The sequence below is a fragment of the Arcicella sp. genome (genome assembly GCF_964672035.1).
This window is the reverse complement of record NZ_CBABQS010000038.1, coordinates 1-42,006: the sequence shown is the minus strand read 5'-3', so window position 1 is coordinate 42,006 and position 42,006 is coordinate 1. Positions and strand designations below refer to the sequence as shown.

General features: G+C 36.2%; 36 protein-coding genes and 1 pseudogene. 21 read left to right on the top strand and 16 right to left on the bottom strand.

Features of this window, described 5'->3' with window-relative positions; genetic code table 11:
- Positions 1-663 precede the first annotated feature (663 nt).
- From AC1W31_RS11870 to AC1W31_RS11860, 3 genes are read left to right on the top strand one after another with little or no spacing between them, the layout of a single operon-like run.
- Positions 664-1,368 carry a tRNA1(Val) (adenine(37)-N6)-methyltransferase gene (locus tag AC1W31_RS11870; RefSeq protein ID WP_481734661.1) on the top strand — a complete coding sequence of 235 codons (705 nt, stop codon included), beginning with the start codon at positions 664-666 and terminating at the stop codon, positions 1,366-1,368.
- Positions 1,369-1,376: 8 nt separating this feature from the next.
- A complete protein-coding gene (locus tag AC1W31_RS11865) occupies positions 1,377-2,327 on the top strand; it encodes a glycosyltransferase family 2 protein (protein WP_481734660.1) in 951 nt (316 codons plus the stop codon).
- A gap of 31 nt (positions 2,328-2,358) precedes the next feature.
- Positions 2,359-3,168, top strand: coding sequence for a tRNA threonylcarbamoyladenosine dehydratase (locus AC1W31_RS11860; RefSeq protein ID WP_481734659.1), 810 nt, complete (start codon positions 2,359-2,361; stop codon positions 3,166-3,168).
- Between the two features lie 74 nt (positions 3,169-3,242).
- On the opposite strand, the gene lysM is transcribed toward AC1W31_RS11860, so the two are convergent.
- From lysM to AC1W31_RS11820, 8 genes are all read right to left on the bottom strand, one after another.
- Positions 3,243-3,710 carry a peptidoglycan-binding protein LysM gene (lysM, locus tag AC1W31_RS11855; RefSeq protein WP_481734658.1) on the bottom strand — a complete coding sequence of 156 codons (468 nt, stop codon included), beginning with the start codon at positions 3,708-3,710 and terminating at the stop codon, positions 3,243-3,245.
- A 157-nt stretch (positions 3,711-3,867) separates the two neighbouring features.
- Positions 3,868-4,701 (bottom strand): aminotransferase class IV, encoded by an 834-nt coding sequence (locus AC1W31_RS11850; protein WP_481734657.1) that lies wholly within the window; start codon positions 4,699-4,701, stop codon positions 3,868-3,870.
- Positions 4,702-4,705: 4 nt separating this feature from the next.
- Positions 4,706-5,542 (bottom strand): transglutaminase family protein, encoded by an 837-nt coding sequence (locus AC1W31_RS11845; RefSeq protein ID WP_481734656.1) that lies wholly within the window; start codon positions 5,540-5,542, stop codon positions 4,706-4,708.
- A gap of 108 nt (positions 5,543-5,650) precedes the next feature.
- A complete protein-coding gene (locus AC1W31_RS11840; protein WP_481734655.1) occupies positions 5,651-6,370 on the bottom strand; it encodes a proteasome-type protease in 720 nt (239 codons plus the stop codon).
- Between the two features lie 49 nt (positions 6,371-6,419).
- Complete coding sequence (locus tag AC1W31_RS11835; protein WP_481734654.1) at positions 6,420-7,415, bottom strand: alpha-E domain-containing protein; 996 nt, start codon at positions 7,413-7,415, stop codon at positions 6,420-6,422.
- Between the two features lie 313 nt (positions 7,416-7,728).
- The gene (locus tag AC1W31_RS11830) at positions 7,729-9,792 is read right to left on the bottom strand and encodes a BatA domain-containing protein (RefSeq protein WP_481734653.1); all 2,064 of its coding nucleotides are present in this window, start codon (positions 9,790-9,792) and stop codon (positions 7,729-7,731) included.
- Positions 9,793-9,798: 6 nt separating this feature from the next.
- Positions 9,799-10,161, bottom strand: a complete 363-nt coding sequence (locus AC1W31_RS11825; protein ID WP_481734652.1) for a helix-turn-helix domain-containing protein — start codon at positions 10,159-10,161, stop codon at positions 9,799-9,801.
- A 3-nt stretch (positions 10,162-10,164) separates the two neighbouring features.
- Entirely contained in the window at positions 10,165-10,467 is a 303-nt protein-coding gene (locus AC1W31_RS11820) for a type II toxin-antitoxin system HigB family toxin (protein ID WP_481734651.1), read from the bottom strand.
- A 204-nt stretch (positions 10,468-10,671) separates the two neighbouring features.
- Here AC1W31_RS11820 and AC1W31_RS11815 point away from each other — a divergent pair, with 204 nt between their 5' ends.
- The 3 genes from AC1W31_RS11815 (at position 10,672) to AC1W31_RS11805 (ending at position 13,128) form a co-directional block, all read left to right on the top strand.
- The gene (locus AC1W31_RS11815; RefSeq protein WP_481734650.1) at positions 10,672-11,193 is read left to right on the top strand and encodes a hypothetical protein; all 522 of its coding nucleotides are present in this window, start codon (positions 10,672-10,674) and stop codon (positions 11,191-11,193) included.
- Entirely contained in the window at positions 11,193-11,465 is a 273-nt protein-coding gene (locus AC1W31_RS11810; protein ID WP_481734649.1) for a hypothetical protein, read from the top strand. The genes AC1W31_RS11815 and AC1W31_RS11810 overlap by 1 nt, the downstream gene beginning before the upstream one ends.
- Positions 11,466-11,580: 115 nt before the next feature.
- Positions 11,581-13,128 carry a bifunctional metallophosphatase/5'-nucleotidase gene (locus AC1W31_RS11805; protein WP_481734648.1) on the top strand — a complete coding sequence of 516 codons (1,548 nt, stop codon included), beginning with the start codon at positions 11,581-11,583 and terminating at the stop codon, positions 13,126-13,128.
- Between the two features lie 79 nt (positions 13,129-13,207).
- Here the strand turns inward: AC1W31_RS11805 and AC1W31_RS11800 are convergent, their stop codons facing one another.
- A complete protein-coding gene (locus AC1W31_RS11800) occupies positions 13,208-14,071 on the bottom strand; it encodes a DUF2911 domain-containing protein (RefSeq protein WP_481734647.1) in 864 nt (287 codons plus the stop codon).
- 135 nt (positions 14,072-14,206) lie between these two features.
- Here AC1W31_RS11800 and AC1W31_RS11795 point away from each other — a divergent pair, with 135 nt between their 5' ends.
- Positions 14,207-14,746: an NUDIX hydrolase gene (locus AC1W31_RS11795; RefSeq protein WP_481734646.1), complete on the top strand. Its 540-nt coding sequence runs from the start codon at positions 14,207-14,209 to the stop codon at positions 14,744-14,746.
- A 92-nt stretch (positions 14,747-14,838) separates the two neighbouring features.
- On the opposite strand, the gene AC1W31_RS11790 is transcribed toward AC1W31_RS11795, so the two are convergent.
- The 3 genes from AC1W31_RS11790 to AC1W31_RS11780 form a co-directional block, all read right to left on the bottom strand.
- A complete protein-coding gene (locus tag AC1W31_RS11790) occupies positions 14,839-15,417 on the bottom strand; it encodes a peptidylprolyl isomerase (RefSeq protein WP_481734645.1) in 579 nt (192 codons plus the stop codon).
- A 104-nt stretch (positions 15,418-15,521) separates the two neighbouring features.
- Positions 15,522-16,124, bottom strand: coding sequence for a hypothetical protein (locus AC1W31_RS11785; protein ID WP_481734644.1), 603 nt, complete (start codon positions 16,122-16,124; stop codon positions 15,522-15,524).
- Between the two features lie 180 nt (positions 16,125-16,304).
- A complete protein-coding gene (locus tag AC1W31_RS11780) occupies positions 16,305-16,736 on the bottom strand; it encodes a hypothetical protein (protein ID WP_481734643.1) in 432 nt (143 codons plus the stop codon).
- An 877-nt stretch (positions 16,737-17,613) separates the two neighbouring features.
- Here AC1W31_RS11780 and AC1W31_RS11775 point away from each other — a divergent pair.
- Positions 17,614-18,027 carry an organic hydroperoxide resistance protein gene (locus AC1W31_RS11775; RefSeq protein ID WP_481734642.1) on the top strand — a complete coding sequence of 138 codons (414 nt, stop codon included), beginning with the start codon at positions 17,614-17,616 and terminating at the stop codon, positions 18,025-18,027.
- Positions 18,028-19,673: 1,646 nt separating this feature from the next.
- Here the strand turns inward: AC1W31_RS11775 and AC1W31_RS11770 are convergent.
- The 4 genes from AC1W31_RS11770 to AC1W31_RS11755 all read right to left on the bottom strand — a co-directional run bounded on the left by AC1W31_RS11770 (position 19,674) and on the right by AC1W31_RS11755 (position 23,014).
- A complete protein-coding gene (locus AC1W31_RS11770; protein WP_481734641.1) occupies positions 19,674-21,416 on the bottom strand; it encodes an APC family permease in 1,743 nt (580 codons plus the stop codon).
- A gap of 47 nt (positions 21,417-21,463) precedes the next feature.
- Positions 21,464-22,027: a hypothetical protein gene (locus AC1W31_RS11765; RefSeq protein ID WP_481734640.1), complete on the bottom strand. Its 564-nt coding sequence runs from the start codon at positions 22,025-22,027 to the stop codon at positions 21,464-21,466.
- A 151-nt stretch (positions 22,028-22,178) separates the two neighbouring features.
- Positions 22,179-22,463 carry a hypothetical protein gene (locus AC1W31_RS11760; protein WP_481734639.1) on the bottom strand — a complete coding sequence of 95 codons (285 nt, stop codon included), beginning with the start codon at positions 22,461-22,463 and terminating at the stop codon, positions 22,179-22,181.
- Between the two features lie 251 nt (positions 22,464-22,714).
- Positions 22,715-23,014 carry a hypothetical protein gene (locus AC1W31_RS11755; protein ID WP_481734638.1) on the bottom strand — a complete coding sequence of 100 codons (300 nt, stop codon included), beginning with the start codon at positions 23,012-23,014 and terminating at the stop codon, positions 22,715-22,717.
- Between the two features lie 446 nt (positions 23,015-23,460).
- On the opposite strand from AC1W31_RS11755, the gene AC1W31_RS11750 reads away from it, so the two are divergent.
- The 13 genes and pseudogenes from AC1W31_RS11750 to AC1W31_RS11690 all read left to right on the top strand — a co-directional run.
- Complete coding sequence (locus tag AC1W31_RS11750; protein ID WP_481734637.1) at positions 23,461-24,321, top strand: cyanophycinase; 861 nt, start codon at positions 23,461-23,463, stop codon at positions 24,319-24,321.
- A gap of 30 nt (positions 24,322-24,351) precedes the next feature.
- Positions 24,352-24,825 (top strand): Tn3 family transposase, encoded by a 474-nt coding sequence (locus AC1W31_RS11745; protein ID WP_481734636.1) that lies wholly within the window; start codon positions 24,352-24,354, stop codon positions 24,823-24,825.
- 198 nt (positions 24,826-25,023) lie between these two features.
- Positions 25,024-25,920, top strand: a complete 897-nt coding sequence (locus AC1W31_RS11740) for a LysR substrate-binding domain-containing protein (protein WP_481734635.1) — start codon at positions 25,024-25,026, stop codon at positions 25,918-25,920.
- 73 nt (positions 25,921-25,993) lie between these two features.
- A complete protein-coding gene (locus AC1W31_RS11735) occupies positions 25,994-27,172 on the top strand; it encodes a threonine synthase (RefSeq protein WP_481734634.1) in 1,179 nt (392 codons plus the stop codon).
- Between the two features lie 181 nt (positions 27,173-27,353).
- Complete coding sequence (locus AC1W31_RS11730) at positions 27,354-27,671, top strand: Mu transposase domain-containing protein (RefSeq protein WP_481734662.1); 318 nt, start codon at positions 27,354-27,356, stop codon at positions 27,669-27,671.
- A gap of 688 nt (positions 27,672-28,359) precedes the next feature.
- Positions 28,360-29,481: an endo-1,4-beta-xylanase gene (locus AC1W31_RS11725; RefSeq protein WP_481734633.1), complete on the top strand. Its 1,122-nt coding sequence runs from the start codon at positions 28,360-28,362 to the stop codon at positions 29,479-29,481.
- A gap of 10 nt (positions 29,482-29,491) precedes the next feature.
- Positions 29,492-30,964, top strand: a pseudogene (locus tag AC1W31_RS11720) (MFS transporter).
- 12 nt (positions 30,965-30,976) lie between these two features.
- The gene (locus AC1W31_RS11715) at positions 30,977-31,993 is read left to right on the top strand and encodes a glycoside hydrolase family 43 protein (protein ID WP_481734632.1); all 1,017 of its coding nucleotides are present in this window, start codon (positions 30,977-30,979) and stop codon (positions 31,991-31,993) included.
- A 226-nt stretch (positions 31,994-32,219) separates the two neighbouring features.
- Positions 32,220-33,563, top strand: coding sequence for a family 43 glycosylhydrolase (locus AC1W31_RS11710; protein WP_481734631.1), 1,344 nt, complete (start codon positions 32,220-32,222; stop codon positions 33,561-33,563).
- 115 nt (positions 33,564-33,678) lie between these two features.
- Positions 33,679-33,894, top strand: a complete 216-nt coding sequence (locus tag AC1W31_RS11705) for a sialate O-acetylesterase (RefSeq protein WP_481734630.1) — start codon at positions 33,679-33,681, stop codon at positions 33,892-33,894.
- 402 nt (positions 33,895-34,296) lie between these two features.
- A complete protein-coding gene (locus AC1W31_RS11700) occupies positions 34,297-37,425 on the top strand; it encodes a SusC/RagA family TonB-linked outer membrane protein (RefSeq protein ID WP_481734629.1) in 3,129 nt (1,042 codons plus the stop codon).
- An 11-nt stretch (positions 37,426-37,436) separates the two neighbouring features.
- Positions 37,437-39,326, top strand: coding sequence for a RagB/SusD family nutrient uptake outer membrane protein (locus AC1W31_RS11695; RefSeq protein ID WP_481734628.1), 1,890 nt, complete (start codon positions 37,437-37,439; stop codon positions 39,324-39,326).
- 92 nt (positions 39,327-39,418) lie between these two features.
- Positions 39,419-42,006, top strand: a 2,588-nt coding sequence (locus AC1W31_RS11690; RefSeq protein ID WP_481734627.1) for a SusC/RagA family TonB-linked outer membrane protein, incomplete at its 3' end; no start/stop codon positions are given.

Genomic DNA, 42,006 nt, shown 5'->3' with positions numbered 1-42,006 from the left:
TTTGCCTTTTTTAATCCATGATTCAAGGATTAGGCGTTCTTCGGGAGTCAAATGTAATCTGTAAACAGTCATAACTTTTTATGATTATAACTTAATAAGACACATTAAAGTTTTTCAAACAGTAGTTTTGCTTTCATTTGTTTTTAAATAAGTCTTTAAAATACAACCATAAAATTTATCAATTTCTTTTAAATTAAAAACCGATAAACCCTAATATTCCTTAAATGCGATTATGATTGATTTATACTTCTCTTATTGCTTTAATTTAATATTCTTGAAATTGTTAAACCCATGTTGTCACCCCCTCTGGAAAATCGGTTATCCTCTTGCCAGACAATAGAGGTTTGGCTAAATGGGGCAGAAATACTAAATTGAACATTTGGGATTCTATGATTTTTTTGTACTAAATTTGAACATTGGCCTATGAATTTCACCAAGTTCCAAAGCGTTAGTGGTAAGCCAAATTACACGCAACAAGCAAGTATTTGACGAATATAAGTGAATCAAATTCCAAATGATAAAACCAACACAATAGCTTGCGATCGCTGTTGAAAGTTTTTCGATACTTGCAAATATTGCTAAAATAGACGAAAAATTAAATTTATCCTCATTTTCAGTTCACCATTAAAAATCATCAAAGGACATTGCTGTCCGTCATATAAATTGGCAAATACTCATTTCGCTTTTAAACAGTTTACAATTCATCAAGGCCAAACAGCGATGAAAGTAACGACTGATGCCTGTATTTTGGGAGCATATACGGACGCTCGGGAAGCAAAAAAAATTTTAGACATTGGCACAGGAACGGGACTTTTGGCTTTGATGTTAGCCCAAAAAAGTAACGCAAAAATTGATGCCGTAGAAATAGATAAAAATGCTTATAATCAAGCAGTTAGAAATATAGATGATAGTATTTTTAAAGATAAAATAACCGTTCATAATACTTCAATTCAAGATTGTATTACCCTAAATTTTTATGATTTAATTATTAGCAATCCTCCATTTTTCCAAAATCATTTAAAATCTGGAACGCTCGCTCGCAACAATTCGATTCATACAGATTCGCTCTCGTTTGAAGATTTACTCCATTCTATTTTACGATTATTATCTTTCAATGGCACATTTGTTGTTTTATTACCAGCGTATGAAAGTTCAGTTTTTGAGCAATTATCCATTTCAAAAGGGCTTTATCCGCAAAAAAAACTTACGATTAGACATCGAAAAGACACCAAAATATTAAGAATTATTACGACCTTTGGAAGAACAAAAAAAGAAATTATTATCGAAGAATTAATTATCAAAAATCCCGACGAAAGTTACTCGCCTGATTTTCAGGCATTTTTGAAAGACTATTACTTGATATTTTGAATATGCCGATGTTAGATATATCCGTTATCGTACCACTTTATAATGAAGAAGAATCATTACCCGAACTTTCCGCATGGATTGAACGAGTGATGAATGAGAATAATTTTACCTACGAAATCATTTTTGTGAATGATGGTAGTAGAGATAATTCTTGGAAAGTAGTCAAGAGCCTTTCTGAGAAAAATGCAAATATTAAAGGCATTTCATTCAGTAGAAATTATGGCAAATCTGCCGCCCTTCACGTAGGCTTTAAGGATGCCAATGGCAAGGTTGTTATCACGATGGATTCTGACTTGCAAGACAGCCCCGATGAAATTCCAGAATTGTATAAAATGATTATGGAAGATGATTATGATTTGGTGTCTGGTTGGAAACAAAAACGTTTTGACCCCATCACAAAGACGATTCCAACAAAACTATATAATGCCGCAACTCGTTCAATGTCAGGTGTTTACCTTCATGATTTTAATTGTGGATTAAAGGCTTATAAAAACGAAGTTGTCAAAACGATTACGCTATACGGAGAAATGCACCGATACATTCCCGTCATGGCAAAATGGAATGGTTTTGAGAAAATTGGGGAGAAAGTAGTGCAACATCAAGCCCGAAAATACGGCACAACCAAATTCGGAATTGAGCGTTTCTTGTACGGATTTTTAGATTTACTGTCTATTACTTTTATCCATAAATTTGGCAAACGCCCGATGCACCTTTTTGGTGGTTTTGGGATATTGTCTTTCTTTATCGGAACAATGATTACCTTCTATCTGATTGGTGAAAAAGTCTATGCCATCGCCAATCATTTAAAGTTTAGAAATGTAACTGACAACCCGCTTTTCTTCTTGGCATTAGTTGCTATTATTATTGGGGTTCAACTCTTTGTGGCAGGATTTATTGGAGAATTAATGACTCGTAATTCTGATAAAGTGACAGATTATCAAATTCGGGAAACTGTTTAGGAATTTATTTTAAAGATTACAAAAAATAGGAATGAGTGATTTAGCTTGGCTTGGAAGAACCAAATTATTAGTCGGAGATGAACGTCTCCAAAAATTACAAAATTCCCACGTTTTAATTGTGGGATTGGGCGGCGTTGGCTCTTTTGCCGCCGAATTTATTGCTCGGGCGGGCGTAGGAACGATGACCATTGTTGATGGTGATGTCGTGGATCCATCCAATAGAAACCGTCAATTACCAGCCCTTGCTACCACGCACGGACAAGCAAAAGCTGATTTGATGGCGGAACGTTTATTGTCCATTAATCCCGAATTGAAATTAACATCCATTCGTGAATTTCTGTCTCCAGAAGCGGCAGAAGCTATTTTGAGTAGCGTAAAATTTGATTACGTTATGGATTGTATTGATTCTATTACGCCCAAATTAACGCTTCTGATAACGGCTTACAAGAAAGATTTACGCATTGTTTCATCTATGGGAGCGGGTGGAAAGATTGACCCAACCAAAATCCGTACTGCCGATTTATTTGATACCCGTGAATGTTATTTGGCTTCGTTGATGCGAAAACGTTTACGAAAAATAGGCATCACAACGGGTATCAAAGCCGTTTATTCTGCTGAGGAAATGATGGCGGAATCGTTGATGCTTACGGATGGTGCAAACTACAAAAAATCAGCTTACGGAACCATCTCGTATATGCCCGCTGCCTTTGGTGGCGTGTGTGCATCGGTGGTTTTGAGGGATTTATTGGGGTATCCTGTGGAAATGGAAAAGAAATTAAAGGCATTAGCCGCCAGAGAGAAAAAACAGAAAGAGATTGAAAACAAAAGGAAAAAGGGATAAAGCAGAAATGGAGACAGAAAGAAAATATTTTCTCTTTCTGTCTCCATTTCTGCTTTATTCCTTTCCTCCAAAATTTACGCCAAAGGTGGAATTCTCAACATTTGACCTGGATAAATTTTATCAGGGTGTGATAACATCGGCTTGTTAGCTTCAAAAATCAAGGGATATTTCATCATATCACCGTAGTATTCTTTGGCAATTTTCGATAAAGTATCACCCGAAACAACTTCGTGATATTTTGCTTCTTCGGCTGGTTCAGCTACGTCCAATCTGTTATCAACCACTTTTACGCCTTCAACATTACCAACCGCCAAAGCCAATTTCTCAGCATCTTCTTGTTTGGCAACTTCACCTTCCAAAATCACGGTATCACCCGCAGTTTTTACGGTCAATGAGTTGTATGGTAAGCCTAAACTTTTTACGTGAGCCAGTAATGCACTTGCTCTCAATGGTTCTACGGTTGCAGCTGTAGCTGGTTCTACTTCTTTGTGTCCTCCGAAAACTTTTTCTCCGACACCCTTAAAAAATGACATTAACCCCATAATTGTAAGACGGTTTGTTTAATTGTTTGTAAATAAATTGAGAGAGTATTGAATGTAAGTCTTTACCCAAAACCAAAAGTATCTTTTTTTGATACTTCCACAAAGTTTAAGACATAATTTTTTCATTTAAGTCACTCAAACTTGCTAAAATTATCTTTTAAAAACTAATTGCAACGCTATTCTTCTCCTCTTCCAGAAAAAGTTCTTGTAGTTTCTTGGTAATAATTCCCACTTTACCCTCACTAAATACTTGATTATCAGTTTGGGTAATGGCAATAATTCGTTTGGTGCTTCCCGTCGTAAAAACTTCGTCTGCTTCCCAAAATTCTTGCGTGGTTACGTCTCTTTCTTCTATTTCAAAATGATTTTTGGCAAAATGAACAATATGCTTTCTGGTTACGCCAAACAATGCACCATCCAAAGGGGTAATGATATTTTCATCTTTCACGATAAAAATATTACTTCGTGAAGATTCTGAGATTTTACCGTCTTTATGATACAGCACATCGTCTGCTCCCTTTGATTTCATTTCTTGAATGGCTCGGATAGGCACGATATAATTCAAGGTCTTAATCTCAGGAATTTCTCTTCTGTATTCCATACTCATCAACTTCATGCCTACGTCAGCGGGTTTGAATTCAAAAGGTTTTCCTATCACTACCAAGTTAGATGTTGGCGAAGGCGTGTAGCCATCTTCTGAATATCCACCCGTCATAATCATCTTTACACCCAAAAGTTTATGCGTATTCAATCGGATGATTTCGTGGATAATTTCTCGTAATTTATCCCTTGATTCGGGAATTGGAAGCCCCATCAATTTGGCAGAATTCTCAAATCTATCCAAGTGGTCTTCGATAAAAATGGGTTGTCCGTCAATGGCACGAAAGAAGTCGAAAATGCCGTAGCCTCTCAATAAACCAAGATCTGATACGTGGAGTTGGGCTTTTTCTGCGGGAAGGATTTCTCCGTTTAGGTAAATAAATTCTTGCATAATTTTACATTTCTTCCAAATGTACTCTCGTTACAAAATTACTTTTTGCACTTCCACGATACGTTCCATACACGGGCGTAACGGCTTCCGAAATTGTTGAGGCTCCCAATGGAATGTGTTTTCCAGAAACTAAACAGTTTTGCGTAGGGTCGAATCCACGCCAACCACCACCAGGCAAATATACCTCAACCCAAGCGTGTAAATATTGTGGTTGTTCGGGGTCGCCGTAGTGATAGCCACTTACAAAACGGCAAGCAATTCCCAATACACGACACATGGCCATAAACAATACTGAATAATCACGGCACGAACCCGTTTTTGTCAATAAGGTAGTTTCGGGCGAGTTTGGTTCGCCATCTTCTCTGACTTCGTAGGCAAACGTATTGATAAGTTTGTTAAGCTCGGTTAAAAATGAAGTCGTATTCCAATTAACACCGCCTGCAATTTGTCTTGCTGTTTGGTCAATGAGCGTGGTAATACCCGTTTTTACGAGATACGGCATCAAAGTTAGCTGTAATTGTTCGCTATATTCAATCGGTAATTGGCTATTCTGAAAAGGATGATAGACAAACGAAAGCGGATTGAACTCGGTAGTTTCAACGATTGATGTTGTCTTGATATGCAATTTTGTTACAGGTTTACTGAAAAACAAAATTTGTTGCGTATTATCGGACTCATCAAGATTTTTAGCAATAAAATCGGGCTGGGGGGCAACATCAAGTTGATACGATTTTAGCGTCAACAAAGAACTCCGTTTAGGATGCAAATACAAATAATGCGGTTCTAAATGAACCGCATCGGTATATTCGTAAAGAAGTTCGTGTTCTATTTTTATAGTCATTTTTTTATAGGTTTTAGGGGTTAGGGATTAGATAATCAGGGATTGAGAACATGAACTTAAATCGCTATTGCCCAATCCCTAATTGCCTAATCCCTAATTAACCAATCACTAAACTCCCAACACATCACTAATCCACTCGCTCTGCAAACTATCCACCGAGGTTTGCAAAAGTGCATTCCATTGTTTAGTTACTCCTTCCATTTGATCTTTTTCCAATCGATGTTCAATCAAATGAAAACTGTCTTTATGATAAACCACTACGTCTATGGGATAATCAACATCACTGGCGCTTACTTGGGTAGCATCAAAAGATAAAAAACCTAACTTCAATGCGTCTTCAATGGATGTTTCATAAGTTAAAGCCCTGTTTAACAAAGGTTTACCATAATTTGAATTACCTATTATTTGATATTTTAGCCCTTCATTTATCTCAATCCAATTGCCTTCTGGAAAGACCAGAAACAGTCTATGTTCATCATCTTTTTCCATTTGTCCACCCACAATTGAGTGTAAATTGAATTTATAGCCTTCTTCTTTCAAACTTGCTTTATCTTCATCTGCAACCTTACGAATCATTTCAGCGAAGGCATTAACGGCTTCAAACATATAATCAAATTTAAAGCCTTTTTCCTTCGTCATTTGATTGAAATAAATAATTGATTTATCCCTGATTGACCGCAAACCAGCTGTCATAATAAACAACGTATGATTACCAATCTGATGAGTTGAAACTTTTTTATTTGAGTAAACCTCCGTGCCAGCCGTTATTCTATTATCGGCAATGGCAATGAGTCCGTCTTTAACTTTTATTCCTAAACAATAAGTCATTATATTGTGGTTGATTGTTTCATTTGTTTTTACAAATTTAACCACTCTTTTATTGATTCGCCACAACAATTTGTGATTGTTCTTGAATAACTGGTTTTAAATCGAAGTAAGTCTTGAAAATAGCCGCCCCAACAGCGTTATTTTTCTCTTGAAATTCATCTAAATATTGATGCAATCCGATTTCGAAAATTTCTTTCACTTCCGAAAACTCAACTTCCGAACGCAATTTACTCAATGCTTTTTCCGCAGGATTTGAATAAGAATTCGTAATAGCAGTTCCAGAAATTTCGTACAAGGATAATTCTGCCTGACGAATGCAATACATCACCGAGCGAGGGAATTTTTTATCCAACAACAAAAAGTCAGTAATAGCAGTTGAATTGACAATCTGATATTGCTGACGGAACATATTGTAGGCACTTACGGACTTCAGAACCGCCGACCAAAGCAATAAATCCAAAGGTGACCCAACCGCATCAACTTCAGGTAAAAGCGTGAAATATTTTACGTCCAAGAACCTTGTCGTCTTGTCGCCACGTTCCAAAAGCCTTCCCAATCGTCCAAAATGCCACGCTTCTCCACGAGTAATGGTAGAATCTACGATGCCATAAAACAATTGACTACCTGTCTTTATATTGTCCAAAAAACCCTGATAACGAGCTAATTCCCACGATTTGCTGTCGTGATCTGCCTCCTTGACCGTCCAATAAATTTGATTGACATACTCCCACATTTCACGAGAAATACTTTCACGGATTGTTCGGGCATTTTCACGAGCTTCATACAAACACGACAAAATAGAATTAGGATTTCGACTATCAAAAGTCATAAAATAGAGTACATTCTCACGGGTGGGTGCATCATACCATTTCTCAAAAATATAATTATCGGCTGTGGCAACAATGAGTGGTTTCCATTGCTCTGGCACATTAGGAGGTAAATCTAAGGCAAGATTGAAATTGACTGAGATAAAACGGGCATAATTATCGGCACGTTCGATGTACCGATTCATCCAATAAACTGAATTTGCGACTCTACTAAGCATAGGATTTTATGATTAAAATGCTTGATTGTATTTCATAAATTTAGTTTAAAAATCTATTGATTTAACGTATATGTTAACTTTTGTTTTGATAAAAATATTCCCACTACCTATTTTTCTGTATTTTCTTCAAATAAACACATTTCATTTCTGACATTTGCAATTTATCGGAAATTATTTACTTACTTGCAAAGAAATTTGATTGGTATTAATCCAACGAAAAACCATTCCATTAACCTTTTCTAAAAACAGTACAAGTACAAAAAATACCCCTTCAAGTCCTTGAAGGGGTATTTTTTATATGACAGTGTCCTAATTATTTCATCAACCTGACCAACAGAATCTCAATCGCCAAAAACAACAAGGCAGCAATCAGAAAATACTTCCATAATGCCACGCCAAAGTTTTGGTCTTTAAAAGTTTTAACAAAATCGGCATCATCTATTTTATCAAAAACTTGCACATTTTTAGCATCGCTGAAGATATTTTTTAATTCATTGACACTATAAAAATCCATCAATGATTCTTTATTATCGTGATTAAAAGCGACTAATCTTTCCACTTTCCCATCCAAAACCAATTCATAATATCCCGATTCAATAGATTGATTATCAGCTAATTGATTGGCTTTGGGCAGTTCAATGGTCAATTGTTTTCCGTTGAGATTTTGTACAGGGATAATTTCCAATTTCCCTTTGCGTAATTTAAAACTCGCTGTTTTCGGAATGTCGTTTACCTCCACCGTGAAGGTATTTTGTTCAAACGAATAGGCCGTTGGTTCTTGTGGCACACTCAACGCTGCAATCTTGTACATGATGGGTACAAAAAGGGCATTTCGGGCAAAATCGCCAAATTGAATATCCAAAGGAGAGGCCGTTAAATAAACCTTGCCTTTCTCTGCATTGGAAACCGTTAAAAACGGTTGATTATTTCTAAAATTCAACAACTTATCACCCAACGCCTGCCACGATAAAACACCACCTTGATTGGGCATTTGAAGCAATTCTTTTTGCGTAGAATTATCAAAAATATCAACGAAAAATGAAGACGTTTTCACGGGTTCGGCTAAGGGCGTAAAATCGGTTTGCGTAATTACTTTCGACTGAATTCCACGAATATTGAACATCCCCATAAAATTACTATAACTTTGAATATCGGGGGTTTGTGAAGGAATTACGAATAAACTTCCACCCGCACGGACAAAATCCTGCAAAGCCGTTTTGATACTGCCATCCATATTTTGTGCACCTTCCAATACGACCAAATTCGTCGTTTTAAATTGCCCAATATCAATATTTGAAACCGAGAAACTTCTGAACGCAAAAACACTATCATTATCAAAAACCGTGGGAATATATCGTCCTGCCGAAGCCTGTCCAAAAAGGTGCAAAACTTTGATGGTTGGGGCGGCATTCAGCACAAAATAATAATCGTTGTCAAACGTAATTGGCGTATCGTCAAAAGAAATTCGTGCCTTTTTGAAGCCTTTATTTTTTACGGTAAATGAAAAATTAGCAATCGTGGCCGACTTGGCTTGTATGCTTGCGATGGTGGATGACACTTGGGCATCGTCAATAAAAAGTTTTACTTGCAAATTCTCCACGGCACGTTCGCCCGTATTGAATAGCTTGACAGTCAATTGATTAGCGGACATTTCACGCACGAATGGCGTACTCATCCAGACCGAATCCACGAATACGTTTTGCAAGGCCTTCGCTTGTACGGGAACCACAAAAAGCCTTGAAGTAGAATCTAATTTGAGCTTCGATAAATCACCCGAAGTGGATTTTTGAAAATCCGAGAACCATAAATATTGATTGCCCCCTTGCGAGTTATGTTTGGATGCCAAACTCGCCTGACGTTTCAAGATGTTATCAAAAGTCCGTGGCGTGTGCGTAAACTTGATGGTTGTTGTGCGGTCTTTAATCGTTTGGGTGTTGCCAACGCTGTGTTCGTCGGACGAAAAATCGTTGGTAACTAATTGTAATTGAGAGCCTTGCGGAAAAACCGCCAATAATTCTTCCACTTTACTAATGGCTTTATCCAAGTACGTTTTTTTGTCCAATTCGTTTTGCATCGAAAGCGAATTATCAATATAAATACTCGCTACGCCACCTGCTTTTACGCCTTTGCCCGATTTGGAAGGCAGAAAAGGTTGCGCAAAAGCCAAGACCAAAGCCGCAATAAATGCCATTCGAGCCGCCATAATCAAGAGATGTTTGAGTCGGCGGAAAGAAGACGTAGTGGTATTGACCGCTCTGAGAAAAGCGACATTTGTGAACAACACTTTTTTAGTTCTACGGAAGTTGAACAGGTGAATTATCACGGGGATTGACAAAGCCAAAAGCCCCCAAATGAAGGTTGGAAATAGGAATTGCATATATTATTAATAAGCCAAAAGCGTTTTTGCAGGAATTTTGAAATCATTATGCAAAACCTTTATCATTTTAAGTGTTAAGGGTCTTTTTCTATTCAAAACCTCTGAAACCCTACTTTTTGTACCAAAATATTTTACTAAATCTTTTTGATTTAAACCTCTTTCTTCCATTTCATATTTGATGGCTTCAATTGGGTCGAGAGGTTCTATTCCATGATTTTTGGCTTCATAGGTTTCAATGACCATCAAAAGCAATTCCAAAATATCACCCTCTTTTGTATTCAGTTTTGCTCCCCAATATTCATTGAGTTGCTTTAAAGTCGCTTTGTATTCAACTTCATTTTTGATTGGTTTTATTTCAAAATTTTCCATTTTCTAATCGAAATCTATTGTTTTAGCATCAATTTTATCATGCGCTTTATGAGTACCAACAAACTTTATCCAACACGCTTGAAATTCATAATTGAAAGACACTATTAATCTATATTTATTTCGTGCGATATTAAAAACGATTCTTTCGTTACCCACATAATCAGCGTCTTTAAAATCTGCAATAACTTCTTGTGGATTGTTATAATCATTAGCACTCATTTTTTCATACCAAAATATTAACCCCGCTTTTGAGTCGATATAGGTTTCCCAAAATGTTTTAAGTGTACTTCGTGCAACAATTCTCATATTGATATTTTAATCCAACAAATATAAAGATAGTTCCCGATAATGGAACTACATAATTGATTTGATTATGAATTATTCTTTTCAAATTTTATTCCAAATATTCTTTTCCATATCACATAATCAATAAACCTCAAAAATTACTTTAAAAATTATCTTTATCATCATATCATTTCGTTTCTTGCAAGAAATTTAAACCACATCAAAATGACACGTAGAATATTGTTATCACTTTTCGTTTCTTTTTCAGTTTTTGCTTGTACCCAAAAAGCAATTCCACTCAAAAGCACTAACCTTTTATTGGCTTTCAAAACTCAAACGGGAATTAATGCCAGCCAAGCAACTGATGATAGTTTACTCATAAAAGCAAAACGCTGGCAAGGCGCTGGAAATTATCCTGGCGTGGACGCTTGGGAAGTTTTTGAAATTACTGCTGACACAAAACTGTACGGTGGTTTGCCTGGACAATCCGAATTTTATAGTGTTGAAAAGTCACTTTTAGACGTAAATTATGACAAAGTAAAATACTGGCAAAGTCTGCAAGTTGCTCCACATCCTACATTTGGCTTTCGTCCGAAAGTTGGAGAATATACCGTTAATGCCCTTATTAAAGTGGCAGTTGCCAAAACCTTGGCTAATCCGCAATACGGTCAAGGTGGTGCTTGGCAAGTTTTTGTGGATGATTACCCTAAAAAAATAACTTTTGTAAAAGAAATTCCCTTAAAATAATGGCACAAATTTTTGTTGATGATTGTCCCGTTTGTGAGCCTGTGAATAGGTTGATTGGTATTTTATTGGAAAATAATTTTGAAATTATCGAACAACGATTGGATGATTATCATTTCCATCAATTATATTTCAAACTGCAAGGAAGCGGTATTTTACTGGAAATTTTACCTGCAGACGGCTTTTCGAGAGAAGGAAATAAGTACATCTGTGATTGTCATTGGTCAACCATTGAGATTATAAATACCGATTCATCAGAAATATTTTTGTGTTAGTTTCTTAATTTAAAAAGCATTTCGGCGGTTCATCATGTATTGATTGAAAATATAGATGACAAAAGGTAATATTATGTAATAATTAACCATTTTTAGTCAATAAAAATATCAATCTATGAACAAATTACTCTTACTCGGCTGTTTATATACAGTCCTATTTTCTTCTTGTAAAACCGCTCAAACTGTTACTCAAAAATCGTCTGAGCATCAAGTTGAAATCAATTTCTTGCACGTAAATGATGTATATGAAATTTCACCCTTAGAAGGCGGAAAAGTGGGCGGAATGGCCCGTTTAGCTACTTTACGTAAAGAATTAATTACTAAAAATCCTAATACCATAACCATTTTAGCGGGCGATTTCCTAAATCCTGCCCTCATCAGTACTTTCAAATACGAAGGCAAAAGCATCAAGGGAAAACAGATGGTAGAAGCCATGAATGCCGTTGGTTTTGACTGGGTTGGCTTGGGCAATCATGAGTTTGATTTAGATGAAGCTGATTTGCAAAAACGCATTGATGAATCCACCTTTAATTGGCTGGCTTCTAATGTTTTAGCCAATAAAAAAGGCGATTTAACACCGTTCTATAAAATGGTGGATGGTGTGAAAATTCCCTTTCCGAAAACGGCTATTTTAACTTTCAAAAATGCGCACGGTGAGGCGGTAAAAATGGGTATGTTCTCGGTAGTTTTGCCGTCCAACAAAAGAGACTATGTGTATTATGCTGACTTTTTTGAAACCGCCGTTAAAACTTACGAAATCCTAAAACCTGAATGCGATTTTGTGGTTGCCATTACGCACATAAATAAAACCGATGATGCAAAATTGGCGGCAATTTTACCAGAAGTGAAACTCATTATGGGTGGACACGACCACGATAACATGATTGAAAAAGTGGGAAATACGAGCATTGCAAAAGCTGATGCCAATGCTAAAACTGCTTACGTACACACCATTTCATTTGATACAGAATCTAAAAAAGTATTGATAAACAGCAACTTACGAAAAATTGACGAATCAATTTCACAGGATTCTGCCGTTGCGGTTGTGGTGAAAAAGTGGGATGATATCATGGATGTTGCTCTCAAAAAGGTGGGAATGGACAGAAACGATGTGGTAACGCAATTGTCTGAACCTTTGGATGGACGTGAATCTTCGATGAGAAATACACATACAAATTTAGGCGATTTAATTGCAAGAGCCATGACTGCATCTGCTTCAAAACCAGTAGACTGTTCGGTTTTCAATAGTGGTTCCGTAAGAATTGACGATCAATTATCGGGCAGAATAACCCAATTGGATATTATGAGAATTTTACCTTTTGGTGGAAAAATTGTGGAAGTTGCTTTAAAGGGACGCTTATTGGCAAGAATTTTGGAATCTGGCATCAAAAATAAAGGTAATGGCGGTTTTTTGCAGTGGGATAAAGTTCGTTATGATGAAACTAAAAATGAGTGGTTTATCAATGGAAAACTATTGGACGTAAATCAGGATTATTACATTGCCATTCCTAAGTTCATGATGGAAGGGAAAGAAACCAATCTTGGATATTTAACAGATAAAAACCCTGACGTTCAAAGTATTACAGAATCTGACGAAAAAGATATTAATGATATTAGAAACGATGTGAGGAAAGTTTTGATTGCTTATTTGAAGGGGAAGTAGCGTTTTAAGACACAAAAAATCCCTCACTAGAAGAATAATTCGGTGAGGGATTTTTTTGTGGAATAGATTTCCAATTAAATTACTTTTTTTTCTTCAAAACTGGTGCAACCACTGCTGGTAATTTTGCAGTATAATCAGCAATTGCTTTTTCAATCGTACTTTTCATTCCCGCAAATCCTGGGTCAGTTCCACCCAAAGCAAGAGCTTTTTGTGCCAATGGCAGAGCTTCTGAATAGTTGCCTAACTTACTCATAATCTGAGCTTTAGACCAAACGTTACGAAATGTTTCAGCTCCTGCAATTGAAGTATTAACCATTTTCAAGGCTTGTTCTAATTTACCTTTTCCAGATAAATAATCCGCTGCCGTACGCATAATGTTTGCGTTATCGGTCGATACTTTATTGAAGGCAGCTTCAATCATTTTAGTGGTTTCAATGGTTATTGGAGCAACAATTTTTTTGTCCGACCAATAGATATTCATGTCGGCAGTACTGTCTGAAAGCCCCGTAAAATCAATCGTAAATGCTTCCGTTTTTGCGATTGAAACTGGTTTTACGGTCACACGCAAAGCATCTTTTTCTTGTGAATAATTTTGTTCTTGAGCAGTAATATCTTTATTAAAAATCAACGTCCAATCGCCCGCTGTTGGAATTGAGAATATTCCGTAGGTTCCAGCCGCCAATTTCTGACCAGCAATCATTACATCGTTAGAAAACGTGATTTGGTTTGTACCATTGGCACCCGTTCTCCAAACTTTATCATACGCCACAACGCCACCAAATACATCACGACCTCTCAATAATGGACGAGAATATTTCACTGATACGTCAGTTGTGCCAATAACTTGCGAAACTGATGCTCCTGGACTTGGTTGTGGTAAGCGAATTTGGGCAGTTGCCGAAAGAGAAATGCCAGTTAAAAGGGCAAGAAATAATTTTATCATTTGTCGTTTGTTTGTTTAATAGTTTTTCCAAATTTACAGGATAAAATTGAAAGAGTTTAGTTTTGGGATAAGATACCTAATTTTTCAATACAAATTTGTAGATTTGTTTGTAGAATAATAAGTATAAAACAGAAAATGCACAGAAATCCCCTCCTCCAACTCCTAAAAAATCATCAACCTTCTACCACAGAAGAAATACAATTCAAACAACAAATGATTGAATTTGTAAAGCAAAATCCTGATTGTTTTGAGCGTTCTTTACTCATCGGACACGTTACGGGTTCGGCTTGGATTGTGGACAAATCTCGCCAATTTACTTTGCTGACGCATCATCGAAAATTGGATAAATGGTTTCAAACTGGTGGGCATTGTGATGGTGATTCAGATGTGTTGAATGTGGCTTTAAAAGAAGCGCAAGAAGAAACAGGACTCACTGATATTCAGGTAGTTAATTCCAACATTTTCGACATTGACATTCACGAAATCCCCGAGCGAAAAGGCGTACCTACACACCTACATTATGACGTAAGATTTTTGTTTGAGGCCGATTTAAACAAACCGTTAATTGTGTCTTCTGAGTCTTCAGATTTGGCTTGGATTGAACGCTCAAAAGTATCAGAATTGAATGATAGTGAATCAATTATGCGGATGATTTTGAAAGGAAAAAGGGAATAATGGAAGACAGGAGAAATTAGAATAATATTCAAGGACTATTTCATTCCTACATTCCTCCCGTCTCCCTTTCTACATTCCTCCTTTGATTCCTCTCAAAGTGTTTCAATTCTAAAAAATACAGGAATAGCGGGTTTTTCGTAGTATTCGGGTGCTTGTTGGATTTTATCGACTATATCCATTCCTTTGGTAACTTCCCCAAAAACCACATAAAGTCCGTTCAATTTTTGAGCCTCCTCAGCATTGGTTACAATAAAAAATTCGGTGGGTGAAGAGGCTTTTTCTGGATTGCCTTCATCGTATCTTGCCATCGCAATTGCTCCACGTTTATGGGTGAATTCGGGAATATATTCAGGCGGAACAAGATAGTCTAATTGGTCTAAATATTCTCCGCCACCTTGAATGGCCGTATGATACACATTTCTATAAAATATCCGGTGAACGTAATAATTCGACTTTACTAATCTAATAAAATTGGCTCGATGCAAAGGCGTTTTGTCGTAGAGTTTCACCGTAATATCACCGCCAACCGTTTTGATAACTACTTCATTTTCAGGATTTTGATTTCCATATTCAGTTAAAAAAGTTTTCGGATCTTTATCAAAAAGACGCATATCTTTCTTACAGGATGAAACGCAACATAGAACGATGAGAAGCAATGAAATTATTCGCATGAGGAATTGTTAATTATTGGTTAAGGTTATAAGGTTTTACAATTCAAAATAACAAAAAAATCTGATAATAGTGAAAATAACCCTTAACGAATAACCAATAAAACTTACATTCCCGACAATTTTCCAAAATCAACTGATTTTATCGCATCTTTCACGGCATCGGTTTCTACATTTCTGCCTTCTGCTGTTACCAAAAACCGATCATTTACACCGGCCATTACCGTACTTCTTTTTTCCTTTTTCTTCACATCTTCCCATGCTTTCACGCCAGTAATCCCTAAATCAACGGCTCCTAAATGTTCTTCATCATTATCAACCGAAAAGCCCGTGGCAAACATCGCAGTTGCGGCTCCAAATGCAGCATACGATGCATTATAGTCCATGATATTTACGGTTATTTCTGCCTCTCCGTTTTTATAAACTTGTGATGCCGTTGAATAAGACATTCCCACCATATTCATAGATTCCCCTTTGGGATCGCCATCTTTTATATACCCAGCAATATTAGAAGGCAATAGTTTTTGCAAGTCGGTGTAGGGCATCGAAATAGTATCGCCTTTGGCTTTTCGTTCTTCCATTTTACTGGCAGATTCCTTCATGCCTTCCGCATAATTTTTTAGGCCTTCGGCGGCATTGGCGGCATCTCTAACTTTGCCACAGGATACAACAATTAATATTCCTGCGATAAACAATAATGATTTTTTCATGAGGAAATTTAGCGTTAAAATTAAGAAGTCGTATGGTTGAAACTCCCTAAAAAATGACTGAATAATTATAAGATAAATTTTCCAAAATTTTCTCAATAAATCTTTACCACTTACTAAATATCTTCTACCGATGGTTAATCCATAAAAAATCCCTCTTCTGAATTGGAAGAGGGATTGGTCTTAGTAAGTAAAAGATGAAGGTAACGTTGGGTAGATTACTTCGTAATCATCTTGTTCTTTTGGTTTTTTGAATAATGCTCGAAAGGTAGCCGTCATATAAAAAATATCTTCTATTTTACTTTTTGCCAATCGCATAAGATAGTCATTGAATCCGTCTTGAATGGTACGGTCAAAAACATTGCGAAGTAATACTAAATCTGCTTCGTGTTCACAAAAATTGGTAATTGAATACATGGTAAATCCTCGGTCGGTCAATTTTGCATTGAATAATACCAAGTGATAATCTTGTTCGTGAATAAACGAAACAACTTTATTCTTGGAATAGTCATAAAACATATTATTGGTATCGACCAATAAATCAAGGATTTCAACCTCATTATTAGTTATACTAAGGTTATCGGTTACGTTATTAATTTGATTTTCAAAGTTCATGTTTCTATAAATTTTACTGTTGATTGATAAATTATACTCATTATTTATATGAATTTTGTGATTAAATATAACAAATCAAAGTATTTATACAGATATTTTAAAATCGCTTGTAATTGTCAAAAGGCGTTAAAATTAGTATTAAGATAAAATTTGCAAAATCACAGAAATGAGGTTTAAATAGAAATACATGGAAAAAATGCAATTTTTCTTAAAGCAGATTTTCTACAAATCGTTTTCTGAAATTTATCTGTTTTTATATAAAAAGTGGATTTTATGAACCGACTTTTACAGAAAAATTGATTTTAAAAGATGATTTATGTCTTTTTTTGATTTGAAATATCTCAGTTTAATAAATAGGCTTTTACTTCAAAAAAATATTAATTCCCTGAAAACAAACATCAATAATCAACAAATCACATTTTCGTCTTTCTTTTTCACGGTTTCGTCTCATTCTTGAGTAAAAGTCAAAAACAGGGCTTAATTTTGATATTATAAAATAATAAAAATAATTTTATAGATAGAAAAGCAAAGAATAAAGTGTTCAACGTTTCGGAAATTTATTACTTCAAAAAAATAATTTAAAATTCTTTCGTAAACTTTTTTAATATCTTAGAATTATTCAATTAACGATTCAAAAGCTTTCACTACTTAATACACATCAAAGAATTTAAATTATATTGAATTACAACAATCATCATCAAACAAAAGACTTTTAATTGAGAAGTTTAAAGAGGTTTCATAGCAAAGCCATTCCGATATTCGGGGTGGCTTTCTTCATTTTTAGGAACTATATGAAAAGGGCTTAGGTTTTAAGGGTTGGAGTTAGTGTTATAATCCTGCTTATTTTTAAACCTTAACAAAAAATATTATTTACAAAATGGAAAAAATAACAGCATTGTACACCGCCGAAGCTACCAATACAGGTGGGCGTAAAGGTCACGTAAAATCATCGGATGGCATTTTAGACATGGACGTTTCGATGCCTGCCGCCATGGGCGGACACGGTGGAAAAACCAATCCAGAACAATTATTTGCCGCAGGATATGCTGCTTGTTTTAACGGTGCCGTTGGGTCGGTGGCAAAGGGAAGAAACATTGCCGATGCTGAATTGACGGCAAAAGTTTCGATTGGAAAAGATCCTACTGGATTCGGTTTAGCGGTTGAATTGCACGGAAATTTTCCCAATCTTTCAAAAGAAGAAGCCATGAAATTAATGGAAGAGGCGCATAAAGCTTGCCCTTATTCAAAGGCTACCCGAGGAAATATTGAGGTGGTGCTTTCAGCAAATTAAAAGAAAAAAGGGAATAATGGAGGAAAGATGTTAACAGATTCCTCCTCTTTACTCAATCAAAATCTTACTCGTTACCACCTTTTCTCCCTTCTGAACTCTCAGCTGAATATCAGCACTTTTCGACGTTTTGGGAAGTGTAATTTTGAAACTTCCTTGATTGGGATTTGGATACATTTATACTACCTCCACTCCTCATTAGAACATCCCACTTTTGGACATTTATCATCCCGAAAACCAATCCGATAATCTCTCGCTTGCAAAACTTCATAAATACCCATTGTGGCGTTTGGAATATCTTTTCCATCCTTTTGCCATTGAAAAAAACCGTTCTTGTTAGAGGCAATTATCCTTTTTTCACCCTCTTAAAAATTGATTTTGGGTGGATATTTGGGCAGTGGGTAAGGTACGGTTATCAATTTTTACGGAATTAGATACCACCGAGTTCTGACAAATTTTGTCTTTGGCAGTACCCCTATAATTGCCAGATTCTCCAAAATCAAACAACTACATCTTTCACATTTGGAAGGTCTCGTCCGTCTTTTTACCATTGATAGGTTATTAGCCCATCTTGTTTGGGAATGGAGAGTTTTAACTTTTTCGGTTGGGTTAACTTCGCTGTTGACTGTTATGGAAATGACGTTTAGATCGTCGTTAAAGGGGAAATTTTGCGAAATTTATCATTTATTATCTTTCGTTTCTTGGGTAAATAGAGCTATTTTCTCATCCTCAGTCGGAATGAAGTACGGGTGTGACGTAATCAGAAATATCTGTAGTTAAATTATTATTAGTTAACACCTTATACGAGTAATCGCCTTCAATTGGCGAAATTCATTGCAATCCTACGCCCGTATCCGAAAGGGTTACTTCGAAAGCCAGTAATGAACTGTTAAATCGTTCTCTGAAATTGAGGATAATTTTGTATGCCTGCCTAATCAAATTATTTTCATTATTTACCAATTCATAAATGGTTAAACTGGCATCTTTCAGTTGATTATTACTGAGAAATTACTTCACAAAGGCAGGAAATTTTGGATCAAAATTTACTTGGTCGGTACTCGTAAAATTAATAGCAGAAATTTTATCAGCTTGCACACTTCCTTACCGTAAGAATCCATTATTAGCATCAAAAAATACATTTACGTTTATATTTTTGTCCGTCTGAATCGTCAATTTATAGTCATCGGTTTGCGTAGAAGATTTCATTACCTCATACGCCGTAATGATTTGAGCTATTGGATAATTACTGAGAATATACTATTTGATGGATGCTGGAAGGGTTTTGATCGTTCCAACTAATTCAGTAAAATCAATAATATCTCTTTAATAATCTACCAATAATAACACTTTCCCTTTTGGAGATACAAAATCCGTTTGTCAAGTTTTGTCTGCTTCCAAAGGCTTGAAAATGAAGAAAGCAACTTCTGTGGTACATGTGTTTAAAAATCTTCGTAGTGGCTTGTGGAATAACAGGTTTCGAAGCGTGCGTCAAAAGTGTGGGGCAAATTGTTTTTAGGACAATCTTTCAAGATATTTAACAGTTTAATTGGTTGTTTCAGAATACTTCATATTAAAAAATGTGATTGCCCCACACTTTTTGATGCACTCCTAATTTGTAATTTCCCTAATTTGTCCATAATGATATTGTTTTACATAATTAACCTAACTCCACCAAGTTCTGATACTTGGTAAGGGAACTGATTACCAGGTGAACCGATGAACATAAAGTTTTTAGGGATACTCCACTCAAGAGACAATTTATTTATCATGTCTGGTCCAAATGTGCCTTCTATTTCTATAAACTCAATATCAATTTCTGGATATGCTCTATCCAATACTTCAGCATCTACTTTCAAAAGGTCATTATTATCTCCTTCTTTTTTAACATTAACAATTTTTATTTTTTTAGTAGCTTCATTTATCTCGACATATTGCATTACTTTGTTTAGCCCTGCCACATTATCCCCTTTCGTAAAAAAAACAAATTCCTGCGAATTAATTTTATTATGAATATTTTGGAGAAAAACATTACTTAATAACACCCATTTTTGGACGGGTTTATAAAAATATTCGATGGCTTCGATAAGTAACTTTGTTACGGTAGCTCGATTGAGCATGATAACGACGAATATTAATGCTGGAGTTAGGTAACGGATAAAAGTATAAAAAGATGAAATATTCAGATAAATATTGCCAATAAATGCCGTTCCTACAAATATGATAGCGATTACGACTGATAGCCCACTGGCTCTTTCAGTTCTACGAAGTTTTTTTCGTTTGAATTTTAGCAATAAATTCCCTAATCCAAATAAAGCCATTACTGCCAAAAATGAAAAGGTATAAACGCCCGCTAAGGCTTCTAAATTACCTTTGGTGGCATACAAAACCGAGATACAAAGTACAAAAAAGGCAACAACTATTCTATAATTTACACCTTTCCTGTTTTGTTTCAAGAAGAAATTTGGTAAAATTCTATCTAAGGTAATGCGTTCCGCAAGTCCCGTCGTACCTACAAATGACGTAAGCACCGCCCCACTCAGTACCAAAACTGCATCGATAGAAATCAAGATAGCCAACCATTTTCCACCAACAGTCTGACCCAAAAAAGCCAGTAAAGATTCTTTATGTTCGCCCACAACAGCGAGTGGTAATACACAAATCACTAAAAACGCAATAAGTGGATTAAAAAAACTTACGACTGCCCACATATTTCGGAGCGTTTTTTGGAAAACCCCAATAGCTTGTTCTTCTACAAAGTTTGCCGAACTCTCGAACCCAGAAATCCCCAACATGGCAGCAGCAAAACCCAGAAATAAGGCATTCGTAATACTTCCAGATTGTAGGGGCAATGCCCAATTTATGGTGAGTGTTGTGAATCCATTATTTAATAAAAACCAAATAGTAGTAAGCACCAAAAGCAAAAGCGTAGAAATATGAATGATGAATATTCCTACTGCTACGATTGCAGACTCACCGATGCCAGAAATGGCTAAAAACATGAATATTGCCAAAATAATAATCGTTGCCAAAGTAATATTTAAACTTTCAACTAAACCATGTAAATAGTGCATAGCTTCATTTGCAGAAATCACGGCTGTTGCCATATACGACAAAATCGTTAGTGTAGCGGCAAACGATGCCATTTGTTTGGTGGTCGTGTTCAATAATACGTTATACGCACCTCCATTAAGGGGAATAGCCCCCACAACCTCGCCGTATATCTTTCTGAATAAGAATAAGACAAAAGCTACTACCGAAAGTGAAACCCAAGCAAATTGACCTGCGTATAAAATGGTGAGTGCCGAGACGTAAAGGCAAGATGAGCTAATATCATTTCCACAAATTGCAGTAGCTTGCAATTCGTTTAATTTTTTGTGTATAGTGTTCTCCATAAATTAAAGTATTGTTCAATTGATATAAATTTACATTACAGCCATAATTAATTAGGTATGACGGGAATATAGGTGAGGATGATAGTTCCGAGTCTTTTATCAAAACCCATAATAGGAGTTGAAACTTCCCAAAGTTTTTCAGACTTTTTCACTACTAAAAAAGAATCAGATGTAAATTGATTAGGTTGAAACAATACTGAGGCAGATTTTCCTTCAAAATTCTTATCAGTCGAGATTCCTATACTTCCTTTTTGATCAATAAAACTAACCATTCTAATGTTCTTTGATTTGACTAAATCATTTATAAAAAGCATAATTTGCTCATTATTATTTCGCATCAGTTCGGCCCTGACTGTCCAAGATAGTGGCTTGCAGAAGTTTCTAAGCATTTCTTCTGAATTTTGGTTGATTACTGCATTTGCCTTTTGGGTATATTGCTCTTTCACTTGTGTTATTTGATGGTCTTTCCAAAAAATAACAGCGAAAAAGGAAAGACCAACTCCCAAAATACCACTTAATCTTAATGGCCATTTCTTCTTAGAGGCACTTTTTTTTACGAGTTCGTTATCTATATTGCCCTTAAAGTTTAAGTTAATATCTTGATTTTCCATAAATCCTTGTTTTCAAAATGATTTAAATTGTATGGTCCTAAAATAGTTCTAAATATATTTTACAGAATTATAAAGTTTTGTTCTGTCAGGTTAACAAAGATGTCAGTAACTAACAAATTAATTATAATTCTGCCTATCAATGGCATCCCCATTAATTTATTAAACCCTTATGATGCCTTGCTACTTTATCTAATTTTTGCTCTAACTTCCGTGCCTTTGTTTCAAGATTCTGAATAGAAAGCAAAGAATCTCCATTGGTATTTTCTAATTTAGTATTGGTTTCATCCGTTTTCCCAAATTTATCAACTTGTTTTACGTCCATCACAATTACAGCTTCCTCTGCGGCATTCATCAAATCGTATTCCTGATTAACGCCAACTAATTTTTTCTTATTTTTTTCAATTGATTTCATCAAAGAAACTTTTTCTTTACTCACTTTTTCAATTGTTTTAACAAATTTTTTTGTTTCATCAGTATAATATTCGTTGAGAAATTACTGTAAAAATTGATTAAACATTGAATTTAACCTCGCAAACTCATTTGGATATTCTTTTGTTCCGATAAAATAATCATCATCAAATGAACAAAAAACTTTCATTAAAGAACCGTCGGCAACCTCCGTAATAAGTGCCTATAAGTTCATCCGTTTATCTGAAATACTGGCAATTATTGTGTGTTCTAATTTCATCAACTCATCATCCGAAAACAAACCAATTGTGTGATACTACTGGTAGTAGTCGCAGTCGTATTGAGAAAAACAGAAACACCCCCCGTGTAATTAATACTCACCCAATCGTTTTTACATTCCTCATTCAAATCACCGATTTTTATAGATCTTGTTTTATAAATAACACTCATTATAATTTCCACATTGGCGATAGAAGAACTGCCATCAAGTATACCGCTGGTAGCCGTACTACGGAAAACAGAAACCATACTACCAAAATAATATTTATTATTGACAACCATCTCGGGTTTGGCATCCACATTCAAATCACTGATGATTATAGGAAGGAAGACTTTAATAGGAATAGTTATATGACGAAATTGAACCTACATTAAAGCTTACTGTAGGGGCAAAAGAACTGCTATATACACTAACGCTCGAATGTCACTTTTAGTCCAATTTTGCTGTAAATTTTTAGCGCTATTTTGCGTATTTAACACCTCATTATTTAGTTGTAATCTCAAGTGAAAATCAGTAATTGATAGCTATATTACATCTAACAGGAATATTCTGGTAGAAATGACTTAATGATAGATGATATTTTATACGCAAAATAGCACTAAAATTTACGGTAAAATTGTACTAAAAGTGACACACTATAATTAGGGAAGTAAAAATTCTGAGGAACCCGAGACGATTTTTATACGTTCTTTTAATTTTACCCCAATGATGTATTTTAAAAACCATTCAAAACCATCAACAGCACATGAAACAATCATTACTACTAATTAGCCTTATTTTTATAACCATTTTCAACGCTTTTTCTCAACAAAATACCTCTACCATCGGACCAGAAAATGGAGCTTTGATCATTGTAGGTGGTGGTAAAGTTCCGGCCGAAGTTTGGGCAAAATTCATTGAATTAGCGGGTGGAGAAGGCGCAAGTATTGTTGTAATTCCTACTGCATTGGGTGATTCGAGTATCAATGCGAGTAAAGGTTTTTCTTATGAAAAGGAATTACTCGAAAAATTTGGTGTCGCTAAAGTTACCGTCCTGCACACCATCGACCCCAAAGAAGCTAATACCGAAGCCTTCATTGCACCACTCAAAAAAGCGACGGGCGTTTGGTTTGTGGGTGGCCGACAATGGCGTTTGGCTGATTCTTACCTCAATACCCTTGCTCACAAAGAATTTAAGAATTTATTGAATCGAAATGGCGTTATTGGCGGCACATCCGCAGGTGCAACGATTCAAGGTTCGTTTCTTTTTCGGGGAGACTCTAAATCAAATACCATTTTAGAAGGCGACCACCTTGAAGGACTGAATTTTATCCATAATGTTGCCATCGACCAACATATTTTACCCCGCAATCGTCAGTTTGATTTGATTCCCACCATTAAAAAACACCCAAATCTTTTAGGAATTGGAATCGATGAAAGTACGGCAATCGTAGTAAAAAAAGACCAATTTGAAGTCCTCGGAAATTCGGTTGTTGCCATTTATGACGTGACCAATTTTGAAGGACAAGCAAAAAATCCTTCGGGAGAATCTGGGAATAATGGACCATTTTTCTTCCTAAATAAAGGGCAAAAATTTAACTTGAAAGACCGAAAAATTTTAAAATAGCGGTTCTGAGTTTATACATAGTAACAGTTTATGAATACCCCAATCGCAAGTCACAAGTTGTTGTATATTTTTATTCTCAAATACTACGATGATTTAGCGTTGAGACAAGCAATTGAGAAACAATTGTGCCATATAGAATTAATGAATCGTTTTTCAAAAGCCGTCTTCTTTGGGCAAAATCAAGCGTTTCAAGCGGCTACCCAAAAAGAACAAGAACACACTATTTTATGCCGAAGTATCATTCAAAATGCCATTGTGCTTTGGAATTACCTATATTTATCAGATTTACTCTCAAAAGTTGAGCAACAGGAAGAAATTGAGGATATAATATTGACGGTTAGGAATTCAACTTCACTTACTAGGAAGCACATCAACTTCATTAGGGAGTACGACTTCATTAACGTATTAAATAACAGGAAGTTACGATCTGATATGGTAAAATTAAAGGGTTGGAAATATCAAAAGCCGTTAGAAATACAATTGCATCAAAGTGTTGATAATTAGCAAATTACAAGACTTATTTTATTGTAGGCTCAAATGGTGATTACAGCCCATATAAGTATTGAATCCTAACTCAGATTTTGGTCCTCTTTGGCACCAGTAACCGATGTAGAGGAAAGTTTTGAAGGAGTAATGAATTAAAATTAATAATATTTGGCAATTTTAAGACAGAATGATTTCATTTGTAAAAAATTGAATATAATGATAAATTTTGGTCATATTGTTTTTTTTGAAGTTGCCAAACTATTAAGTTTTTCAAGAGCTTCCGAAGCGCTCTATATTTCACAGCCATCGGTTAGCAAGCATATAAAAAACCTTGAAATTCATTATGGTATTGCATTATTTGAGCGGAAAGGTTCAACCATTACGCTTACCGAAGAGGGACAAATTATTTTTAAGTATTTGTCAAAAGCTGTTGAAATCAATAGCTTGTTAGAATTTGATATTTCTACTTTAAAAAATACTTCCTATGCCCGAGGCTCTTTGGTGATTGGTGGATGTACAACCGTTGCATTATATTTAATTCCAAAAATATTATCACGTTTTCATCACAATTTTCCTGAAATCAAACTTAGGCTAATCAATCGAAATTCCGAAAATATACTAAAAGCTCTTCTGAACCATGAAATTGACTTTGGTATCATTGAAGGAAAAAATAAGACTACACTCGCCAATTATAAATTTTTTATGAAAGATGAAATCGTTGCGGTGTGTTCTTCAAGGAGTAATTTGGCAAAAAAACAAGAACTTCCATTAACAGAATTAGTTAAAATACCCATTGCACTTCGAGAAAATGGCTCCGGAACGTTAGCGGTATTGGCTACTGCTTTAGAAAAGTTTGGTCTCAAACTCAGCGACCTTAATACCCAAGGAATTATAGGAGGGACGGAGGCACTCAAAAATTTCATTTTAGAATTTGATTGTATTTGCTTTCTTCCCAAAATTTCAGTGGCAAAACAAATTAACAATGGTGAATTAGTCAAAATCAATTTTCCTGAATTAGAGATTCATAGAGAATTTTATTTTGTACAACGCCAAGGAGAAGAAAACAACAAATTAGTTAGGTTATTTATCAAACACGCTAATATTACTATTTAAAATCGTTATGCCGTATAACTTTTTAGAATTTGCTTTCTTTCATTAAGCCATTAGTTTTGCAAAAAAAACTTCAATGAAAGTCATAGCCTCTCAAAGCCATATTTCTTTTTTGCAATGCCATGCTTGCAAAAAAGCATATTCTCCAACAGAAATTGCCAGTATTTCCACTTGCTGCGGTCGTCCACTCGTTGCACGATATGAGTTTAATGATTATTTCCCCAAAAACACTTTGGTAAGCAGACCTGCCTCCATGTGGCGTTATGCAGAAATGTTACCTTTACTCGACATTAAAAATCGAGTAAGTTTGGGAGAAGGCTTTACCCCCATTTTGAAACTTCAAAAACTCGCAACCAAGTATAGTTACCGTAATCTTTCAATGAAAGACGAATCATATAACCCAACGGGTTCGTTTAAAGCAAGGGGTTTAAGCATGGCCATTTCAAAAGCAAAAGAATTTGGCGTACAATCGTGTATTATACCAACCGCAGGAAATGCCGGTGGTGCCATGGCGGCCTATTGTGCTTCAGCAGGTATTGAAGCCACGGTTGTTATGCCAACCCACACACCAAAAATTTTTAAAGACGAATGTGAGTTATTCGGAGCAAAACTAATTTTGGTGAATGGTTTGATTAGCGATTGTGGAAAAAAAGTGGCTGAAATGAAAAAAAATGGTAGTTACTTTGATATATCCACCATCAAAGAGCCCTACAGAATTGAAGGCAAAAAGACCATGGGTTATGAAATTGCCGAACAATTGAACTGGCAATTACCGGATGTGATTATTTACCCTGCTGGAGGCGGAACGGGTCTTATTGGTATTTGGAAGGCATTTCAAGAAATGATAGAACTCGGTTGGATTGATGCTAAAAAACTACCAAGAATGATAGTCGTTCAGGCAGAAAATTGTTGTCCCGTAGTGGATACTTGGAATAAAAAACAACCGAATTGCTTACAATATATTGGCAAACCATCCATTGCTAATGGACTGGCTGTACCAAATCCATTTGCAGAAAATATGATGATAGAAGTATTACGAGATTCGGGTGGTGTAGCTATTTCGGTTTCTGACCAAGAAATGATAATGGGAGTGAAAGAAATAGCAAAAGCAGAAGGATTATTGATTTCTCCAGAAGGTGCAGCTACGTGGATTGCCCTTCAAAAACTTCATGAAGCAGGGATAGTAAGCGAGTCAGAAGAAATTTTATTACTCAATACCGGAAGTGGCTATAAATATCTTGAAAATATTGCGTAAATGGAGTACATCAAAAGTGTGGGGCAGTAACATTTATAAACCAAACGAATAATTTTAAGGTAATCACTTAAAACACTATTTCTGTGGGGTTAAAAAATCAAAAAATAGTTGCCCCACACTTTTTAATGCACCCAAAGACTCCCACTGTAGCCGTTTTAATGACTCAGAACGCTCAACCTTAATTCCCTTACCAACCACTCTTTACAAATTAAAACACTTCAAAACTGCCAAAGTCCAACAGAATTGCCATGTTATTTTGGGAGAGGATAAGCATTACTATTCTATCCCTTTTCTTCATGTGGGAAAATATGTAAAACGCTGTTATACGGCTAAAAATGTTGAGATTTATTTTGAATTTAAACGTATTGCTATTCATGCCCGCTTCAGAACTAAACATCAGTACACCACTTTAAAAGAACATTTACCCGAAAAACATCAATGGGTTATGCATTGGTCGGTGGAATTCTTTACTAAACAGGTTCTTCGTCAATTTTGGTGAAAGCTTAATTCTCCTTTAAAATCACAGATGCTTAAATTCTCATATTCTCCTCTTATTTCTAAATGGGCGGGTTGTTGGTGAAAATTTGTTTTCTAAAACTGCATGAGAAAATACTTTTCACCAGAATTGACGAAGAATCTCATTCATCGGAATATACATAGTGTTTTAATGGTTTCTCCTACACTTGATTTTGAATTAAAATTGTTTAAAATTTGATTGTCAAGAGATTAATTTAAAATAAAAAGCCATAACCAAATTGCATTTTTGGTGGAAATTAAGAAAAGTTGAATATTTCCCACGGTCTCCATAAAATATTTTAGTCCTTCTTTATTAAATTACGTATAAGTGATTTTATGTACCATCAAACTATTTTGGACGCATATATGGTAATATTGAAGGTATTTATTTGACAATTTTATGATAATTGAACATTTGAATCTTAGATATAACGATATGTGCTATTAATTTTTTTATTCGTTTGCTTACTTTGCATCCTCCAAAAGGCATTTTGATATTCATATATTTTATCATTATTTCCGAAATATTTTGATGGAAGTTTGAAGGTTAGAAATAAATGATGTAGATGATCATACCAAATCGAATAATATAGTAAAATCCAAAAATAATAAACAGTACTAACTATTTTTTAAAACGTATTACCAATTAGAACATTTATATCAAAATGAGTATGAATTATCACAAAAAAATAAAGGCATTTTTTAGCACAACCGTCTTCTTTGCTCTTGCATTTAATCAGTCTTTTAGTCAGAACAAAACTCAATCTCTTAAATCTGTTTATCAAGACGATTTTCTAATTGGTACAGCCTTGGGAACAGAACACATTCTCGAAAAAAATGAAAAAGCTAATCAATTGATTAAGCGGGAATTCAACGCCATTACACCAGAGAATATTATGAAATCTCAATTGATTCATCCCGTCCAAAATAATTACAACTTTGGTATTGCCGATAAATACGTCGAATATGGACAGAAAAATAACATGTATATTGTAGGTCATACATTAGTTTGGCATTCACAATTACCTGCTTTTGTGGGTAAAATTAAAAGTTCGGATTCAGTACGTATATTTATGACCGAACATATAAATACGGTTGTGAGTAGATATGCAGGGAAAATTAATAGTTGGGATGTGGTAAACGAAGCATTGAACGAAGATGGTACGTTACGAAAATCAGTTTTTTTGAATAAATTAGGTGAAGGTTATATCAAAGAAGCATTTGATTTGGCAGCTAAGGCAGACCCGAAGGCGGCCTTGTATTATAATGATTACAATATTGAACATCCTGCCAAACGCAAAGGAGCCATTGAACTCATTAAAAAACTTCAAGCAAGTGGTACAAAAATTAATGGTGTGGGTATTCAAGGACATTGGAGCATCAATAATCTTAATCTAAAAGACATTGAAGAATCGATAGTTGAGTTTTCAAAATTAGGTGTTAAAGTAGCTTTTACAGAATTAGACCTGACTGTATTACCTAATCCTTGGGATTTGAAAGGTGCCGATGTAAATCAACGATTTGCCGAAAACCCTGCCATGAATCCCTACAAAGATGCTTTGCCCGATTCAGTTCAAACGGTGCTTGCAAATAGTTACAAAGAAATTTTCAAAATTTTATTGAAACACCGTGATAAAATTAGCCGAGTAACTTTTTGGGGAGTTGATGATAGTCATTCTTGGCTGAATGGTTTTCCAATCCGAAATCGTACTAATTATCCTCTGTTGTTCGATAGAGCTTTAGAACCCAAAAAAGCTTATCAGGCTGTATTAAACTTAAAAGCAGCAAAATAACTCAATCAATATGAACATAAATAAGCAAGTACAGAAATTATCAGTTTTGGAGAAAGTAGGCTATAGTTTGGGAGATTTAGCAGCCAATTTGATATTTCAAACATTAATGACATTTTTAGCCTATTTCTATACCGATGTCTATAAAATACCCGCAGGAAAAGCCAGTATCGTAATTTTTACAGGTGGCATTATCGGTGCATTTTTTAATATTGCCATGGGTTTAATTGCCGATAGAACCAATACTCGTTGGGGAAAATTTCGCCCTTAGATTCTTTGGACTTCCATTCCTTTTGGGGTTATTGCGCTTTTAGCATTTTCTACGCCCAATTTTAGCGAAGACGGAAAAGCAATTTACGCTTTAGTAACCTATCTATTATTGGTACTGGTTTATTCTGCTAATAATTTACCTTACTCTGCTTTAAGTGGTGTAATGACGGGCGATATGTCCGACCGCAACAGTTTATCATCGTATAGATTTGTGGCGGTAATGGTTGCTCAATTCATTATTCAATCATTATTATTGCCTTTAGCGATTTCACTTGGACATGGCGACAAAGCAGCTGGTTTTGAAAAAGTAATGTTTTTCTTTGCTACGGTTGGAGTTGTTTGTTTCTTAATTACGTTTCTTACAACCAGAGAAAGAGTAGTATCTGCCACACAAGAACGAAATAGTATAGGTCAAGACCTTTCAGATTTAGCAAAAAATCGTCCGTGGGTGATTATGCTTTCTTTAACGATTCTGATTTTCATTACGTTATCGTTAAAAGGCGGTATGTATATTTTCTACTTTAAATATTATCTCAATCCAGCCGCTCAAGCTACATTTTTGCAAGAAATTGGTTTTAATCATTTCATTGAAGGGTTAAATAATTTCATTACAGGCTTAGGATTAGGAAAATTTGAATGGCCCGAAGATGCTCCAACTTCAGCCAATAGTTTATTCAATGCTGGCGGAATTATTATGATGATTGTTGGTATTATGTTTTCTAAACCTTTGGCTGACAAATTTGGGAAACGTAATGTCTTTGGCATATTCCTGACACTTTCAGCTTTGTGTTTAATCATGTTTAACTTCTATTCCAGAGATTCCATCGGAATAGTATTTATCACTCAACTTTTCCACGGGCTTACTTACGGGGTTACGATTCCATTATTATGGGCGATGATTGCCGATGTGGCCGATTATAGCGAATGGAAAAATAATCGCCGAGCGACCGCCATCATTTTTTCTGCCATGATTTTTGGTTTGAAAGCTGGTTTGAGTATTGGTGGATCCATTGGTGCTACCTTATTATCAACATCAGGATATATTGCGGAAAAAGTTGACCAAACGGCAGAAGCAGTATCGGGCATTAAAATGTCAGTTAGTATTTACCCAGGAATCATTTTTATTTTGGGGGCAATTTTGGTGATTTGGTACGAGATTGACAAAAAAATGGAATTGAAACTTGAAAGAGAATTAAAGGAAAGAAGAAACGCATAAAATTGCAAAAAAATGCCAGAAGAAAGCATAGTACATATTGATTTTGAGGAGTTGAATCGTAGAGCCATTTCTCAACCGCTTGTAAAACATATTTTTACCGCCGACCCATCAGCTCACGTATTTGACGGTAAAATTTACATTTATCCTTCTCACGATATTGAGGCTGGTATTCCATTCGATGATTTAGGTAGCCATTTTGCGATGGAAGATTACCACGTAATTTCGATGGATTCTGTTACGAGTGAAGCCGTTGATAATGGTGTAGCGCTGCATGTAAAAGACGTGCCGTGGGCCGAACGCCAAATGTGGGCCCCCGATGCTGCCCATAAAAATGGGAAATATTATCTGTATTTCCCCGCTAAAAAAGCAGATGATATTTTTCAAATTGGCGTAGCAGTAGCTGATTCGCCAATCGGGCCATTCGTGGCAGAGCCGTTACCTATTGCAGGAAGTTATTCAATTGACCCAGCCGTTTTTGAAGATAAAGATGGTTCTTTTTACCTATATTTTGGTGGACTTTGGGGTGGACAACTTCAAAGTTATCGCAATAATCAATATTCAGCCGAAAACCAAGAACCTGAAGCCGATGAAATAACGCTCAATCCATTAGTAGCCAAACTTACCGATGATATGCTGGGCTTTGCGGAAACACCGAAAGAAGTATTAATATTGGATGAAAATGGTAACCCAATGTTGGCAGGCGACAATGATAGACGTTTTTTTGAAGCTTCTTGGTTGCACTTTTATCAAGGAAAATATTATATCTCGTATTCTACAGGCGATACACATTTTCTTTGTTATGCGACTGGCGATAATCCTTACGGACCTTTTATCTATCAAGGTCGTATTTTAAATCCCGTAGTTGGTTGGACAACGCATCATTCTATTTGCGAAGTAGATGGCAAATGGTACTTATTTTATCACGATTCAAGTCTTTCAGAAGGCATAACGCATTTACGTAGTGTAAAAGTTACTGAAATCACGTATGATGCTGATGGAAAAATTCAGACCATTGAGCCTTATCGTTAATACTTCTGATATTTTAAGAATGGGGATTTCAAACAATCCCCATTCTTAAAGTTTAAATGACATCAAGCATTTTCTTCAATACGATTATTAGTTAGTCAAAATTTATTAACTCAAATTAAACAAGCGTAATTCCTTATCATCTTTTCAGATGTGTCGGGTATTCCTGTGATTTATTGGGAGCATATTTACGCTCTTAACGAAGATATTAATTCAAAAAATCAACTACATGAAAAATATTATTTTCAGATACTTCCCATTTTTAAGTATTGTATTTTCAATCATTTCAAATGAAATCTATGCCCAAAGTGATGCTTCATTTTACAACGAAGTAAAAACTTATGTGAATCCAGTTTTGCCTGGCGACCATCCCGACCCAACGATGATAAAAGTTGGCGATGATTTTTATCATTGTGGCTCAAGTTTCCATTTCACACCCTATATGCCAATTTATCATTCCAAAGACCTTGTTCATTGGCAAATAATTAGCCGTGTATTACCACCACAAAAAGCAAACTGGGTAACCGACAAACCTTCGGCTGGAACGTGGCAAGGAGCAATTAGGTATTTTTACGGTTCTTATTGGATTTACTTTTCAGCAAACGGGCAATGGTTTTCAAAAGCGGATTCTCCAACGGGCCCTTCGACTGAACCTGTTCAAGTAAAATCAAATCCCAAAACTGGACCATTAGGATATGATAATTCTATCTTTGTGGATGATGATGGCAAGCCTTATATGGTCATTAAAAATGGCCAAAAAACAAATCGATTACAAGAATTAGGGAAAGATGGGCAACTTACTTCCGCCGTGATTGACCTTGGTTGGATAAACGCCAAACTACAATACAGTTGGGCGGAAGGGCCAGTAATGTGTAAACGTAATGGCTATTATTACTATTTTCCGGCTGGCGACGTATCGGGTGGGCAATATGTACTTCGAGGAACGGCTTTAACTGTTGATTCAACTAAATGGGAACGCCTTAGCGAGTTTTTCAAACCCATTTCTGATGCTAAAGTAGGTTTCCGTCGTCCAAACCATATTTCTGCCCCGATTCAATTGGCAGATGGTACTTGGTGGACAGTCGGACAAAGTTATGAAAAATACAATAGTGATGATTGGTCGGGCTTGGGTCGTCAAACTTCCTTGTATCCAGTTATTTGGGAAGGCGATAGACCTTGGGGAATGGCTCCAACAACTTTACCTATTGAGAAACCTGCGTTGCCAAAATCTAATATTTTATGGAGAAGCGTAGATTCAGATGAATTTGACCAAACACCTTTAGCTTTGAGTTGGCATTTTCTTAGTAAAAAAGATGCGAATACTAACCGCTATTCGTTGGATGCACGAAAGGGATGGCTACGTTTAAGTTCAGATAGCGTTCGCACAAGTATCGTACAGAAAGAAACTGACCATTATTATTCTGTCGTAACAAAAGTTGATTTAGATGCCTCAGAATCGAGTCAGAAGGCAGGAATTTATCTGACCAATGGCGACCAAACGGTATTTGCACGTCTTTACAGTAGTTTTGAAAATGGCAAGACAATCATCTTTCAATTCAATAAAACCTCGTAAGCAATTCCCAACACGTTCGGAAAGGTAGTATGGCTAAAAATAACCAGAAACCAGCACGATTTAACGGATACCATAACTTACTAATTGACCTAAATCTAAAAGCAAAAAAGTACCCTTGCTGGCAGGTAAAACTGTAAATACTTACCAAAGTGGTATTTGTACAAGCTTGAATAAAATTATTGCTACTTTACCACAAACAATCAAAAATGCCCATGTAATTTCATCGAGTGGTTGTACCGGTGCTACAAATAATTTACATTTTAATGCAGAAGGTTATCGAGAACTTGGCCAACGCTATGCAGCAAAAAATGCTTTCTTTAATGGGATATAATTAATTTAAGTCAATAGTTTTACCTATTAAATTCAAGTGTTTATTTAGGTTATCTATGGTTGTGAAAGTGGAAAATAGATAACCTTTTTTATATTCATTCTTGCTTATAACTACTACAATTTAACTTTCATGAGGTAAATCTCATTACCTACTCAAGCCTTTATTCCCGATAAAAGCTATTCCTTTCGGCCACAATTATCGTTGACATCTCTCAACATTTCTCCTTTAGAGAACAGAGTCACGATTTTTTGAATAATAATGGTGTTAAATAGACACTTTCTAAGTTTACTGAACATTAGTAATACATATTTAGTGATTAATGCTACTCTATTTTTAAGTCATCTACTTACTTTGCAACAGTAATTTCATATTATTTATTAAATTAATCATATTTATTCATCTATGAAACACATCAACCTATCCATTTCAATCACACGAAAAAAACTGTGCTTAGTCGTATGGTGCGTATCGCTTTTGATTGGATTTTCGGGCTTTTCGATAAAAGCTCAAACAATAAAAGGGACTATTAAGTCCGCTTCAGGAGAAACAATCCCTGGAGCCACAGTTGTTGTTAAGGGAACTACCCGAGGCACTAATTCCGGCAAGAATGGAAATTTCTCAATTACTGTTTCACCAAAAGAAACGTTAATTTTTAGCTCTGTTGGTTTTAAGCCTCAAGAAGTTTTGGTCGGTAACAAAACAGCCATCAATGTTGTGTTGGAAGAATTTCAATCGGCATTAGACGAAGTGGTAGTTGTTGGTTATGGGAAACAGAAGAAAGAAGGGGTAGTTGCTTCCGTTACCCAAACTTCCAGCAAAGAATTAGAACGTGCAGGAGGAGTTTCGAGTATTGGTGCTGCGCTTACAGGAAATGTACCGGGTTTAATCACAAATGCCAGTACAGGTTTGCCTGGTGCGGAAGATCCGCAAATTATTATTCGTGGTCGTAGTTCTTGGAACAATTCTGATCCTTTAATCCTGGTTGATGGTGTAGAGCGGCCAATGACCAGCGTTGACATTAGCTCGGTAGAGAGTGTTACTGTATTGAAAGATGCTTCGGCTACGGCTGTTTTTGGTTCAAGAGGAGCGAACGGTGTAATTTTAATTACTACCAAACGTGGTAAAACGGGTAAAGCGTCAATCAGAGCAACTGTGAATACAATTGTAAAGGCTCCGTCTAAATTACCAGCGAAATATGATTCTTATGACGCTTTGAGTATCAGAAATGAAGCCATTGAATACGAACTTACTACCAGACCTGAAGGATGGAGAGATTATTTACCACAGGGAATTCTCAACAAATACCGTAGTCCGTTAAGTCAAGAAGAAGCCGAACGCTATCCAAATGTCGATTGGGAAAAGGTTCTATTTAGTTCTTACGCTATTTCGAACAATGCTAACTTGAATATTAGCGGGGGAACTAATCTGGTAAAATATTTCACCAGTGCAGATTTCTTACAAGAAGCCGATTTGTTCAATGCTTATGACAATAAGAGAGGATACCAACAAGGCTTCGGATTTAACCGTCTCAATGTTCGTAGTAATTTAGACTTCCAATTAACCCCAAGCACCCTTTTTAGAACCAATCTTTCGGGTTCTTATGGGGTCAGAAAAAGTCCATGGGGCTTTACAGGAAATCAATATGGGCCGTGGATTGATGCTTATAGTGCATCTCCAGATTTATTTTTGCCAAAATATGCGGATGGTTCATGGGGTTTCTACGCTCCTAATCAAGCAAGAGCAGAAAACTCTGCTTTAAGTCTTGCCATTGGCGGTTTGCAATACCAAACTACTGCCCGCATCACAACAGATTTCACCTTAGATCAAGACTTGGATATGCTCGTGAAAGGCTTGAGAGCTTCGGGTACTGTATCATTAGATAATACTTTCATAGAATCAGACCGAGGCGTGAACGACCTTTATAATGGTACTCAACGCAAGTGGGTGAATCCAGAAACAGGTGTCGAAACTTTTCAGCAGGCGGTTGATGGTATCACAGGTTTCGATTTTCAAGAAGGCATCAAATGGGCACCCGCTGCAGGGGTTATTGGGGCAAGTCAGCGTCGTTTATTTTATCAATTACAACTGAATTATAATAGAACAATTGCAGGCTTACACCATATTACCTTAATGGGGCTAACCAACAGAAACATCTTTGCCAACGGTAGTACAATTCCATCTTATAGAGAAGACTGGGTATTTAGAACCACATACACACTTAATAATAGGTACACCATTGAATACAATGGAGCTTATAATGGTTCTGAACAATTCGCAAAAGATTACCGTTTCGCCTTTTTCTCGTCAGGGGGTGCAAACTGGGTTATTTCGAACGAAAAATTCATGAAGTCTTTGAAATTTGTTAATTCATTAAAATTAAGAATGTCTTACGGACAAACAGGTTTTGATAATTTAGGCGTAAGATGGCCGTACTTAGAACAATGGGCTTATGGTGGAACTTCAAGATTAGGCGTAACGGGTGAAGGAGCCGAACAAAGTCCTTACACTTGGTATTCACAATCTACGGTTGGAAACCCAACGGTACAATGGGAGGAATCAGAGAAATTCAATTTAGGCTTAGATTTCGAGCTTTTCAAAGGTTTTCTGAAGGGTAAAGCTGATTTCTTTCAAGATAATAGAAGTAAAATTTTATTGACGGGTAGAGCAGACGTGCCAAGTTATTTTGGTGCATCTCCTCCAGTAGCAAACTTAGGAGCGGTGAAAGCAAGTGGCTACGAACTTGAACTTCATTTTAACAAAAATTTAGGAAAATTTCGTTTGTGGGCGGATTTAAACATGACTCACACGCAAAACAAAATTATAGAACGAGCTACCCCAGAGTTGTTGCCAGATTACCAAAAACCCGAAGGAATGCAAATTGACCAATCTTATTCTTATGTAAATAATGGTACATACAATACTTGGGATCAATTGTACGGAAGTGCAGCACATAACGTGAATGACAACCAAAAATTAGTCGGAAACTACTATTTGGTGGATTATAATGGCGATGGAGTTATTGATTCACAAGATAGAATTCCTTATGGGCATACTGGCTGGCCACAAAATACTTACAACGCTACCGTAGGTTTGGATTGGAAAGGAATATCAGCCTTTGTTCAATTTTATGCGGTTAATAATGCTACTCGACAAGTAGTTTTTACAAGTCTAAGTTCGCAAAGCCATACGGTTTATAAGGAAGGCGAATATTGGTCGCCACAGAACACTGGTGGAATACCCATTCCACGTTGGTTGACAACACCATTTGGCGATTATCGTGGTAATCAATATATGTTCGACGGTTCTTATGTAAGATTGAAAAACGCAGAAATAGCCTACACCTTTACTCCTGAACTTAGTAGAAAATTTGGACTCAGTAGTCTAAGAATCTATCTGAACGGTAATAACCTTCTTGCTTGGAGCAAAATGCCTGACGATAGAGAATCAAATTTTGCGGGTACTGGTTGGGCTTCACAAGGGGCTTATCCGACCGTAAAACGATATAATTTGGGTTTAAACATTACTTTCTAATCAACAAAATCATGAAAAATAGAATAAAACTTTTGTGTATTGCTGTAGTTTTTTCCATGACTTTTGGAGTGACTTCATGCTCAGATTTTTTGGATCGTGATCCTCAATCACTCGTGTCGGAAAAAGACGCTTTTAAAAACTTTGTCAATTTTCAGGGATTTACTGAAGAACTATATCAAACGATTCCAGACTTTACGAATGCTTACTGGACTAACTCTTGGAACTGGGGTGAGGATGAAATTCAATCTACTGCTCAAAATTTTCACTTCGGTGTAAAAATTGACAATGGTGATTTCTGGGGTTGGCAACGAAATTTTGATGGTTGGCAAGCTGGTTGGATGGATCGTAATACCAATTTAACTAATGATGACCGCTTTGCGAAATCACTCTGGGGATTAGGCTGGTATGGCATTCGGAAGGCTAATTTAGGTTTAGAAAATATTGATAAACTTACCGATGCCACACCAGAAGAAAAAAGTTTAATCAAAGGTCAATTATTGTTTTTCAGAGGGTGGTATCACTTTATGTTTATGCAGTATTTTGGTGGCTTACCCTACATTGATAAAGTATTACCAGGTGACCAAAAATTAACGTTACCTCGCTTGAAATACAGCGAATGTGCGGATAAAGCCGCAGCGGATTTCAGAGAAGCAGCCAATTTATTACCCACTAACTGGGACAATACAACTGCGGGTAAAAGAACCTTGGGCAAGAACATATTACGTATCAACAAGATAATGGCGCTCGGCTATTTGGGTAAAAATTACCCTTGGGCAGGTAGTCCATTAATGAATTCAGTATCGGGTGGTAGTACTTCTTATAATGCTGAATATTGTAAAAAAGCGGCTGATGCGTTTGCAGAATTACTTAGTTTATGCGAAAATGGCGATGCTCCTTACCGATTGATACCTTTTTCACAGTATTCTACTAACTTTTATACAACGGGTCAAAACTGGCAAATTCCAGGAGGAACTGAAGCAATTTTCCGTGGACCTTACTACGGAGCGAACAATTCAAACTGGGGTACAAGTAAACAATATAGCCCACTTGTTATCAGCGAAGGCGATGTAAAATTTGTTCCGACTGCTAATTACGTGGATAATTACGGAATGGCCAACGGATTGCCCCTTAAGGATATCACTAAAGCAGATACCGAATCGGGTTTCAATCCTGAATATCCATGGAGAGGCAGAGACCCCCGTTTTTACAATGATATTATTTTTGATGGGGTCAGAATGGTTGCGGGAAGTATTCCAAATGCCAACGAAGTAAATAATCGTTACGCCAACTTACAAACAGGCGGCTCTTATCGTGATATCGCCACTGGTAGCCGTACAGGGTATTTACTCTTTAAGTTTGTTCCAAGAACAGCCAATAAATATGACCAGGGGTATGGCTATGACAAAAGTCTAAACATTCACTTGCCGTATATGCGTTTAGCAGATGTTTATTTGATGTATGCCGAAGCCGCTGCACAAGGATATGGCTCGGCGATGGGTAAATCGGGAAGTTATGCTAAAACTTCAGTTGATGCTATCAACGTCATTAGAGATAGAGCTGGCGTTGGACACGTGGATACGAAATTTTTAGGTTCTTTGGAGGTCTATATGGAAGAATTAAGACGTGAACGTGCGGTAGAACTTTCATTTGAAGGCCATCGTTTTAATGATCTTCGTCGTTGGTTGATGCTTGCTAAAAATCCTTACACACTGAAGAAATCAATTGAATTCGACAGATCAGCTACGCTTGATCCAGCCAAAGATCCTAAAGAAAATAGAGTATTGAATATCAGAGAGTCTGTCATCTTAGAACGCAAATTTACAGAAAAACATAACTGGTTACCCTTGAAGGTTAACGACGTGAATTTGTATGTTGAATTTGCTCAAAATCCTGGTTGGTAAGACAGCAATTTATATAATCAGAGAATCAATTGATAAACGAACAAGAAATGAAGTTTATAAAAATAATAATGGGTTTGTGTCTTTTACTGGTCATGTCAACAGCCACCGTAATTGCACAGGATACCCCAACAATTAAAATTAAAGGCACAGTCGTCGGCTCGAATAAACAGCCACTAAGTGGCGCAATTGTCAGTAGTCCCGAAGAAAACGAAAAAGCGGTTGTCACGGATGCCTTTGGAGCTTTCACCATTGAAGTTCCAAAGCATGTGATGCTTTCAATTTCTTCTCCTGGTTTTAAAGCCAGAAATATTACTGCCACAGAACAAATCAGCGAAATTGTGCTGACAAAGGAAGAAAATATCGAAAAAGTACACGCTGCATTCCGTGATGTTGATAAAAAAGATTTGCTTGGGGGAGTTGCTTCGGTCAATGTAACGGAGTTGCTTAGGAAGAACTATTTTACTTATTCACTCGATAATATGGAATCACTGGTTCCTGGTTTTAATGGAAACAGTAATTGGGGAATTGGGAATTATCTATTCATGATTGATGGCGTTCCTCGTGAGACTGGAAGCGTTGTACCCACCGAAATTGAGCAAATTGTGTTTTTGAAAGGTGCAAATGCCGTGGCTTTGTACGGTAGTCGTGCAGCAAAAGGTGTGGTTAATGTAATTACTAAAAGAGGAATTGCGGGGCAAAGCAGATTTGACCTTAGAATCAACAGCGGCGTAAATGTTCCTAAAGCTTTTCCTCGTTATTTGGGTTCAGCCGAATACATGACATTATATAATGAAGCCCGTAGAAATGATGGATTGACAAATTTATATTCGGAGACTGATATTTATAATTATGCTTCAGGAACCAATAAGTATCGCTATCCAAATGTTGATTTTTACTCACCCGAGTATCTAAGTAATTCTTTTGGCAACTACGATGCGACTGCCGAAATTTCGGGAGGAAACGAAAGGGTAAAATACTATACAAATTTAGGTTTTGCAACCTCAGGCTCACTCTTGAATTTTGGTGAAGCAAAGAACAATAACAATTCAGATCGTCTTAACTTCCGTGGTAATATTGACGTTAATTTGAATGAATTTATTAGCCTAAATGCCGATGCTACGGCCATTTTTAGCACTGGTCGAGGGGTAAATGCTAATTTCTGGAATAGTGCAACAACGATTCGTCCAAACCGTTTTGCACCACTTATTCCGCTGAATTTAATTGAAAAAGAGGATGCTGCATCACAGGTTTTAATTCAAAATAGTAATAACATTATTGATGGACAATATTTACTTGGAGGAACTCAATTAGACCAAACCAATCCCATCGCTACTATTTATTCGGGAGGAAATAACCAATACGCTAACCGTCAATTTCAGTTTAATACAGGCCTCAAAATTGACCTTAGAAATGTATTGAAAGGCTTAAGCTTCAAATCTAATTTTGCGGTAGATTATGCAACAGAATATACCTTGTCTTATAATTATTCTTATGCTACTTATGCCCCTACTTGGAATAAGTATAGCGGTACTGACCTTATTAGCAATGTTGCTATCTATAATCAGGACGCAAAATCTGGAACTCAGAATGTAACGGGGAACAGATATCGCCAAACGATTTCATTTTCGGGACAGTTTAATTACGATAAAACGTTTAATGAAAATCATCATTTGTCGGCTATTTTATTGGCGAATGGATTTCAACAAGCGGAGTCTGCTGTTTATCATAAAACCAGTAATGCAAACTTAGGATTCTTGGCAAGCTATCACTTTAATCACAAATACTACGTGGATTTTAGTGCCGCTTTTATCCACTCTGCCAAGCTTCCTCCAAGTAATCGTCAGGCTTTCTCTCCATCAATTTCTTTAGGTTGGAGAATAAGTCAAGAACGTTTCCTTAAAAATTCGGAAGTGATAGATGACTTAAAATTGACCGCTTCTGCAAGCATTCTGCATACCGATCTTGATATTCCAAATTACTTTTTATACCAAGGTATTTACACAGGTGCTGGTTCTTGGTATGGTTGGAAGGACGGTACGGGGATTCAAGCCACTGAATCAAGAAGAGGAGATAATCCAAATATGCAATTTCCTAAAAGAGAAGAAATTACAGTTGGGTTTGAAGGTTCGTTTTTCAAAAAATTCTTGACTTTAAATGGGACGTTTTTTGTCAATAAATTTTCAGGAAATATTATTCAAGCCTCAGTTTTGTTTCCAAGTTATTTCACAACTGGTTTCCCTGTTTCGTCTTTTATTCCCTATGTAAATTACAATGAAGACAAACGAATTGGTTTTGATTTCGGAGCAAGTATGAGTAAAAAATACGGTGAAATAAATTGGACTTTGGGCATTAATGGCACGTATTACGAAACTGTCGCTACTAAAAGAGCGGAGTTATACGAGAATTCGTACCAAAATCGTCAGGGCAGACCACTTGATGCGATGTGGGGTTTACAAAGTATGGGATTATTCCAAAATCAAGATGAGATAGTCAACTCTCCATCACAAACTTTTGGTCAAGTAAAACCCGGTGATATTAAATACAAAGACCAAAATGCCGACGGTGTTATTGATAGCAGAGATGAGGTTTATTTAGGGAAAGGTGGTTGGTTTGGGTCGCCATTGACATTAGGGGTAAACTTAACCGCACAATGGAAAAAGCTTAGTGTATTTGCCCTATG

What these genes read in the sequence shown, in the direction of transcription:
- AC1W31_RS11865 (WP_481734660.1), top strand. Translation starts at nt 1,377, where the DNA reads ATGTTAGATATATCCGTTATCGTACCACTTTATAATGAAGAAGAATCA.
- AC1W31_RS11860 (WP_481734659.1), top strand. Translation starts at nt 2,359, where the DNA reads ATGAGTGATTTAGCTTGGCTTGGAAGAACCAAATTATTAGTCGGAGAT.
- lysM (WP_481734658.1), bottom strand. Translation starts at nt 3,710, where the DNA reads ATGGGGTTAATGTCATTTTTTAAGGGTGTCGGAGAAAAAGTTTTCGGA.
- AC1W31_RS11850 (WP_481734657.1), bottom strand. Translation starts at nt 4,701, where the DNA reads ATGCAAGAATTTATTTACCTAAACGGAGAAATCCTTCCCGCAGAAAAA.
- AC1W31_RS11845 (WP_481734656.1), bottom strand. Translation starts at nt 5,542, where the DNA reads ATGACTATAAAAATAGAACACGAACTTCTTTACGAATATACCGATGCG.
- AC1W31_RS11840 (WP_481734655.1), bottom strand. Translation starts at nt 6,370, where the DNA reads ATGACTTATTGTTTAGGAATAAAAGTTAAAGACGGACTCATTGCCATT.
- AC1W31_RS11835 (WP_481734654.1), bottom strand. Translation starts at nt 7,415, where the DNA reads ATGCTTAGTAGAGTCGCAAATTCAGTTTATTGGATGAATCGGTACATC.
- AC1W31_RS11830 (WP_481734653.1), bottom strand. Translation starts at nt 9,792, where the DNA reads ATGCAATTCCTATTTCCAACCTTCATTTGGGGGCTTTTGGCTTTGTCA.
- AC1W31_RS11825 (WP_481734652.1), bottom strand. Translation starts at nt 10,161, where the DNA reads ATGGAAAATTTTGAAATAAAACCAATCAAAAATGAAGTTGAATACAAA.
- AC1W31_RS11820 (WP_481734651.1), bottom strand. Translation starts at nt 10,467, where the DNA reads ATGAGAATTGTTGCACGAAGTACACTTAAAACATTTTGGGAAACCTAT.
- AC1W31_RS11815 (WP_481734650.1), top strand. Translation starts at nt 10,672, where the DNA reads ATGACACGTAGAATATTGTTATCACTTTTCGTTTCTTTTTCAGTTTTT.
- AC1W31_RS11810 (WP_481734649.1), top strand. Translation starts at nt 11,193, where the DNA reads ATGGCACAAATTTTTGTTGATGATTGTCCCGTTTGTGAGCCTGTGAAT.
- AC1W31_RS11805 (WP_481734648.1), top strand. Translation starts at nt 11,581, where the DNA reads ATGAACAAATTACTCTTACTCGGCTGTTTATATACAGTCCTATTTTCT.
- AC1W31_RS11800 (WP_481734647.1), bottom strand. Translation starts at nt 14,071, where the DNA reads ATGATAAAATTATTTCTTGCCCTTTTAACTGGCATTTCTCTTTCGGCA.
- AC1W31_RS11795 (WP_481734646.1), top strand. Translation starts at nt 14,207, where the DNA reads ATGCACAGAAATCCCCTCCTCCAACTCCTAAAAAATCATCAACCTTCT.
- AC1W31_RS11790 (WP_481734645.1), bottom strand. Translation starts at nt 15,417, where the DNA reads ATGCGAATAATTTCATTGCTTCTCATCGTTCTATGTTGCGTTTCATCC.
- AC1W31_RS11785 (WP_481734644.1), bottom strand. Translation starts at nt 16,124, where the DNA reads ATGAAAAAATCATTATTGTTTATCGCAGGAATATTAATTGTTGTATCC.
- AC1W31_RS11780 (WP_481734643.1), bottom strand. Translation starts at nt 16,736, where the DNA reads ATGAACTTTGAAAATCAAATTAATAACGTAACCGATAACCTTAGTATA.
- AC1W31_RS11775 (WP_481734642.1), top strand. Translation starts at nt 17,614, where the DNA reads ATGGAAAAAATAACAGCATTGTACACCGCCGAAGCTACCAATACAGGT.
- AC1W31_RS11770 (WP_481734641.1), bottom strand. Translation starts at nt 21,416, where the DNA reads ATGGAGAACACTATACACAAAAAATTAAACGAATTGCAAGCTACTGCA.
- AC1W31_RS11765 (WP_481734640.1), bottom strand. Translation starts at nt 22,027, where the DNA reads ATGGAAAATCAAGATATTAACTTAAACTTTAAGGGCAATATAGATAAC.
- AC1W31_RS11750 (WP_481734637.1), top strand. Translation starts at nt 23,461, where the DNA reads ATGAAACAATCATTACTACTAATTAGCCTTATTTTTATAACCATTTTC.
- AC1W31_RS11745 (WP_481734636.1), top strand. Translation starts at nt 24,352, where the DNA reads ATGAATACCCCAATCGCAAGTCACAAGTTGTTGTATATTTTTATTCTC.
- AC1W31_RS11740 (WP_481734635.1), top strand. Translation starts at nt 25,024, where the DNA reads ATGATAAATTTTGGTCATATTGTTTTTTTTGAAGTTGCCAAACTATTA.
- AC1W31_RS11735 (WP_481734634.1), top strand. Translation starts at nt 25,994, where the DNA reads ATGAAAGTCATAGCCTCTCAAAGCCATATTTCTTTTTTGCAATGCCAT.
- AC1W31_RS11725 (WP_481734633.1), top strand. Translation starts at nt 28,360, where the DNA reads ATGAATTATCACAAAAAAATAAAGGCATTTTTTAGCACAACCGTCTTC.
- AC1W31_RS11715 (WP_481734632.1), top strand. Translation starts at nt 30,977, where the DNA reads ATGCCAGAAGAAAGCATAGTACATATTGATTTTGAGGAGTTGAATCGT.
- AC1W31_RS11710 (WP_481734631.1), top strand. Translation starts at nt 32,220, where the DNA reads ATGAAAAATATTATTTTCAGATACTTCCCATTTTTAAGTATTGTATTT.
- AC1W31_RS11700 (WP_481734629.1), top strand. Translation starts at nt 34,297, where the DNA reads ATGAAACACATCAACCTATCCATTTCAATCACACGAAAAAAACTGTGC.
- AC1W31_RS11695 (WP_481734628.1), top strand. Translation starts at nt 37,437, where the DNA reads ATGAAAAATAGAATAAAACTTTTGTGTATTGCTGTAGTTTTTTCCATG.